At 52.2% G+C, this 57,671-nt stretch carries 38 protein-coding genes and 1 rRNA gene (1 of these 39 running past the window's edge); 13 read left to right on the top strand and 26 right to left on the bottom strand.

Translation table 11 applies throughout. The features are described 5' to 3' along the window. The first annotated feature begins 12 nt into the window (after nucleotides 1-12). Nucleotides 13-124: ribosomal RNA gene (gene rrf / locus ACYVJQ_RS02030) — 5S ribosomal RNA — on the top strand. A 422-nt stretch (nucleotides 125-546) separates the two neighbouring features. On the opposite strand, the gene ACYVJQ_RS02035 is transcribed toward rrf, so the two are convergent. The 6 genes from ACYVJQ_RS02035 to ACYVJQ_RS02060 all read right to left on the bottom strand — a co-directional run bounded on the left by ACYVJQ_RS02035 (nucleotide 547) and on the right by ACYVJQ_RS02060 (nucleotide 8,627). Further along, nucleotides 547-1,833: a M16 family metallopeptidase gene (locus tag ACYVJQ_RS02035; RefSeq protein ID WP_460891406.1), complete on the bottom strand. Its 1,287-nt coding sequence runs from the start codon at nucleotides 1,831-1,833 to the stop codon at nucleotides 547-549. A 5-nt stretch (nucleotides 1,834-1,838) separates the two neighbouring features. Beyond that, on the bottom strand, nucleotides 1,839-3,008 hold the full coding sequence (gene porV, locus ACYVJQ_RS02040; protein ID WP_460891407.1) for a type IX secretion system outer membrane channel protein PorV: 1,170 nt from the start codon (nucleotides 3,006-3,008) through the stop codon (nucleotides 1,839-1,841). A gap of 30 nt (nucleotides 3,009-3,038) precedes the next feature. Continuing rightward, nucleotides 3,039-6,893 carry a type IX secretion system sortase PorU gene (gene porU, locus ACYVJQ_RS02045; protein ID WP_460891408.1) on the bottom strand — a complete coding sequence of 1,285 codons (3,855 nt, stop codon included), beginning with the start codon at nucleotides 6,891-6,893 and terminating at the stop codon, nucleotides 3,039-3,041. Between the two features lie 92 nt (nucleotides 6,894-6,985). Continuing rightward, a complete protein-coding gene (gene purS, locus ACYVJQ_RS02050; protein WP_460891409.1) occupies nucleotides 6,986-7,237 on the bottom strand; it encodes a phosphoribosylformylglycinamidine synthase subunit PurS in 252 nt (83 codons plus the stop codon). After that, nucleotides 7,234-7,938 (bottom strand): CDP-diacylglycerol--serine O-phosphatidyltransferase, encoded by a 705-nt coding sequence (gene pssA / locus ACYVJQ_RS02055; protein WP_460891410.1) that lies wholly within the window; start codon nucleotides 7,936-7,938, stop codon nucleotides 7,234-7,236. Before pssA ends, purS begins: the two co-directional genes overlap by 4 nt. A 38-nt stretch (nucleotides 7,939-7,976) precedes the next feature. Further along, nucleotides 7,977-8,627: an MBL fold metallo-hydrolase gene (locus tag ACYVJQ_RS02060; RefSeq protein WP_460891411.1), complete on the bottom strand. Its 651-nt coding sequence runs from the start codon at nucleotides 8,625-8,627 to the stop codon at nucleotides 7,977-7,979. Here ACYVJQ_RS02060 and ACYVJQ_RS02065 point away from each other — a divergent pair. Beyond that, on the top strand, nucleotides 8,593-9,771 hold the full coding sequence (locus tag ACYVJQ_RS02065; protein ID WP_460891412.1) for an NAD(P)/FAD-dependent oxidoreductase: 1,179 nt from the start codon (nucleotides 8,593-8,595) through the stop codon (nucleotides 9,769-9,771). The genes ACYVJQ_RS02060 and ACYVJQ_RS02065 overlap by 35 nt on opposite strands. Next, nucleotides 9,768-12,980, top strand: coding sequence for a TolB family protein (locus ACYVJQ_RS02070; RefSeq protein ID WP_460891413.1), 3,213 nt, complete (start codon nucleotides 9,768-9,770; stop codon nucleotides 12,978-12,980). The genes ACYVJQ_RS02065 and ACYVJQ_RS02070 overlap by 4 nt, the downstream gene beginning before the upstream one ends. A gap of 449 nt (nucleotides 12,981-13,429) precedes the next feature. Here ACYVJQ_RS02070 and purQ read toward each other — a convergent pair whose 3' ends face one another. Continuing rightward, nucleotides 13,430-14,125: a phosphoribosylformylglycinamidine synthase subunit PurQ gene (gene purQ, locus ACYVJQ_RS02075; protein ID WP_460891414.1), complete on the bottom strand. Its 696-nt coding sequence runs from the start codon at nucleotides 14,123-14,125 to the stop codon at nucleotides 13,430-13,432. A gap of 123 nt (nucleotides 14,126-14,248) precedes the next feature. On the opposite strand from purQ, the gene ACYVJQ_RS02080 reads away from it, so the two are divergent. Next, nucleotides 14,249-15,133, top strand: coding sequence for a YicC/YloC family endoribonuclease (locus ACYVJQ_RS02080; protein WP_460891415.1), 885 nt, complete (start codon nucleotides 14,249-14,251; stop codon nucleotides 15,131-15,133). Between the two features lie 56 nt (nucleotides 15,134-15,189). Further along, nucleotides 15,190-17,298, top strand: a complete 2,109-nt coding sequence (locus tag ACYVJQ_RS02085; protein WP_460891416.1) for a M43 family zinc metalloprotease — start codon at nucleotides 15,190-15,192, stop codon at nucleotides 17,296-17,298. A gap of 96 nt (nucleotides 17,299-17,394) precedes the next feature. Here ACYVJQ_RS02085 and ACYVJQ_RS02090 read toward each other — a convergent pair whose 3' ends face one another. The 9 genes from ACYVJQ_RS02090 to ACYVJQ_RS02130 all read right to left on the bottom strand — a co-directional run bounded on the left by ACYVJQ_RS02090 (nucleotide 17,395) and on the right by ACYVJQ_RS02130 (nucleotide 33,310). After that, nucleotides 17,395-18,666 (bottom strand): M28 family metallopeptidase, encoded by a 1,272-nt coding sequence (locus tag ACYVJQ_RS02090; RefSeq protein WP_460891417.1) that lies wholly within the window; start codon nucleotides 18,664-18,666, stop codon nucleotides 17,395-17,397. A gap of 36 nt (nucleotides 18,667-18,702) precedes the next feature. After that, nucleotides 18,703-19,077, bottom strand: a complete 375-nt coding sequence (locus tag ACYVJQ_RS02095) for a VanZ family protein (RefSeq protein ID WP_460891418.1) — start codon at nucleotides 19,075-19,077, stop codon at nucleotides 18,703-18,705. 10 nt (nucleotides 19,078-19,087) lie between these two features. Continuing rightward, a complete protein-coding gene (gene gcvH, locus ACYVJQ_RS02100) occupies nucleotides 19,088-19,468 on the bottom strand; it encodes a glycine cleavage system protein GcvH (protein WP_460891419.1) in 381 nt (126 codons plus the stop codon). Nucleotides 19,469-19,525: 57 nt separating this feature from the next. After that, on the bottom strand, nucleotides 19,526-26,665 hold the full coding sequence (sov, locus tag ACYVJQ_RS02105) for a T9SS outer membrane translocon Sov/SprA (protein ID WP_460891420.1): 7,140 nt from the start codon (nucleotides 26,663-26,665) through the stop codon (nucleotides 19,526-19,528). Between the two features lie 18 nt (nucleotides 26,666-26,683). Beyond that, nucleotides 26,684-27,277 carry a Holliday junction branch migration protein RuvA gene (ruvA, locus tag ACYVJQ_RS02110; protein WP_460891421.1) on the bottom strand — a complete coding sequence of 198 codons (594 nt, stop codon included), beginning with the start codon at nucleotides 27,275-27,277 and terminating at the stop codon, nucleotides 26,684-26,686. Between the two features lie 156 nt (nucleotides 27,278-27,433). Further along, nucleotides 27,434-29,710 (bottom strand): NADP-dependent malic enzyme, encoded by a 2,277-nt coding sequence (locus ACYVJQ_RS02115; RefSeq protein ID WP_460891422.1) that lies wholly within the window; start codon nucleotides 29,708-29,710, stop codon nucleotides 27,434-27,436. Between the two features lie 220 nt (nucleotides 29,711-29,930). Continuing rightward, complete coding sequence (locus ACYVJQ_RS02120) at nucleotides 29,931-31,511, bottom strand: lytic transglycosylase domain-containing protein (RefSeq protein WP_460891423.1); 1,581 nt, start codon at nucleotides 31,509-31,511, stop codon at nucleotides 29,931-29,933. Continuing rightward, on the bottom strand, nucleotides 31,511-32,947 hold the full coding sequence (gene gatA, locus ACYVJQ_RS02125) for an Asp-tRNA(Asn)/Glu-tRNA(Gln) amidotransferase subunit GatA (protein ID WP_460891424.1): 1,437 nt from the start codon (nucleotides 32,945-32,947) through the stop codon (nucleotides 31,511-31,513). The genes ACYVJQ_RS02120 and gatA overlap by 1 nt, the downstream gene beginning before the upstream one ends. A gap of 3 nt (nucleotides 32,948-32,950) precedes the next feature. Further along, nucleotides 32,951-33,310, bottom strand: a complete 360-nt coding sequence (locus ACYVJQ_RS02130) for a Sec-independent protein translocase subunit TatA/TatB (RefSeq protein ID WP_460891425.1) — start codon at nucleotides 33,308-33,310, stop codon at nucleotides 32,951-32,953. Between the two features lie 235 nt (nucleotides 33,311-33,545). Between ACYVJQ_RS02130 and ACYVJQ_RS02135 the strand changes: the two genes are divergently transcribed. The 4 genes from ACYVJQ_RS02135 to arsM all read left to right on the top strand — a co-directional run bounded on the left by ACYVJQ_RS02135 (nucleotide 33,546) and on the right by arsM (nucleotide 39,126). Continuing rightward, a complete protein-coding gene (locus ACYVJQ_RS02135) occupies nucleotides 33,546-34,640 on the top strand; it encodes an endonuclease/exonuclease/phosphatase family protein (protein ID WP_460891426.1) in 1,095 nt (364 codons plus the stop codon). Between the two features lie 774 nt (nucleotides 34,641-35,414). Next, on the top strand, nucleotides 35,415-36,908 hold the full coding sequence (gene cysS, locus ACYVJQ_RS02140; RefSeq protein WP_460891427.1) for a cysteine--tRNA ligase: 1,494 nt from the start codon (nucleotides 35,415-35,417) through the stop codon (nucleotides 36,906-36,908). Further along, complete coding sequence (locus tag ACYVJQ_RS02145) at nucleotides 36,898-37,911, top strand: M28 family peptidase (RefSeq protein ID WP_460891428.1); 1,014 nt, start codon at nucleotides 36,898-36,900, stop codon at nucleotides 37,909-37,911. The genes cysS and ACYVJQ_RS02145 overlap by 11 nt, the downstream gene beginning before the upstream one ends. A 246-nt stretch (nucleotides 37,912-38,157) precedes the next feature. After that, nucleotides 38,158-39,126 carry an arsenosugar biosynthesis arsenite methyltransferase ArsM gene (gene arsM, locus ACYVJQ_RS02150; RefSeq protein ID WP_460891429.1) on the top strand — a complete coding sequence of 323 codons (969 nt, stop codon included), beginning with the start codon at nucleotides 38,158-38,160 and terminating at the stop codon, nucleotides 39,124-39,126. 270 nt (nucleotides 39,127-39,396) lie between these two features. On the opposite strand, the gene ACYVJQ_RS02155 is transcribed toward arsM, so the two are convergent. Then, nucleotides 39,397-40,356, bottom strand: coding sequence for a S66 peptidase family protein (locus tag ACYVJQ_RS02155; RefSeq protein ID WP_460891430.1), 960 nt, complete (start codon nucleotides 40,354-40,356; stop codon nucleotides 39,397-39,399). A 400-nt stretch (nucleotides 40,357-40,756) separates the two neighbouring features. Between ACYVJQ_RS02155 and ACYVJQ_RS02160 the strand changes: the two genes are divergently transcribed. Continuing rightward, nucleotides 40,757-41,185 carry an acyl-CoA thioesterase gene (locus ACYVJQ_RS02160; RefSeq protein ID WP_460891431.1) on the top strand — a complete coding sequence of 143 codons (429 nt, stop codon included), beginning with the start codon at nucleotides 40,757-40,759 and terminating at the stop codon, nucleotides 41,183-41,185. Between the two features lie 27 nt (nucleotides 41,186-41,212). Further along, nucleotides 41,213-42,295 (top strand): dual-specificity RNA methyltransferase RlmN, encoded by a 1,083-nt coding sequence (gene rlmN, locus ACYVJQ_RS02165; RefSeq protein ID WP_460891432.1) that lies wholly within the window; start codon nucleotides 41,213-41,215, stop codon nucleotides 42,293-42,295. A 102-nt stretch (nucleotides 42,296-42,397) separates the two neighbouring features. Here the strand turns inward: rlmN and mscL are convergent, their stop codons facing one another. From mscL to ACYVJQ_RS02185, 4 genes are all read right to left on the bottom strand, one after another. Beyond that, a complete protein-coding gene (gene mscL / locus ACYVJQ_RS02170; RefSeq protein ID WP_460891433.1) occupies nucleotides 42,398-42,820 on the bottom strand; it encodes a large-conductance mechanosensitive channel protein MscL in 423 nt (140 codons plus the stop codon). A gap of 83 nt (nucleotides 42,821-42,903) precedes the next feature. Beyond that, nucleotides 42,904-43,398 carry an RDD family protein gene (locus tag ACYVJQ_RS02175; RefSeq protein WP_460891434.1) on the bottom strand — a complete coding sequence of 165 codons (495 nt, stop codon included), beginning with the start codon at nucleotides 43,396-43,398 and terminating at the stop codon, nucleotides 42,904-42,906. 97 nt (nucleotides 43,399-43,495) lie between these two features. Then, nucleotides 43,496-45,037 carry an N-acetylmuramoyl-L-alanine amidase gene (locus ACYVJQ_RS02180; protein WP_460891435.1) on the bottom strand — a complete coding sequence of 514 codons (1,542 nt, stop codon included), beginning with the start codon at nucleotides 45,035-45,037 and terminating at the stop codon, nucleotides 43,496-43,498. A gap of 176 nt (nucleotides 45,038-45,213) precedes the next feature. Further along, complete coding sequence (locus ACYVJQ_RS02185) at nucleotides 45,214-48,405, bottom strand: WD40/YVTN/BNR-like repeat-containing protein (RefSeq protein WP_460891436.1); 3,192 nt, start codon at nucleotides 48,403-48,405, stop codon at nucleotides 45,214-45,216. 363 nt (nucleotides 48,406-48,768) lie between these two features. On the opposite strand from ACYVJQ_RS02185, the gene ACYVJQ_RS02190 reads away from it, so the two are divergent. Continuing rightward, a complete protein-coding gene (locus tag ACYVJQ_RS02190; protein ID WP_460891437.1) occupies nucleotides 48,769-50,904 on the top strand; it encodes a M48 family metalloprotease in 2,136 nt (711 codons plus the stop codon). 188 nt (nucleotides 50,905-51,092) lie between these two features. Here the strand turns inward: ACYVJQ_RS02190 and ACYVJQ_RS02195 are convergent, their stop codons facing one another. The 4 genes from ACYVJQ_RS02195 to ACYVJQ_RS02210 all read right to left on the bottom strand — a co-directional run bounded on the left by ACYVJQ_RS02195 (nucleotide 51,093) and on the right by ACYVJQ_RS02210 (nucleotide 56,454). Next, nucleotides 51,093-51,749, bottom strand: a complete 657-nt coding sequence (locus ACYVJQ_RS02195; RefSeq protein WP_460891438.1) for a hypothetical protein — start codon at nucleotides 51,747-51,749, stop codon at nucleotides 51,093-51,095. 14 nt (nucleotides 51,750-51,763) lie between these two features. Next, nucleotides 51,764-53,017: a hypothetical protein gene (locus ACYVJQ_RS02200; protein ID WP_460891439.1), complete on the bottom strand. Its 1,254-nt coding sequence runs from the start codon at nucleotides 53,015-53,017 to the stop codon at nucleotides 51,764-51,766. Then, nucleotides 53,007-55,436 carry a DUF2339 domain-containing protein gene (locus tag ACYVJQ_RS02205; RefSeq protein WP_460891440.1) on the bottom strand — a complete coding sequence of 810 codons (2,430 nt, stop codon included), beginning with the start codon at nucleotides 55,434-55,436 and terminating at the stop codon, nucleotides 53,007-53,009. The genes ACYVJQ_RS02200 and ACYVJQ_RS02205 overlap by 11 nt, the downstream gene beginning before the upstream one ends. A gap of 109 nt (nucleotides 55,437-55,545) precedes the next feature. Further along, nucleotides 55,546-56,454, bottom strand: a complete 909-nt coding sequence (locus ACYVJQ_RS02210; protein WP_460891441.1) for an NAD(P)/FAD-dependent oxidoreductase — start codon at nucleotides 56,452-56,454, stop codon at nucleotides 55,546-55,548. A 160-nt stretch (nucleotides 56,455-56,614) separates the two neighbouring features. On the opposite strand from ACYVJQ_RS02210, the gene ACYVJQ_RS02215 reads away from it, so the two are divergent. Continuing rightward, entirely contained in the window at nucleotides 56,615-56,995 is a 381-nt protein-coding gene (locus ACYVJQ_RS02215) for a Fur family transcriptional regulator (RefSeq protein ID WP_460891442.1), read from the top strand. A 108-nt stretch (nucleotides 56,996-57,103) separates the two neighbouring features. Here the strand turns inward: ACYVJQ_RS02215 and ACYVJQ_RS02220 are convergent, their stop codons facing one another. Then, nucleotides 57,104-57,671: the 3' portion of a superoxide dismutase gene (locus tag ACYVJQ_RS02220; RefSeq protein WP_460891443.1), read on the bottom strand. The gene runs 44 nt beyond the window's last position; 568 of the gene's 612 nt are visible here — the last part of the coding sequence; its start codon lies beyond the right edge, outside the window; its stop codon occupies nucleotides 57,104-57,106.

Consider the following 57,671-nt stretch of genomic DNA (forward strand, 5'->3'; position numbering starts at 1 on the left):
GAAACGGAAAATAATGGTGGCTATGTCGCGGGTGTCCACCTCTTCCCATTCCGAACAGAGAAGTTAAGCCCCGCCGAGCCGATGGTACTGCGGTCACACGCGGGAGAGTAGGTAGCCGCCAACCCCCTACAACGAAGGCCCCGCCCAGCAATGGAACGGGGCCTTCCTGCGTTCGGGAAGAAGGGAGAGGGGGGAGAACCTTAGCCTAATTGGAGACGAAGCGGAGGCTGCTTTGGCGGTGGTAGGTGTTGCTTCATCCTTATACTTATAAAGTGAATAGGATGCTTACCCAAGCCTCTGTTTAAACCAGTAATTTATAATGTGACCTATAAAGGATAAGGAGGTACGCTCAATTTCGATTCTTAGAATTGATTACCTCCTTAACTCTTCTATTACTATCCGAAAGTCAACAACCAGATTCTGCTTTAGAATTGTTATGGTATATCAGCCTTGGTATTTAATAACCATTCTTCCTACTAACAACAAAGCCCTGGCACCATAATAGAGCCAGGGCTTTGTTGTTAGTAAGAAAATTTTGACGGCTTTCTATGTTTGTTTGGGTAAGCCCCCAACAACTACTTTATAAAGATCAGAATCTAACAAATATGCTTTAGCCACTTCTTTAAGCTGGCTTGATGTTAAAGTAAAGATTTTATCCAGAAGCTTGGTATAAAAGTCTCCAGGAAGATCTAAAAGCACATTAGATTTATATTTATCCATCTTGTCAAATAGAGTGGCATGATCTGATAAAAATTTCCCTGCTAAATGTTTCTTCACTGTAGAAAGCTCTTCAACTGGAATTTCTTCATTTGTCAGAGACTCCAACTCCTTAATGACTTCAGAAAGCGTTTCTTCTATTTTATCTCCTTTAATGTCTGTGCCAATTGAGAATAAAGAATCATGCTCTTTCTGTGATAAAGAAGAATAGATGCCATAGGTAAACCCTTTTTCCTCTCTTATATTTTTCATTAACCTAGATCCGAAATACCCCCCTAGAGTATGGTTCAAGAGGTATAACGCAGGATAATCTGGGTGAGAAGGTCTAATGGTTGATTTCCCTATGCGAACAGCAGCTTGCATCTGGTTTTGGGTGCTGTTAATAATCAGTCCAGGAGATAGAGGTTGAGAGGAAGTAGGTAGTGTGATAGGACTTGGCTCAGCTATTCCATTCAATTTCCCCTTTATGGAAGAAAGTGCTTCTTTGGTTATATCACCTGTAATAAAGATCTCTGCGTTTGAGTATTGGTAAGCCTTTTCGTGAAAGCTTTTAAGCGAATGGTTTTCTACAGCTGCTACCTCTTCTTCAGAAGTGAAGGTGGCATATGGATGGCCTTGCCCATAAATAGCAGTTGTAAAGGTCTCTGTAGCTAGGTAACTATTTTTCTGTTTATCTACGGCCAGTGATTGAATGATCCTTTGTTTTAAAAGGTCGAATTCCTCTTGCGGGAAGGACGGTTGTTCAATGATTTCAAAGGTCAATGGTAATAGGTCAGGAAGGAATTTAGATAGACAGTAAAGAGTTACTGTTGTTCTATCAAACCCATGCGAGACCTCCAATGATGCCCCATAGAAATCTGTGATATCCGCTATCTGCTTAGCAGAATGTTTTTCTGTGCCTTCCTTCAGCATTTTAGCCGTTAAAGAAGCTACACCTGGTGATGGCTGGAACCACTTGCCGCCTTTAAAAACAAATTCAATTCTGATGACAGGCTGGACCGAATTCTGGAACACGTGTAATCGTGCACCAGATGGATTAAGCGAAACCTCAGGATAAATAGACAAGTCACTTGTGAGCTCGGCAATAACAGGAGCTTGGGTACGGTTTAAAAGCATAAGAGTTATTCGGCGCCGTCTAATTTAAAGTTAAGCGAGAAACGAATGGTTTGGGCTAGAGGACTATTCTGTTCGTTTGGAACCATATAAGCAGCATCTACCCCAAATTTCTGATACCGAATACCAAGGCCCATCGCCAGGAACTGACGTCCACCCTTTAATTCGTTTTCAAAAAAGTAGCCTGCACGGGCCGCAAACATGTTATCATACCAGTATTCCAAACCAGTTGAAAGTGTAACTTCCTTTAATTCCTCGCTACCGCCCCCGGGGGCATCTGTGAAAGATTTGAAGATACCTGAGAAGACGTTGGTTTGGTCATTTGAAGAAAAGCCGTCTGGGCTAGAGTAAGGAACAAGTAATTTGTTCCCATCAATAGCCAAGGTAAGCTTGTTGTAAGGATCCAACTCCATTGTAATAGCTGTACCCAAACGCAGGTTAGTGGGTAAGAAATCTTTACGTCCGGCGGTAGAATAAGAAATCTTGGCACCCACGTTAGAGATGTTTCCACCTAAGGCCAGGTTATAGTTCTTGCTGCCTAAGGCTAAGTCTTTGGTATAATAGATCCCCAAATCAACTGAGGCTGAATTACCAGGTGTAGATTCAAAGTTGCCGCTTGGGCTCACCACGTTGGTATTACCGGCTAAGTTAGACCGTATGTATCTGGCGCCTACGCCAAGGCTTAAGTTCTCGCTCAGTTTCTGGCCATAAGAAAGGTTAATGGCATACTCCTTGGGATTGAAGGGCTGAAAGTCATTGCCTGTTTGGGAAAACACAATTTCCCCCAAATCAAAATAAAGCATTGACAACGCGATAGAGGAATTTGGAGACAACTTCTTGTGGGCAGAAAGGTAAGCCAGGTACATGTCATCCACCACATTGCGTAACCAGGGAGTATAAGACAAAGAAGCTTCAAAGTCAGACTCCAGAAAGCCTAGCTTGGCTGGGTTCCAGTGAGTAGAATTAACGTCTGGCGATGTGGCTACACCTGCATCTCCCATGGCTGCCGCACGGGCATCTGGTGCTACTAATAATACTGGAACAGCCGTGGTAATAGGTCGGTAGTTTTGGTTCTGGCCAATAGAGTTGGTGGGGGTGGTTTGTGCCAAGGCAGAAAGACCAGAAACTGAGACTAACAGAATACCAAGAATAGTAGATCTGATAAAGGTGTAGTTCATGTGGTAGTTGTTGTTGTAATAGCAGATACGTTAATTAAGTAAAACTAGCTTTTCAAAACGGGAGGAAGTTGCCCCATCTAATCGAGAACGTATATTTACTTTATAAATATATACACCTTTCGCTAATTTATCATGGTAGTCATCGCGGCCGTCCCAGGTAATATCTGAAAAGTGGGTACTTCCGTTGCTGATCCCATGCAGCGTTTTTACCATTTTACCAGAAACGGTAAATATCTGGATAAGGATATCTAATTCTTGGCCCGGCCGGTTATGGTCAAAATGGAAAGTAGTTTTGTTAAGGAATGGATTAGGGATGTTGTAAACATGTTCTAACGTAAGTTTCTCAGAAGAAGCTACCATAAACTCCAGTTTACCGGTGCTGGAATTGTTATGGGTGTCCCAAGCCTTTAACGTTAGAGTATGGGGGCCTGGGGTTAGGTTCTTTAAAGCATATCGTACTTTGCCAGATTGATAGGAGTCAACATCAGCGGTATAAAACTCATTTAGGACAATAGGCTCTGCCGTTTTCTCATCCAGGATAACGGTAATCTCATGCCCTATTCCTGCCCCGGCTGTGTTAATGCCATTCTCATCAAATAAGTGCGCTAAGAAGGTGGCGTCTGTGCCGGCCAAGCCTCCAGACACAAAAGACTCATCATTAAGGAAAAGTTTTAGTTGCGGTGGAGAGATATCTGCCGTGGCGTTGGCGTTGGCACCTCCCACAGGAACCGAAGTAGCACCATGGGCATCAGTAGAGGAGGAGAAGGCATATAATTGAATACTGCCCGCCCCAATCTGATAATTAATGTCTTTAGGAACCACCATAGAAATCTCAAAGGCTCCATTCTTTACAGAGGCCAATCCATCATACAAGACATTGTTTCGGGTTAAGATCTGGCGTTTGGGATTTTGGTCACCCAGGGTGGTAAGGGAGGCTCGTTTATCATACACCGTTACATGAATCTTACCCTGGAAACCTTCTGCTATCTGTTGTTGGCTGTTGCTCACAAACCCTTCTAAACGAACCGTTGAAAGCGCCTTAAGCGTGTCTGAAGCGGCAGCAGAGAAAGGTTTTCCATTTAATTTGGACACAACCACTTCCTGGGCCGGATACGCCAACCGCATGGAAGGGTCTCCCAGCAAGGCGAAGTTGCGGTTGTTTACCCCAAATAGGCTGGCGTTCTTGGTTTGCGTAGTAAGGGCGCCCAAGGTAGGCATAGAGCCATTGGCAAGAGGCTTGAACAGGAATTGAAAAAAGTTCGTGTTCAAGGCCCGGTTACCGTCTGAATATACGGGCCGGGTGGTGGTTAAGAGGGCAACTGCCCCCCCTGCAGGGTGGAACAGCGCCGTCTCCGCCCCTGAGTTGCGGCGTGGGTCATCATACCGGCCAAATTCACAGGTAGCCGTCAGGAAGAAGGTAAGGCGGTCTGAGTTCTTCCAATCCAGTATTTCAGGAATGGTTACTATCTGCTCATCTGCCAGGCTTAAAGCGTTGCCATGCCCGGTGTAATTGGTGACCAAAGCGCCTTTTTCAATGGCTTCCCGCAAAGCTTTATTGGTTTCCGGTGACCGCTGCCCGTTAGGGACTGAAACCTGTGGGTATAAGTCAAGGTAAATCTTTTGGGGCAGGTAGGCCGGGTAATTTCGTTCTACATATTCCGCCAGATAATCGGCATCATTTAAGTGCTCATTGGTATCTCCGTCATCTGCCAGGAAAATGAGACGCTTACGCCAGTTGCCCAAAGACTGCTCGCTCTCATAGCGTATAATCTTATCTATGATCAGGTCAGCCTCAGCCGCAGACTTGACGGGGAGCCTCCCAATACCAACGTCCAGCAAATGGCTCAAAGAGAAATTCACCTCAGACCATTCCCCTTCCTCGTCATCTAGAAACCCAATGTAGTCATCTGAAGAATAGGAGGTAATAGGATCTAAGGACTGCCTGGACTCATAAATGGGAATGAAATTGGTGTTCTGCGGAAGCCGGCGCTTGGGGTCAAAAGAAGCATCTCCTAATAAAATCACCTGTAGAAGGTCATCGCCCTGTTTACTACTGCGGGAATGCACCATTTTTAAGAAGTCGCGCAGGGCGGTAATGTCTGGTTTACCGGAAGAGAACTCCTCATAGATTTTGGAAAGCACGACTACCTCTACCTGAATGCCGCCCCGGCTGCTGCGGTGGCTGGCTAACCGTTGCGCCTGCCCGGCAAAAGCGGCAGGTGTAATGATAATCAGGTCCAGTTTTCCGTCCAGATTAAGGCTGTGCAGGTTCTGGTTGGAAATTTTACCGTGCAGGCTTGGGGCAGGGAAGGAGTTCCCCTGGAACGCAACATACTCCTGAAGCTGCTGACTAGCTGCTGAAAAGCTGGCAATACCGTTATTGATGGAAAGAACTTGCCTGAAGGGCCGTAGCGGGTCTGTTACGTTCCACACCTGGGCATCTCCTGCCACGCCGCTAACCTGAAAAGTGCTGGATGCGTTTTGGCGGCTGGCCAAAGACCGGAAACTGGTTTGGTTCCCGTACACTTTCAGTTGCCGCTGCGCGGAAAGCGTGAAGTAATTAAGATAGCCCGTAGCCGAGGAAGAACCGCCCGGTTGGTAGTTATAGGAAACCGTCAGGTCATTGGTATAGGCCAGTGAGCCCAGGCTCGGAGAAAAATGCATGACATGGTTCACGCCCTCTGCATGGTAGTTGAAAGTGCCCCTGCCTGCTATGTCCTGGGTGCCCTGCACCGCTCCGTTTAGCCGCACCGTAAACTGGCTGTTCACAGGCGAGTTGGCCATGACCGCTGAGGTAAGCCAAACCGTGCTGTTGGAAACCAGATCTGAGGCCGGAACCGTGAAATTCTGAGTAGGAGCAAAGGAAGTAAACTCCTCCCCGTACCATTCCCGGCCGGAGTTGACCATGTTGCGCAGGTCCACCTCATGGAACCACCGTTCATCATAATTGCTAATAACCGGGAAAGAACCTGCCATTAACGCCTGTTGGCCCACCCGCAGCCCCGCAGAGGAGCCTACGTTTAAATAGTAATAGGTGGTGTCTGTGTACAGGTTGAACGAATGGACAAATGGCGTTTGACCCGGAGTCGCGTTAACCGACCAGGTGTGCGGTCCTTGGCCATAGAAGAGAAGGTAGTCGTTGGCGTCAAAGCTCCCATCTTGCTCTCCTTCCACCCAAATGGCGTTTTCTACTAAATCATCTGGGCGGGGAGCCGAATTGGGTTGGGGCAGCATACCGCCCCCATTGCCATACAGTTTCAGGTTTCGCGGGTTCAGACCTTGCAGGTTAACGCCCAGGCTTTGTAGCGCAGCCCGGTCTAGTTTGTACATGCCATGGGCAGGCACGCCTATCTTAAACCAGTCGCCGGCGCTTAAAACGGAGCGTGAGGCAAACGTGCGAAGGGCGGTAGAGCCCGGGATTTTTCTTGCGGTACTGCCTGTGGTGGTGTACCTATACCCAAAAGAAAGCAGCTTTTCAAGTACACCAGTCTGAGGGTTAACCCTAAAAGGCTGAAAGGACACCACCGAGTGGGGAACCCCGTTAGAGGTACCACTCGTGATAGAAAAGGAAATTTCTGTTTTAAGCCCGTTTTTAGGAAAAGAGCCCAAAACTGACTCAGGTATGGGGGCAAACTCTAACCTGGTAAATTCAAAAGAACGGACGCTTGCGTTGGAGATGGGCAGCAGCAGGTAAGGAACCTCTTCCCGGTTGAGAAAGGCAGCCTCATCAAAGCTAGGCATGACCGCCGGCGTAGGGGCACTGCCCGCAGGGGCAGCCGCAACCGCCTGCCAGCGCACGGTGTAGGTACCCTCAGTTTGGGCCCAGGCGGAAATGGCCATGGCCCAGATGCCTACGGCTAGCAGAAAGGTTCTTACAGAATGCATGTGCGCGGGTAGAATAACTCACTCCGCAACATAGTACCACACGTATAGGTTCAGGCGGCAATGCCCTGTATGAGAGAACCTAACAAGTAGACTTAATTGGAGGTGAGGCGATAAGAAAAGGATTCCATGATCATGTTGGCCAATAATTTCTTACAAGCTTCCTCTACCTTCTGGGCAGCGGCAGACTCATTCTCTGCCTCTAATTGTAAGCGTATGTGCTTGCCTATTCTCACGTCAGCAACCTGCTCCAATCCCAAATGTTCCAGACCTAACATAACCGCTTTTCCCTGGGGGTCTAACAGCTCAGTATGGGGCATGATATCAATCTCGGCGGTGAACTTCATATGGCAGAGGGTTTTAAAAAGGATAATAGAATGTATAAACCAATGATAAGCGGAATAGCCGTAAAGTTAAGCCCTACAAGTAAAAGAACCGCAAGCCCTAAAAAAATAAACCTGATCTCATTCCCTTTCCAGGCGAAGCTCTTGAACTTAAGCGCAAACAGCGGCAACTCTGCTACCAGCAGGTAAGAAAAAAGCAGCGTGATGCCCAGCAACACGTAAGGGTTGAGAATTACATTGCTAAGCCCAAAGGTATCATTGGCCAGAATGAGCGGCAATGAAATCACAAAGAGCGTACAGGCTGGCGTGGGTACGCCAATGAAAGAGGTGGTTTGCCGGGTGTCAATGTTGAATTTGGCCAGCCGCAAACCAGAGAAAATGGTGATAATGAAACCGGCAAAGGGCAGCCAGAAAGGTAAATCAACGGAAGATTCTTCTAAACTGCTGGTCATCAACTGCAACATCATGGCCCCGGGCACCACGCCAAAAGACACCATGTCTGCCAGAGAGTCCAGCTGCTTGCCTATTTCTGAGTAGGCGTGCAGCACGCGGGCTACCATGCCGTCTAGGAAATCAAGCACGGCGGCCAGCACTACCAGGTAAGCGGCAGTGGTGAGGTCATTGTGCTTGAGAATAAAGTAGATGGCCAGACAACCGCAAAGCAGGTTGAGGCAGGTGATAAAATTGGGGATATGTTTCTTCATAGAGGCAGATAGGGCGTTTTGAGCCTGTTTTTACAAAATCAGCGCAAAAACGGATTGCTAGCTTTTTCTTCCCCAATGGTGGTTGAAGGGCCATGGCCGGGGTGTACGGTCACCTCCTCCGGCAGGGTGAATAACTTGGTCCTGATGCTTTGGATAAGGGTATCATAATCGCCGCCCGGCAGGTCTGTGCGGCCAATGCTGCGCTGGAACAACACGTCGCCGCCAATCAGGTTCTGGCTTTCTGGGTGGTAGAATACCACGTGGCCCGGCGCATGCCCTGGGGTAAAAAGCACTTCTAACTTAGTATTGCCAAACGCCACGTCCTCGCCCTCTTTCAGGAATTTCTCAGGTAGCACTTCTTGGTACTGTGGAAAACCATAGGCCGCTGAATAGGTAGGCACCGAGCGCAACACTGGCAAATCATCTTCATGGATTTCCAGCGGCACGCCGTAAGTATCTGCCACAAATTTATTGCCCAGCACATGGTCAATGTGGCAATGCGTGTTGAGCAGCCGCACCACTTTCAGTTCATTGGTTTTGATAAAGTCCTGCAGTTCCTGCTGCTCGGTTTTGTTGGAGCAGCCGGGATCAATCACCACACATTCCTTGGTGTCATCATACAACACATAGGTGTTCTCTGAAAACGGATTAAACGTGAAGCTTTCAATCTTTAAGGTGGCGGCAGACATGGGCGTATTCTCTTATTTTGATGGGGCTAAGTTACAGATTTCAGCGGCACAAGCCGTACCTTGCCGCATGATTTATGATTATCTGGTAGTAGGGCACGGCCTGGCCGGTGCCATTTTAACCTGTTTCCTGGAGAAGAACGGAAAAACGGTGCTGGTGTTTGATGTGCCCAAAGAAAACGCTGCCTCCCGAGTGGCGGCCGGCCTCATCAATCCAGTGGCGGGCAAGCGGTTTGCCAAAAGCTGGCAGGTAGACGCCTTTCTGCCCGCCGCGGTTTCTTTCTACCATGAAATGGAAGAACGCTACCAGGCTCCGCTCTTCCACCGCAAGCCTATCTTAAAGCTGTTTTCCACCCCAGAAGAACAGAACAACTGGATGGGGAAGAGCGCAGACCCCGCCTGGGACGGCTACATTGAAACCACGCACCTGCAACTCCCGGCCTCTGAAAACGTTCATCAGGAACTGGGTGGACTTCTCATCCAGAAAGGGGGCTACGTAGCGTTGCGGCCATTCCTGCAGTACCGTGAAAATGACCTGGCCAACCGGGGACTTTTGCGCACAGATTCCTTTGATATTTCACAGTTGGAAGTGTTGCCGGAAGGGGTGAAGTACCAGGGGGTGCAGGCCCGTAAAATCATTTTCTGCGAAGGGGCGCAGGCGGCCCAGAACCCATATTTCAGCTGGCTTCCTTTTTCTTTAAACAAAGGAGAAGTTTTAGACATAAATGTGCCTGATTTTGAGGCTTCCTATATCTATAATAAAGCCGTTTACGTTGTTCCTTTAGGACAATATTCCTACCGCATAGGCGCAACGTACAATTGGCGTGAGGTGAACGAAGACATCACCCCTGAAGCCCGCGAGGAACTAACGGAGAAAACAAAAGACATCCTGAAAAAACCATTTACGGTCACAAAGCAGTATGTAGGAATAAGGCCCGCGGTAAGGGACCGTAAACCCCTGATTGGCCTGCACCCAGACCTGCCGCAAGTAGGGGTTTTCAATGGGATGGGGTCTAAAGGAGTATTGATGGCACCGTTGCTGGCCCAACAGTTTGTTTCTGCCTTAGAGCAGGAAGGGCAGCTGTGGCCAGAGGTGAACATTGCCCGGTATTTTTCTTTATATTTAGCATCTACGCCAAACAAATGAGTCAACTCTCTACTCGCTTCTCACACGTATGCCGGTTTCTGTTGTTGCTCCTGGGCTTAGGGGCACCTGTCTCTGCATGGGCTCAGGCCACTGCGCCAGATGACTTTGGGCAGAACCGTATCCAGTACAAGCGGTTCAACTGGGAATTCTACAGCACCCAGAACTTCAACATCTACTACTCGCAGAACGGAAAGGAACTGGCCCGCCACGCGGCCGAACACGCAGAGAAAGAACTGAAGAGAATCACTTCCCTCATAGGCTATTACCCGTACTCCAAAATCACCATCATTGTCTACAACTCTGTCTCAGACATGAAGCAGAGCAACATTGGCTTGATTGATGATCCTTACAAAGGTGGTAATGACGCGCTATTTGTAAAGAGCAAGATAGAGGTGGCCTTTGAGGGCTCGCAGACCGAGTTCAAGCGCCAAATGACCTACCGGATCTCTGAACTGTTGCTGTCAGACATGATGTACGGCGGCAGCCTGAAGGAAGTGATCCAGAGCAATTACCTGCTGCGCCTGCCAGAGTGGTTTGTGTCTGGGGCCGCGGCCTACCTTTCTGAAGGCTGGAGCGTGGAGATGGATGACTACATGCGTGACATGATCCAGAAGACCGGGGGCAAACGCTCAGAGCCGCTGTTCGCGCGTAACCAGCGCCTCACCGGCCAGGCCATCTGGAACTACATCACCGAACGCCACGGCACCGCCGCCATCCAGAACATTCTTAACCTTACCCGCATTACTCGTGACATTGAGATAGGCATTGCCAGCAGTTTGAACATGCCCTACAAGCGGTTCACCCGCGACTGGTTTGCCTACTATACCCAAATGAACACCTTCGCCGATGGTTCGTTGCCCTCCCCGGACAAAGACCGCAAAGTGAAGAAGACCAACGGCCGCAATTACCTGTACTCAGAGCCGACCTTTAGCCCCAGCGGCCAACAGCTGGCGTACGTGATCTATGACCGCGGCGCCTACAAGGTAATGGTGCGCAATCTGGCCAAAAAAGGGCACCGCATGGTGTACCGCGGAGGCTACAAAATGCCTAACCTGGAGATTGACCACACCGTGCCCTTGGTTTCATGGCGCACAGAAAACCAATTGGGTATCTCAGATGTGCGCAGAGGCAAACTCCAGATTAAATTACAGGCGGCCACCGCGCGGTATTTCCCGGGCGTAGCCACCGTAAAGGCCTTGCTAGGCGATAACTCCAACATCATTCCGCTGGGTGCCTATAGCCAGGTAGCAGGGCTGGATTTTTCTGAAGACGGGCAAATGATGGTGCTAAGCGCCGTCAAGAACGGACAAAGTGATCTGTACCTGTACCGCGGTAGCCGTTTGTCTCAGCAATTGACCAATGACATCTATGATGATCTGGCGCCGTCGTTCCTACCGGGAACGGCCAACCGGGTGGTGTTCAGCTCTAACCGAATGGCCGATTCCTTGCAGTCCAGCCGGGGGAAATTCGCCAATGTGGGCAGCAACTATGACGTGTACCTGTATGACCCCACTAACACCCAAAGCCGGTTCTGGCAATTAACGTACTCTCCCGCCAATGAAGGGCAGCCCATTGGCTTGTCTGAAGACGAAATCATGTACGTGGGCGAAGAAACGGGAATTAAGTCACTATACCGCCATAACATCAAAAACGGGCAGGTAAACCGGGTCACAGATTTCAGGCAGAACATCAAGTCTTATGACTACAACACGCGCACCGGAAACCTTGCCTTTGTAGCCGATGACCGGGCCAAGGAATACCTGTATTGGTATCCCAATAACCCCCTTCAGCCGGCGGCCAACACCAGTTTCAAGACCAAGCGCCAACAGGTGCTGGAGGCCAATCTGCAGCGCCGCCTGCAGCAGGAACGGGATAGGATAGCGGCGGCTCTGGCAGCCAAAGCGACGGCAGACTCGCTGGCGGCCATTCAGGTGCCTCAGGACTCCCTGGCCACCGACAGTACCGGCGCCCCGGCTCCACAACCTCCGGTAGTGGCACCTAAGGCCAAAAGGGTACTGGCCATGGCGGCGCCAGATTCCCTGGTCCTCAACTACCCTAAACCCTATGACCTGCGCTTTGGGGTGAACAACATTGTCTCGTCTATTCACGCTGATCCTTTGCTGGGCTTCGGGTTTGTGATGGAGGTGGGCATGGCCGATCTGTTTGAGGATTACCGCATACGGGGCGGTGTATTCGCCCTTACAGACCTGGAGACCAATAATTTCTACGCAGAGTATTCAAACCTCAAGAACCGGTATGACTACCGGATAGGCTACCAAAAGCAAAGCATCCGTCAAGGGAATAATAATGGGATAGAGCGCCGGTTACACAAGCATGAGATTCTGCCAGCTCTGAGCTATCCCTTGACCAATGCCTTAAGTGTGAAGTTCCTGCCTCGGTACGCCAACTTGCGCTACACCATCATCGAGCGTTTTGACGTCCCAGACGTGGTCATGGACTTTGCCGGTATTGGGGGTGAACTGGTATATGACAACTCGGTGGTAACCGGCATGAACATGCGCGAGGGTACTAGAATGAAGGTAGGCATTACGCGCATGTACGGGCTGGGCGCCAGCGAGACGGGCTTCGGGAAATTCTACGTAGACCTGCGGCACTACCAGAAACTGCACAAGGAGTTTATCTGGGCCAACCGCCTGAGCTACGGGCATTCCTTTGGGCCATCGCCTAAGAAATACCTGTTGGGCGGGGTAGACAACTGGATTAACGCCGAGCAGGACAATACCCAGATCTGGGGCGATGACCTGACCATTGACACCTATCCTGCTGAGTTCTTCTACCTGGATTACGCCATGCCGCTGCGGGGCTTCAACTACAACGCCCGTAACGGCTCCCGCTACGTGCTCTGGAACACAGAATTGAGATTGCCGGTCTTCCAGTATCTGTTTGAGGGCCCCATTAACTCAGGCTTCTTCCGGAACCTGCAGATGGTTGGCTTCTTTGACACCGGTACTGCCTATAACAGCGGCAACCCCTTCAGTGATGACAACTCCGTGAACACCCAGCCTGTGCCGCGTCCGCCGTTTGAGGTGATTGTGCGTAACTTCCGTAACCCGTTCATGTACGGCTACGGCTTTGGCGCCCGCACCACATTACTGGGAGTTTATGGCCGCTTTGACATGGCCTGGGGCGAGAAAGACCTCAAACGCGAAGGACCTAAATTCTACTTCTCCATGGGCTATGATTTCTAAAGGATAAGCCTGGTTTAAGGCCGTTTTCAAAAAAACGCCTCAGAAACGGAAACGCCGCCTCTTGTTTAAAAGGGCGGCGTTTCCGTTTCTGAGGTTTAGGTACCGGGCAAGTTTCCTTTATAGGTGAGAAGAAATGCAAAACAGATTTACCTTTTCTGCCGCAAGTTTAGCGAACGCGTAACTTGTGGCTTGCCCTTAGGTAAGTTTATAAACTTACGTATGCTGCACCTCCAAACTTAACTCCCCTTTTTCATTTGGCAGAGCCAGGGGAGTTGAAAACTCCCCGCCATGTTCCACCACAAGTTACGCGTTCGCTAAACTTGCGGTAGGGGTTTCTGTTTTAAGCCTGTTTTTCGGAAAACTGCCCTAAAACAGAAACTCCCTGCCCAAATCTTAGGCAAGGAGTTTCTGTTTATTTGATTTCCGCCGAAGGCGAAGGAAAGGCAATCTTAGGCGTGTTGCACTGCTTGTAGCAAGGCCTCAAACATAAGGCGGCCGTCTGTGTTGCCCAGATCTGGGTCTACGGCACGTTCTGGGTGCGGCATCATGCCAAACACGTTGCGGTTCTGGTTGGTGATACCGGCAATGTTGAGCAAGCTACCGTTGCAGTTGGTCTCTTCAGACACTTTGCCATTAGCATCACAGTACCGGAACATCACCTGGCCGTTGTCTTCCAGCTGTTTGATAGTAGCTTGGTCTGCGTAGAAACGTCCCTCACCGTGCGCGATTGGAATTTTATAGGGTTTGCCCGGCTCCAGGAGCGCGGTAGGCAGGGCCTGGGTATTTTCTGGGGTAATGTACACGTTCTGGCAGATGAACTGCTGGCTGTTGTTGCGCAACAGGGCGCCCGGTAACAGGCCAGCCTCCGTTAAGATCTGGAACCCGTTGCAAATGCCCCACACGTACCCGCCGCCGTTGGCGAACTTCACCACCTCTTGCATGATAGGCGAGAAACGGGCAATAGCGCCAGAGCGCAGATAATCACCGTAAGAGAAACCACCCGGCAAAACTATGAAATCACAGTTCTGCAAATCATGGTCTTTGTGCCAAAGCCGCACAACTTCCTGCTGTGTGGTATGCTGCAAGGCATCTATGACATCTTGGTCGCAGTTGGACCCCGGAAAAACGACTACTCCAAATTTCATAAGGCAAAGATAAGGAAAAATACCCTTGGGGTGAAGGCCTGCGCCCCATACCCCAGCCGCTAAGATAGGGAGAGACTGGCACTTTTTTGTTAAATTTACTTTTTACCACCTTATCCTTTCCCTATGTTACTATCCATGACCGGATTTGGGTCCGCCCAACTGGAGACCGACGCTTTTACCCTGAACATTGAGCTGAAATCGCTGAATTCTAAATCCATGGATCTGAGCCTGCGCATACCGCGTAGTCTTTCTGACAAAGAACTGGAAATCCGCAACCTCATCAGCAAAAGCCTGGTGCGCGGCAAAGTAAACCTCACCATTGAGGTAAGCCGCAACAAGGGCGCCGCCGGCCGCAGCAGAATCAATACTGAGTTACTCAAACAATATTACCAGGAAATGGAGCAGGCCGCCGCCCAACTTGGGGCCCAGTCGCCGGACCTGTTCCGGTTGGCGTTGCACATGCCAGACGTAATGCAGACCGAGGCCAGCGAAGACCCTAAAACCGAAGACGTAACCTGGGAGCAGGTACAGCCGCTGTTGCTGGAAGCCATTGAGAATTTCAACACCTTTAGGGCAGATGAAGGCAAGGCGCTCACCAGTGAGATTGTCTCGTACATAGACCGCATCAGAATCCTGCTGGCCGAGGTGGACAAACATGACCCTACCCGCGTGGAGCAGATCAGGCAGCGCATACAGGGCCACTTAGAAGACATCTCTTCCTCAGAGTCTTTCAACCAGAACCGGTTTGAGCAGGAAATGATCTATTACATTGAAAAACTGGACATTGCCGAAGAAAAAGTGCGCCTGGTTAACCACCTGCATTATTTTACAGAAACGGTGTATCTGCCTGAACCAACCGGTAAGAAACTGGCGTTCATCTCTCAGGAAATAGGCCGGGAAATCAACACCATCGGCTCTAAAGCCAATGATTCTACTATTCAACACCTGGTGGTGGAAATGAAAGAGGAACTGGAGAAAATCAAAGAGCAGCTCAACAATATTCTGTAGGCAGGCTTTCTGTTTTGGGCCTGTTTTCCTAAAAACACCGCGTAAACGCACGCCCTATGAGTAAACACGTACTTGTCTGCTTTTTTCTTCTGGTAACCACCCTGGGCGCCGCCCTGGCCCAGACCCGCCGCACCTGCGGCACCATGGACTATGTGCAACATCTGGAGCAGGACCGGCCCAACCTGCGCGCGCAGCTTCAGCTACAGGCCCGGGAGGCCACCGGTCTGAAAGGGCGTTATGAAAACAGGGCATTAGGCGGCGTGGTCACCATACCCGTAGTGGTGCATGTGGTCTACAATTCCAGCGCCCAGAATATCTCTAATGTGCAGATCCAGACCCAGATTGCGGCCCTAAACCGTGATTTCAGGAGGCTGAACAAAGACACCGCCAACACCCCGGCCGCCTTTAAAGGCATTGCCGCCGATGCCGAGATAGAGTTTGTCCTGGCCCAGCGCACCCCCGACGGGGAACCTACTACCGGTATTACCCGCACCGCTACTACCGTGACCAATTTCAAGGTAAATGACGCCATGAAGTTTACCGCCACTGGCGGAAAAGATATCTGGGACGCTCGCCAGTACCTGAACATCTGGATTGTGGGTTTTGCTCGCACGGAGAATATCCTGGGCTATGCGCAGTTCCCTAACTCAGGGTCACCGTCTACAGACGGAGTGGTGATTGATTACCGGTACTTCGGGACTACCGGCACCGCCGTAGCGCCTTTCAACATGGGCCGTACTGCCACCCATGAAATTGGCCATTGGCTGAACCTGTTCCATATCTGGGGCGATGAGTTCTGTGGCGATGACCTGGTGGAAGATACCCCCCAGCAAGAAACCGAGAACGCGGGTTGCCCTACCTTTCCGCACCCCTCCTGCATTAACGCCAGTGACATGTTCATGAACTACATGGACTACACCGATGACCAGTGCATGAGCCTGTTTACCAAAGGGCAGAAAAATATTATGCAGGCAGCGCTCACCAGGTACCGGCCCGGCATCCTTACCTCACCGGGCGCTACCGCCGTGTCTGTGCCAGAGGTAGAGGCAGCGCTGGTAGAAGTGACCTCTCCAGGTAAAATTGTATGCGCTACCTCGTTTACCCCAGAGGTAGTGCTCCGCAACCGCGGCTCGCAAACCCTTACCTCGGCTCAGATTCAGTACAGGATAGATAACGGCCCTGCCCAAAACTTCACCTGGACCGGTTCCCTGGCTTCCTTTGAAAGCGTGAAAGTGTCTATGCCGGTAGCAAACGTACCGGCCGGGGCCCATGCCATCACCTATTCTATTGTTTCCCGCAATAACGCCGCCACAGACACAGATGCCACCAATGATGCCATCACGGCCTCTTTCCAGGTACAGGGCTCGGCTTTGCCGTTGGCAGAGGGGTTTGAAGGGACAGTGTTTCCGCCGGCAAACTGGACTGTCCTGAACCCTAACCAAGACCTTACCTGGGCCAGAACCACCAAAGCCGCCAAGACAGGCAACGCTTCGGCGTTCATGCAAAACATACAATACACCAGCAATGGCCTAGTAGATGAACTGGTGCTTCCGCCTTTGGACTTAACCTCCCGGACAGTGCCTACCATGACGTTTCATGTGGCCTACTCGCTGCTGTCAGAGAGTGGCTTCTCTGATACCTTGGAGGTTTGGGTGTCTACCAACTGCGGGGTGTCTTTCCAGCGGGTGTACCGCAAATATGACCGTGACCTGGTAACGGCCACGCCCGCCTTTAGGGAAACGGAGTTTATTCCTACGGCCGGTGAATGGCGCCAGGAAACCATAGACCTGGCGCCCTTTGCCACGGCCAAAACGGCTATCTTGAAATTCAGGCACATTACAGACTTTGAGAACAACCTGTATATAGATGATGTGAAGGTAGACGGCGTGCCTATGGGCGCCGAAGAGGAACGGGCCCAGAAGGCTGTGCAGGTAACGCCAAACCCCACCACGGGCACGGTGTACGTTTCTTCCCCGGAGGCCCGCATTACTCGCCTACAGGTTTGTGATGCCGTGGGCAAAGTGCTGCAGGACATAAAGGAGCCGCGCCACACGAAAGGCCAGTCCCTGAAAATTACCCTTCAGCAACCCTCTAACGGACTCTACTTTATCAAAATGACCACTGATAAGGGCGTGGTAGTGCGCCGAGTCATGCTTACCAGATAATCCCTTTCCCTGAATCCCCCCTTTAGAGCGACACCCCGTTTTGAGCCTGTTTTTCAAAAAACAGGCTCAAAACGGGGTGTCGCTTTTACATTACTTCTACAGGGCTTTGACGAAGGCCGTAATCAGGGCCATCACTTCTTTGAATTTGGTAAGTGGCAACGTGTCTGCGGTATCTTTTGGGTTGTGGTACTCGGTGGTGGTGCCGCCTAGGGTATAGAAAAAGAACGCCGGCACGCCTTTCTCTGAGAAATAGTAGTGGTCTGAGTTGGCGGCCTTTCCCCGGCTTTTGATGACCGGCAGATAGCCGTACTGCTTATTCAACTGCTGCAGTAAACTGAATTGCTTAGGGAAGACCGTGGCATTCACCACCATCATGCCTTCTTCGCCGGTGCTCATAAGGTCCAGGTTCAGGAGAAACTTGATGTTGCCCAACGGGAAGAGGGGGTGTTCTGTGTAATATTTAGAGCCCAGCAGGCCGGCTTCCTCCGCCGCAAAGGCCATAAAGGCAATGGAGTAATCAGGGGTATTCTGCGGCTGTGCGTACCAGCGGGCCAGTTCCAGGAGCATGGCGGTGCCGCTGGCATTGTCATGGGCGCCGGGAAAGAAAAGGTCTTTGCCCTGGCGGCCCAGATGGTCATAGTGCGCCGTGACCACCACAAAAGAATCTGGCTTGATACGGCCAGGCACAAAGCCGATCACGTTCTGGCTTTTGTAGTTGGGCTCCAAACGGGCATCTACGGTAAACTCAATCTCTTTCGCGTTCCTAGACCAGGCTTTCTCCAGCACTTCCAGCACCGGGAACGGCAGTTGCTCGGTGCGCACGGTGGCCATGAGCTTAGGCCCGGGTTGCCGTATAATCACAGCCTTAGCCCGTAGCAGCTGGCTATGGAATGGCTCCGGTAATGCCAATAGCTCCTGGAAGTGGCGCTGGTAGACTACCAGTACTTTATTTTTGAGGTTATTGGTCAGGAACTGCTGCGCGGCGTCTACGTCTTTTAATAACAGAGTATCTATCTCATACGCCTTCCCTTCGCCTTTGCCGGGCCCGGTGGCACCGTGGGCAATGAAATCTATTCCGGGCACCAGTTCCCGGTCATTGATCTCCAGCTTCAGGTGGTTGTCCAGGATGTTGATAGGGAAAGAGAACTCCTGCCGGTAGTTAGGAGAAAGGGGCTTTAGGCCAAGGGCGGCATACTGCTGTTGCAGATAGCTGGCGGCAATGCTATCGCCTTTGAAGGCATACCCGCGGCCATGCATGGCAGGAGCAGCAAGGGCCGCAATAGTCTGCCTAACCCGATTCAGGTCTTGGGCAAACCCAGCAAAGTAAAATAGAGAGAGAAGAAAAAAAAGGGAGAGCCGCCGCACCATGACAAAACGTTTTGAGCCTGTTTTTGTGAAAATAGGCTAAAAACGCGCTCTAAGCAAAAGCCAGGTGAAAAGACCCAGCACGCAGCCAATGGCGTTACTCAAGGCATCTACGGGGTCAAGTTGCCGGCCCAGGGCCATGGCTCCCTGCAATACTTCTACCAAGCCACCAAACACCACTACGGTCACAAACGCGCCAGTCACTAGCCAAGGGGTCAAGGAAAGGGAGGGGTCTTTGCGAAGCGCCAGCAGAAGCAGGAACAGCTGGGTGCCGAATAGCACCGCGTGCACCAGGGAATCAAAGGTGAGGAAATCCCATTTAGGGGTGGGGGGTAACGCATTGGCGGGCAGCAGCGTCCCAATCAGGATCACCACAGCCCACCCTAGCGCCAAGGCATAGTACGCGTTACGCACTAAAGGTATTTTAAGCACCCACCAACTCTTTGTAGGCAGCGGCAGAAAGCAGCTCGCTTACTTCAGACTGGTTAGAGATAGACATCTTGATCATCCAGCCATCGCCGTAGGCATCAGAGTTCACCAATTCAGGGGCGCCATCTAATTTCTCATTGATCTCCAATACGGTGCCGGTCAAAGGGCTGAACAGGTCAGAAACGGTTTTCACGGCCTCAACGGTGCCAAACACTTCTTCTTTGGCTACTTCTTTGTCCAGGGTGTCAATGTCTACATACACAATGTCACCCAGTTCGCGCTGTGCGAAATCAGTGATGCCCACGTAGGCCACATCGCCTTCAATCCTGATCCACTCGTGGTCTTTGGTGTATTTTAGTTCTTCTGGGAAGTTCATAGTTTATAAATTTAAGTTCGTCTCAAAAATACATTCTTTTGGGTGGTGCCGCAATGCTTAGTCAGATAAACTGAACCTTAGCTGAATCCCGCCTTCGGTCACCGTGTTCTTGAACGCGTTGGCCACCTTAGGCTCGTTGATGTTCTTGGTGAAGTAGAACTGCAGGTTCAGGCGCTGGCTTACCACGTAGTCAATGGTGGGCCGTATTTGCACCTGTAAGGCCCCCGAGGTAGTGAGGTTGTTCTGGTACTCATTGCCGTCTGTGTCTACGGCAATGGTGCGCTGAATGGTCTCATTGTCCCGCAGGGTAAAGTCCAGGCGCATGGTCAATTCATTCTCCAGGGTCTTGCGCGAACCGCCAATCTTGAACGGTACCTTGAAGTTGGTGGTGGTGTAGCCCAGGCCTACCACCACGTCTTTCACGCCATTCTCGGTCACTTGCGCGTTGGTCATGTTCAAGAGCAGGTTGCGCTGGGTCTTGTACTCCAGACGGCCGGTGATTTGGCCTTTGGTCCTGAAATTAATACCAATCAGTGGCGACATGCTCTCGGTGATGGCTACCTGGCTCACTACGTAATACGGGATAATCTCGCCCTGCTCATTGGTGGCATCTGGGAAACCGCTTGGCTCAAAGTTGTAATTCAACGCCGTACTGAAGTTGGCCACTGTAAAGTTAGACTGGTAGGCGTGGTTCAGGGTAAAAGAGCTGAAGTACTGCTGGAAGAACGGCAACGTCGACAGACCATTATAGACCACGTTCCAGTTAGGCAGTGGAATGGCGTCAAACGGGCCGGTGGGCTTAGCCTCAAACCCATCTACGCTCTTGCCCTGGTAGGCCCGCAGGAACGAAGGAATCAAGACATCCTGGGCATTCACGCCATACACGCCCGGCCCGTTGTTGGCCTCGTTCAGGCGGCTGGCAATGGCGGCCCGGTTTCTAATGAAGTTCTCAAACGCATCTGAACGGTTTCCAGAGCCAGACTCAAACAAGGTCTGCACTGAGATAAAGGAAACGCGGTAAGAACCGGTGGTGAACGGGTTCTGACGTTGCACGGTCAAAGCAGAGTCACGGCGGTAGAAGACTTCCTCAATCTCAGACTTATTCACGGCCCCGTCCAGGGTGATGATGAAATTACGGAACGGTTCTATGGAAGCCCGGGCCGTGAAATTGACGGATTTAAGGGAGCTTAGCGGCGTGTTCAGGTATTGGCTGCTGTCTGTGTACCAACCCTCGCGGTTGGCCCGCTGGAAGAGCTCGTCCAGTTCATATTGCCGCCCCAGCACAAAGTCCAGACCGGGTGCCCCAAAGCCATCGGCTAAGCCGAAGTTCTGGGCCCTTGGCAGGAAGCCCGGCAGCAAGGTGCCCTCGGTGCGGGCGTAGGTAAAGTTCACAGACCTGGCCGACATCAAGGTACGCAGCACGCCATTCATCACTTGCCTGCCGCCGCTTCGGGTAGAGTCTGCCACGGGTGGTTGCCCCGGCTTGGCCGACTGATTGCTGACGCCTGGGTTAGGAGAGGCTTCATTGGCGGCCTTCAAAAACCGCACCTTGTTATAGAGGCGTACCAAGTCAAACTTACCACTCAGGCTGGTTTCCACACTGTTCTCAATGGTGTTCCCCAACTGCAACGTGTCATTGTTGCTGAGGGCCGTAGAAGCCGAGGTCCAGGTGAAGCCGGCCTGGTAGCGGGCGTCTGCCGAGACAAAATCCGTGAGCGGGAATTTATCCAGGGGCAGCCGATAGGTAAGGGCCACCGTCTGGTTGAAGTTGGTGTTACGGCCGAAGCGGCGCAGGTTGTGCCAGATCACCTCGTTCTTGTAGCGCAGGGAATCCACGTCTTCATTGATGCGGCCGTTTGGCTCGTCTACCACGGCCCGGTTAGAGGCAGTATAATCCAGCGTCAGGCTCTTAGTCAGGTCCCACTTCACGTCATAGATGCGGTTAAAGAAGAACGCTTTCTGGAACGTGGGCAGGAACCCGGTAGTGTCTGGAAGGCTGTACGGCGAGGTACGTCCTTGCAGGAACGTCTCATTGTAACGGCGGTCCAGGTCGGCGCGCACGGCAATACGGCTAGGCTGTAGCGCGAAGTTGAACTCCTTCAGCCATTTGAGGTACGGCGACTGGAACGCCTTCACCTCGGCAAAAGGGGAATAGCTCTTAGGGTTATTGTTATAGGTATAAGCTACGCCCCCGTTGTAAGTCTTGGAGTAGTTGCGGTCCGTGGAAATGTCGGTGTGCAGCACCTCGGTATAGGCATAAGAGAAGGAAAGGTTCTCCACGTCATACACACGGCTTTTAGCCTCAGGGTCTGTCTTCTCTTTCCGGACGTTGAGCAGGTTCACGCTCTTGGTCGTGGTCTGACTGACGACTTCCTTGCGGTAATTATCCCTTTCTGCTCCGTCAAACTTCTCCAGTGATAGGTCTAGTTCAGTATCTCGGTCCAGCGGGTCATAGCGCGGCTCACTGATGGTGGTCCCGTACTGCACCGATAACGGTACTACCAAGCCTAGTTTAGACGGTAAGAGTTTCTCGGCGGCAATGTTGGCGGCAATATCAAACTGGCCGGTGTTCTCGCGGGCGCGTTGGGCGGCGCGCTCCTGAATACCGCCAAAGCCTACGGCGGTATAAGAACCGGTGGCGGTCAGGTTGGCAAAGTCGGCTAGTTTCACGTTGGCGCGAGCGGTAGCGGCCCACCCGGCGGTGCGGTCAAAGTCAGACACGCGCAGTTCATTCACCCACAGGCAAACGGATTGCGAGGCGCGGTCTGGCGTGGCCGGGTTCTCCAGACCAATCATGAGGCTTTGCACATCACTAAAATCGGGGTTACCCACCACCCTGAAGACCTTGCCGTCTTCGCGGGTCTCCATGTACACCTGGTTCAAGGGGAAGCTGGCCTGGTTTCTTCTGGATTTCAGTTTTACAAACTCCTCAAAGGCCACGTCTATAAAGTTCTGCTCGTTCCAGATCTGGTAGGGATCGCGGCTACCCTGCGGCGTCATCTTCAGCGGAATAGAGTACTCGTAGTAGTTCTGCGTGAAGTCTGTACCAATGCGCACAAAAGCGTTCACCTCGTTGTCCCGGGTTCCGCTGGGGCTCTGGGCGTGCACGTACATTTTCAGGCGCTTGTAGATGAGCATATCCTGGCTTACGTTCTTGTACACGGCCTTACTGAAAGAGTCTCTCAGGTTCTCCACGCATAGCTGTAGGGACTGCTCATTCTGGCGGCGGTTGTTGGCAGAGGAGTAATCGCGCTGACGCTCTACCCCGGGTGGCACCACATAGGGGATGGTACCCGCGTCTACCTCACCGTTCTCCTCAATGCTCACCGAGGAAACATTGAAAGCAGAGGCATCAGAATCACAGTCGCCCACGCAAGGCGCGCCATTTGACAGCACCGAGTTGTAGGTACGCCACTGGTTTGAGACAAACTGCATCTGCACAAAGCGTAACACCACCGGCTGCTCAAACTGCGTCATGTACATCCGCATGAACCTGATGGACTTAAAGCCCTGCATGTTGTTCACGTTGCTGGTAGGCTTTCTGACCGGAATCCGGAACTGGTACCAGCTTACTTTGTTGCCGCCCGCGTCTACGGTGTCCACCTTGTCTACAATGTAGTTGTTGCCTACACTGAGCTGGTTAGGCCGGAGGTTGATTTTGTATTCATAATACTGCTCCAGGTCACTGATGACGTTGTCTTTGTTGAGGTCTTCCTTGTCTGGGAACGCGTTGGAGGAGAGGTTGCTGTTCACCGGCGAGTTGCCTTCCATGCCGTTGAAATTCTTGTACCGGCCCAACACACCAATTTTGCGGGAGTCATAGTCGCCGTCCAGGTGGTGCTTGAAGTTATCTGCGGAAGGGTCTTGCAACGACCCGTAGATGCCCAGACTCTGGAAGAACTCACGTTCCTCGTTGTCATTCAAGCCGTCTAGTCCTATATCTTGGAATGGCCGGGCGCTGGGCTCGCTGTCAAAGGCATCAGTCAGGAACTGGTTGCGGGTTACGCGACCCCAGGCAGTGGCTTCAGTAGCTTGGCGGCTGCCGTCAGAAGGCAGGCCGTTCTCAAACTCATAACGCTGGTCTTTGAGCAGGTCTTCTGAGACGTTCCCCAGGTTAATGACAAAATCTCCCCCGGTGGTATTGTTCTGGGCATTGCCTTCGCCATCATTGACTTTTCCGCGCTCCCCCTGAATAAAGGGGTCCAGCATCCAGAATTCCAGGTACTCGATGTTGGCGTTGTCAAAGTTGTTGTCAAAGGAAATCTCCCGGCTGATACCGCCCCAGTTGTTGCGCACATTACCCGTGAGCAAACGTCCGTCAGAGCTTATGCTGGGGTTGTAGTTGTACTGACCGCGTTCCTGGGGGTAATAGGCCAGGTCAAAGGTGTACTCAAAGGTATTGTTGGTCTCCGGGTCACGGTTAGGGAATATCTCGCGACGCTGTACTCCGCGCACGTAGTGGTTTTCCAGTTCCTCACGGCTGATATTACTAGGACGCAAGCTGTTGGCCGAGTAGTAGATCTGGTCAATGGTGTACCAGGCCAACTTAGCGCGGTTGTAGGCATACGCCAGGCCGGTTCGGCCGTTTACCAAAGGGGCCGGGGTAGCGGCCAAGCGCCAGGCATTAGTGTTGAAACCGCCTAACGAATAAGGGGTCTTGGCATTCTCAAAGTCATCTATGTAAGATACCCCGTTCTCGCCTACAAATTCAGTTTTCTTAGGTACCAGTTGCGCCACCTCGGCGCCTAGCGTGATGGAGGACGGGGCTTTGGTCTCCAGGAATGGCAGTTTATCGGTGAGGCGGGTGAGGAGCCTTGAGTCACGACGGTAGTTCACGTCAAACCCGTAGATGGTGTTGTTGCTGGGCTCGTCGCCAATGTTCACCCGCTGGATGAAAGGCCGCTCGCCCTGGTGCAGCACGGTGGCCCCCAGGATTAGGTCATTGTCTATGCGGTAATCAAAGCGGGCCCCCATGAGGGTGCGGGGCTGCACGCTTAGAATGTCTGCCTTCTCATAGGTAATGCGCAGGTTGCTGGCGCTGTTGAGGTAGCTGGGGTTCAAAATCTTTACCCGACCCAGGTCATAGAACACCTGGTAATCCTGGCCTTCTACCAGACGGGTACCGCCGGAGAATACTGCTACTGAACCTTCCGCGATGCGGATACCGGGCAAAGTAATCTCATCTGTGCTGCTGGCCTGGTAACGGCCTTGTATGAAGAACTTGTTTTTCTGGGAGAACTGCTGGGCATCAGTCTGGATTGAGTCATACAGTTCCTGGAATACATATTTGTTGATGTACTGGTCTTCCTGGCCTACGGTAAAGCGGGAGCGGAGGTACGACCCAAAAGGCTCTACCTGCGGGAAGAAGATACGGCCGGTTTCCGGGTCAATGGTGATGCCGGATAAAAAGTCAAAGTTACCGTCGCGGGGGCGGTCATTGTTAGTATTTACGTTGTCCAGGTTGAAGACCTGGATGAGGGGAATACCTTTCAGTTTAGATTCATCCTGCAGACTGGTGAGGTCGCCGCCGGTGGCGTCATCCTTGTAGACCACGTTTAACTGGAAGTTCTGGCGGTCAATCTGGTTGGCGTTGAGGGCGTAGACGTTTTTCATCATCAGGTCCCAGGTAGGGGTGTTGAGGCCCGGGTTGGTGGCGCGTAACATCTTGAGGAAAATGACCTGGTCCTCGGGTACGTTCTGGTAGTCTTCCTGCAGCTCGCCTACTTTATAGGTACGGCCATTTAAAGTATACTCAAACGCCACGCCCAATACCTGCTCTGGTAACAAGGCCGCGTTCAAAGAAATATACCCTAGCTGCGGGTTGAACTTGTACTCAGACTGGTCCAGGCGGCGGGCGCGCACGTGCTCAAAATCAACGGCCTTGCGCAGGCCAAAGCCTTCCAGAAAGTTATCTACCTGATTGTTATTTCTAACCGTTAGACTCCCATAAAGGCTATTCTGTCCGTTGCCGGCGCCAGAGCCTGCCGGAAGGTTGCGGCTGAACTGCGCCCGGAACGGGTTGGGCTCGCCCAGGTCCATGAGGGCCACCACGTTTCTCAGGTTAGTGGTGGCGCGGTTGTCATTGGTGATATAGACCTCCATGCGTCGCACTACAATACCCGAGTTGACCAGCGGAAGATTGCGTAGCGCCTGGTCATAGCGGTCCCTAAAGAACTGGGCCAGGAAGAAGTGACGGTCACGGTCATATTCATCCGCGCGTATCTCAAAACGGCGGTTCTGAGCCCCGTTCTGGATGTCAATGGCGTCAATACTTCCGCGCTGGTTGGCGGCAATGGCCGTCACGGAGAGTTTGCCCAACTGCAACTGCGCCTTCAACCCAAACAGGTTCTGCCCCCCCGAGATAAGGGAGTTGTTCAGGGGCAGGCTTACGTTACCCGCTTCAATTTTCTGGATGATCTCTTCAGGATAGCCGGTGTATTCCAGCTTGAGGTTATTCTCAAAGTCAAAGTTGGCCTTGGTGTCCCAGTTGGCCGTGATGCGCATTTTCTCGCCAATGCGGCCGTCAATGTTGAGGGCAATGCTCTGGTCAAACTCAAAGTCACCTATGCTCTGCTGCCGCAGCGGAATAGCTGGGTTCTCGTTTTTGTTGAAAAGCGCCCCAAACTTAAGCGTGGCCAACCCGTTGGGCCGTATGTCTACGGTATTGCCACCAAACAGACGGTCAAAGGTGCGGCCGCCCACGTCAATCTTGGGCACCAGGCGCCGGCTGGGGGCGGCAGGGTTCTGCTCATCCAGGCTCGCCGATTTGGTACGCCAATACTCTCTGATGGATTTCTGCTGCTGATACCGTGAGTATTCCTCAAAGGTCATGGTGCTGGGATCACGGTAGTCAAAGCCGCCAATCTGCTCAGTGATCTCGTAGCGCTTTAAGCTGTCATCTGGCACCACCTGCAGCTGCACGTTGCTGGGGAGCGGAAGCAGCAGGGGAGATAAAGTAGTCCGGTTGGAGAAAGGATCGCCGCGGCGGTCTTCAAAAAGCACCTTAGGACGCCGCGATGGGATATATTGCTGGTTCTTGGTTGTATCTTGTGCTTCCTCTGTTTCAGGCAATACGCTTGCCGCGGCGCTCAGGCCGGACATAGTAAACTCACTTGGCTCTGCTTGGGTAAGCCAGGCCATCAACGACACCAACCCTACCGCGGTTGCAAGAATGGGATGCTTTTTGGTATAAAACACAAATAGTAAAGAAGTTACTTAGGAAGACTTCAAAGCAAATTTGATCATATCTTCAACAGAGAGACCTGCGCCTTCCCGTTTGATAATAGCATCTAAGGTTTTTTCGGCCACATTCTTCGCGAAGCCTAGGGTGACTAATGCAGATAACGCCTCCTCTCTGGACGTATTGTGTGCCGCTCCGAAGGTCACACTCACCGCATCTGCCCCCAGTCCTTTCCTGAATTTATCGCGCAGTTCCAGGATAATCCGTTGGGCGGTTTTGGCCCCAATTCCCTTCACCTGCTGAATGGTGCGCACGTCTTCCCGCACAATGGCCTGCTGCACTTCCTGCACCGTAAGCGAGGAAAGGATCATGAGCCCCGTATTAGGACCAACCCCCGAGATGGAGATCAGATGAAGAAAGGCGCTCTTCTCCGCGATGGTGGCAAAACCATACAGCGTGTGGGCATCTTCCTTGATGTGCTGGTGCGTGAACAGTTTGCAGCGTTCGCCGGTAGGTAACTGGCCGTAGGTGTTCAGGGAGATGCGAAGCTCATAGCCTACCCCGCCCACGTCAATGATGACAAAGGTGGGGTCTTTCTGGGCAAGTTTGCCGTCTAGATAAGCGATCATAAGACCAGCGTTACAAAAGATAAATGATAGGTTTTATATACTCAGATTCCGTTTTGGGGCCGTTTTTTGAAAAACAGCCCCAAAACGGAACAGAAATTGAATGCCAGTCAGTGATTGCCTGCTAGAGAACACACAGGCAGTACGTACTGGTACTATTTAGAGTTTAGCTTTGCACTTCTGCGCATCCACCACCGCAATGGCCACCATGTTGATGATTTCCCGCACAGAAGAGCCTAACTGCAAGATATGCACTGGTTTACGCATACCCATCAAAATAGGCCCAATGGTTTCTGCGCCGCCCATTTCCTGTAAAAGTTTATAGGCAATATTACCAGCAGCCAAACCGGGGAAAATCAAAGTATTGGCCCCCTCATTGGCCAACTCGCTGAACGGATAATGCTCGCGCAGCAGATCTGTGTTGAGGGCGGTGTTAGCCTGCATCTCGCCGTCTATCAACAGGTCTGGGTAGCGCTGCTTGGCCAGGCGGGTAGCCTCACGCGTTTTGGTAGGCACCTGGCCCGCACTTGACCCGAAGTTAGAGTAAGACAGCATGGCAATGCGGGGCTCCCGGTCAAAGAAGCGCACGTAGCGGGCCGTCAGTCCTACAATGTCCACCAGGTCCTCAGCCGTGGGCTGCAGGTTTACGGTGGTGTCTGCAAAGAAATAAGGCTCTTTTTTATTCTGGATGATGTACATACCCGCCACCTTGTTCACGCCTTCTTCCACGCCAATCACGTGCAGGGCAGGTTTGATGGTGCTGGAGTAGTCACGGGTAAGGCCGGAGATGAGAGCATCGGCCTCGCCGGTTTCCACCATCATACAGCCAAAGTAGTTTCTTATGCGCACCAGCTTACGGCAGTCAAACAGGGTCATGCCTTTGCGCTTGCGCTTCTCATACAGTAAATGCGCGTATTTCTCGCATTTGGCATCCTCTTCCCGCGGATCTATGATCAGGCAGCCTTCCAGCTCTTGCTCCATCTTGAACTCCTTGATCATTTCCTTGATCACGACCCGTTCCCCCAGCAGGATTGGGTGCGCCAGCTTCTGCTCTACCACGGTAGAGGCCGCTTTCAGGATTTTGTAGTTGTCCGCCTCGGCGAAGACCACGGTTTTAGGGTTCTGCCGCGCCTGGGTAAGGATACGGTTCATCAGTTTCTGGTCAATGCCAATACGGGCCTGCAGTTCCTGGTGATAGCGTTCCCAGTTCTGGACAGGGTTGCGGGCCACGCCAGATTCCATGGCTGCCCTGGCCACCGCCGGACTGATGGTGGTGATCAGGCGTGGGTCCAGGGGTTTAGGAATGAGGTAGGTACGGCCGAAGGCAATGGTGTTATCGCCGTAGGCTTTATGCACCAGGTCCGGCACGCCTTCTTTGGCCAGTTCTGCCAATGCGTACACGGCCGCCAGTTTCATGGCCTCATTGATTTCGGTGGCACGTACATCCAATGCCCCCCTGAAAATGTAGGGGAAACCGAGCACGTTGTTCACTTGGTTAGGATGGTCTGAGCGGCCAGTGGCCATGATCAGGTCATTACGGGTAGCCATAGCCACCTCATAAGGAATCTCAGGGTCTGGGTTGGCTAGGGCGAAGATGATGGGGTCTGGAGCCATCAGCTGCACCAGCTCAGGGGCGAGCACGTTGCCCGCGCTCAAGCCCACAAATACATCAGCGCCTTCCATGGCCTGGGCCAGGGTGGTGATCTTGCGCATGGTCACAAATTGGGCCCGGTAAATGTCCAGGTCATTGCGCTCTGGGTTAATGATGCCGTCTTTGTCAAACATGACAATGTTGTCAATGTTCACGCCTAGGGCCAGGTACAGCTTGGCGCAGGCAATAGCGGCCGCCCCGGCACCGTTAATCACCATCTGTATTCTGGAGATGTCTTTGCCTACCAGTTCCAGGGCGTTCAGAAGCGCCGCGCTGGAGATGATGGCCGTGCCGTGCTGGTCATCATGCATGAGCGGGATGTTCATCTGCTCCCGCAATGCGTTCTCTATCTTGAAGCTTTCCGGCGCCTTGATGTCTTCCAGGTTAATGCCGCCAAAGGTGGGCTCCAAAGACTTTACAATCTGGACGAATTTGTCTGGGTCAGTTTCATTGATCTCAATGTCAAAAACATCAATACCAGCGAATTTCTTGAACAGTACCCCTTTCCCTTCCATCACGGGTTTAGAGGCATCGGGCCCAATGTTACCCAGGCCCAATACGGCGGTGCCGTTGGTGATTACGCCCACCAAGTTGCCTTTGGCGGTATATTTATAAACGTCTTCGGGGTTGGCGGCAATCTCTTTGCAGGGTTCGGCCACACCTGGGGAATAGGCCAGGGCTAAATCCATTTGGGTACTCACCATTTTGGTAGGCACTACCTCAATCTTGCCGGGTTGCCCCTGGCTATGGTAATTCAGCGCGTCCTGCTTGTTGATTCTAATCATTTCCTTCTGCTCTTGGGTTGTATTCTCAAATGTGCCGCCTGGATGGGTGATTTACCTGGGCGGCGGCGTAATGTACAAATTGTTAAGATTTTCCCTATTCCGCAAAAATACAGGTAAATAAGGAAAAAGCGTTTTTAGCCCGTTTTTTCAAAAACAGGCTAAAAACAGAGCGGCATCCCAGACCAAAGTCTGAGATGCCGCTCTGTTTCTATGGTCAATATCAGCCTACAATCAGCTTCATGCCAGGCTTTAACTCATCGCCTTTCAGTTTGTTGGCTTTTCTTAGTTGCTCCACGCTCACGTTGTTGTACCGTTTGGAGATATTCCAGAGGGTGTCACCTGGCTGCACGTGGTGCACCTTTGGTTTTTCAATGATGGCTTTTTTGGCTATGGCTTTCTTAGGGGCCACTACCGCCATAGCCGCGCTTTCTTTGGGCATGCCTTCTGCATTGGGGCCAGAGGTTTTCCCCACCATAACGGCTTCTTCGGCAGAGGCTAGCAACGTGTTTTGCGCCAGAGAGTCTGCTTTCATTTGGTTAGTGCCTTCGGCCTGGGTGTCAGGCCTGAACACCACCAGCTTTTGCTGGGCTAGCAAGGTGTTGCCAGAAATCTTGTTCCAGGACTTTAGCTGCTCTACGGTCACGTTCTGGGCCTTGGCAATCTTGGAAAGGTTGTCGCCGCGGCGCACGGTATAGTATGACTTGGAAGTAGGGGAGGCTTCTTTGCCGGTGCTGTCTTTTACCACCGATTCTGCTTTGGCCAGCATGGTAGCAGGTACCTGCGGTTCTACCGAAGGCAGCTTTTTCCGGACCGGAGATCTGTAGCGCGCGGAGTCCAGCACCGCCATGCGGTTCTCAGCCAGGAAAGGCCGTACGTCTGCCGGAATGCGAAGCGGAAAATTGCTCACGTTCTCCGGGATGTACTTATGCTTTAGCGCTGGGTTCAGGTTAGCGATCTGGTCCTCAGGCAGGTTCAGCTGCAGGGCCAGCAGTTTTAGGTCCAGGGGCTGACTGATCAGCAAGGTATCCAGAGCGATTGGCTGCTGCGGGTTGGCGGCACGCAAGTTGTGGTCCTCCGCGTGATTCAAGGTGTAGACCAAGGCCGTGAAAGAAGGCACATAGCTGCGGGTTTCTTTAGGCAGGTAAGGGTAAATGCCCCAGAAGGTTTTCTTGCCACCGGAGCGGGCAATGGCTTTCTTTACGTTACCCGGGCCGCAGTTATAGGCGGCCAGTGCCATCTCCCAACTCCCGAACATGCGATACAGCTGCTTCAGGAACTTACAGGCCGCCTCGGTTGATTTCTCAGGGTCCATGCGCTCGTCCAGGTAGTGGTTCTGCACCAACCGGAAATCATTGGCCGTTGGTGTCATGAACTGCCACAGACCTACCGCCTTGGCCGAAGAGACCGCTTTGGGCAGCAAGGCGGATTCTACCACCGCCAAATACTTGAGTTCATCTGGCATGCCGTGCTTGGCCAGGTACTTCTCAAACATAGGGAAGTACATGGGCTGTCGGTCCAGCACCCGCTTGGTGTATTTGCGGTTACGGATGGTGAAATAGTCAATTAACCCTCTTACTTGCTTGTTAAACTCCAGCGGTATTTCCTGCTCCAGACAGCTCAGGCGGTCCTGGATAAGCTCATCGGTTTCAACCGGAATGAACTCTATAGAATCAGAAAGTACCTTAGTAGAGTCTTTTACTTGCAGTACCGGAAGCTCCGATACGGTGGTCTGGCGGGCTTGGGTAGCAGAGGCCAGGCCCAATGTAAGTACAAGGCCAGTAAGAAAGGTAAATTTGTGCATTAGGCGGTTACTTGTGGTTGATGGTTCATCAGTTGTTTGGAGAACGCAAACAGTTGCTCTTCCCCAAAAGCTTTGGTCATCACTTGCACCCCAATTGGTAGCCCTGCGGCGTCATGCCCAATTGGTAACGAAATAGCCGGTATGCCTGCCAGGTTTGCCTGTACCGTGTAAATGTCTTCCAAGTACATGGCCAGCGGGTCTTTGGTATTTTCCCCTATCTTAAAAGCAGTAGTAGGGGTGGTAGGTACAATCAGAAAATCGTATTGGCTTAAGAGCTCATCAGTTTTCTCTTTGATCAGGCGGCGTACCTGCTGCGCCTTGGTGTAGTAAGCGTCATAATAGTCTGCGGAGAGCACAAACGTGCCCAGCATGATGCGGCGCTGCACTTCCTTCCCAAACCCTTCGGCGCGGGTCTTCTTGTACATTGACGCCAGATCAGTGGCATTCTCGCTCCGGAACCCGTACTTCACCCCATCATACCGGCCCAGGTTAGAGCTGGCTTCGGCGGTGGTAAGAATGTAGTAGGTGGGGACAATATAGTCTAAAAACGGGAAACCAACAGGCTCCACCGTATGGCCTTCGGCTTTCAACTGCTCCAGCACACCTTGCACGGCGGTTTTCACCTCGGCATTCAGGCCGGGGCTATCAAAAGAATCACTGATAAACCCAATGCGGGCAGGACGGTCAAAGGAAAGGTTCTGGCTGTAGGCCGGCACGGGGCGCTGACTTACGGTGGCGTCAAACTCATCGGCGCCTGCCATTACTTCTAATAGTAAAGCGGCATCTTCCACGCTGTGGGTCATGACACCAATCTGGTCAAAAGAAGAGGCGTAGGCAATGAGGCCATAGCGCGAGATGCGCGAGTAGGTAGGCTTCATGCCCACCACGCCGCAATAGGCCGCCGGCTGGCGCACAGAACCGCCGGTGTCTGAGCCAATGGAGGCCAGGCAAAGGTCTGCCTGCACAGCCACAGCCGATCCGCCGGAGGAACCGCCCGGCACGCGGGTGTTGTCCAGGTCATTGAGAGCCGGACCAAAGGAGGAGTTCTCATTGGAGCCGCCCATGGCAAACTCATCACAGTTCTGGCGGCCAATGATGATGGCGTCTTCCTGCAACAGGCGTTGCACGGCAGTGGCAGTATACAGGGATTGGAAACCGTTCAGAATCTGGCTGGCAGCCTGTAGCGTATGGCCTTCATAAGCCAACACGTCTTTGATGCCAATCACCATTCCAGCCAGTTTACCGGCGGTGCCGGCTTGTATTTTGGCATCCACTTCTTCGGCTTGCCGAAGGGCCTCTTCTTCAAACACCTCCAGAAACGCATTTAAATGGCGTTTGGCGGCTATGTTCTGCAGGTAACGTTCCACCAGAAGACGGCAGGAGAGCGAACCTCTGCCTATCTCCTCGCGGATAGCGTCAAGGGATGTATAGCGCATGAATTAAACGTTCGGGTTGTGGGGAGTAGGGTTAGGGTTGGCGTTGGGCGCATTATCATAAGGAGCATTGCCATTTTGGTAAGGCGCGTTGTTATAACCTGGACCTGGGTTGTTATAGCCGGGATTTGGGTTATAATTATTGTTTCTGTTCTGGTTGTTGGAATATCTGTCATCACCGGCAGCATTCTCAATGTCGTTCTTTATTTCTTTGGTGGCGTCCTTAAACTCCCGGATACCTTTCCCTAACCCGCGGGCCAGATCAGGAATACGCTTGGCACCAAACAACAACAAAACAATTAAAACAAGAACCACCATCTCGCCGGTGCCCAGGTTTCCGATAAATAAAAGGTTGGCTGACAACATAACTGTACTAATAAGGTGTTAAGAGTGTAAAATTAGGGTATAATTTTCAATTACTGCGCACATTTCCTGAAGATTAAACGCAGGGCTTGCCATGCTAGTACAGAATGCACCAGACTTTACGTTCCCTTTTAGAAGTCGATTTTCCCAAAGTGGCGGTAATTGAGGTTGAACCTACGTTTTTTTAGCCTCCTCCGGTTTTTTGCGTAGGTTTACTTCTGTCTTTTAATGTTTACCTGTGTTTAGGAAGTTCCTGTCTTTTCTTACGGTGCTGTCTACCGGCTGGCTGCTTTTGGGCGTGCTTTGCCAGTATGTGCCGCCGCACCTTTTCTGGCCCGCCGGGTTTATTGCCATGTCTTTGCCGGGCGCCCTGGTCCTGAACGCGGTTTTGTTGCTGCTTTGGCTTTGGCAGCGTCCGGCCTGGGCCTTGTTGCCCTTGCTGCTGCTGGTTCTCACCTGGAGCCAGCATACGCGGTATTTTACCCTTAATACCCCAGATGCCCAACCGGAGCCCGAAGACCAGCGCATAAAAGTGTTGAGTTATAACGTTCGGGTATTCAATGTATATGGCCATCTGCACGCCCATGACCCCAGTCTGCCCGAAAAGGAAATGACCTGGGTAGCCGAACACCCCGCTGATATTCTATGCCTGCAGGAATTCTACCATGATAAAAAAGACAAAACCTATAACAGCCGAAAGCGAATAGGAAAGGACCAGGGAAGGGAAGTCTATGTAGGCAAAGCACTGATGAACCAGATTGGCGCCGAGTTCGGGTTGGCCATTTTCTCCCGCTTCCCGGTGCTCAATAAAGGAACCGTAACCTTTGACCGGCCTACCAAGAACCAGGTGATTTATGTAGATGTGCGGTTGCCCTCAGATGATACCCTGCGGGTGTACAACATGCACCTGGAATCCATGGCTATTGAGGAGAAAGACGTGGCTGATGCAGTGCAAAGCGAGCAGGGGCTCAAAACCAAGGGCCGCAACATTGCGCGCCGTTTAAAAGGAGGCTTCATTGCCCGCAGCCACCAGGTGCAGCGATTGCTGGAACACATAGAGGCCAGCCCTTACCCCGTTCTCCTGTGCGGCGACCTGAACGACCTCCCCAGCTCCTACACCTATCAGCAATTGCGCAGGCAGTTGAACAACAGCTTTGAGGCCGGCGGCAGCGGGTTCGGGTTTACTTACAACGGAAGCCTGCCACTGCGCATAGATAACCAGTTCTTCAGCCCAGAGCTGGAACTGCTCCAGTTTGACGTGCGCCAGCAAATTCAATTCACCGATCATTTCCCCGTAGAAGCCACCTATGTATTAACTCGGAAGGATTTTTAGGGAGGTATTCTTTGCGTTTTAGGCCTGTTTTCCGGAAAACGGGCCTAAAACGGCTGAGCTGAGTTATGAGTCTTGAGTTGATCTGCAGAAGAGCGTCATCCCCCAACCTCCTTCAAAGGGGGACGAAATGCTTAAAGTGAGGCCAGGGCCTCAGGGAAGTTGCAAACTTCCCGAATGGTGGGTCCAAGTTGGAAACTTGAACCAAGGGAGGACCTGCTGGTGTAAACACCCCCCTTCGCCCCCCTCAAGGGGGGAGTCTGCGCTTAGTAAAAGTTAAGGCGTTTTGAGCCTGTCTTCTAAAAAACACCCTTAAAACGCTACCTCCATTTCTAGCAAGCATTTCCCGATTCCAGTCTTTACTTCGAGCGCCTCGCTTGTGGCCATAGACAGACTCTAACTAAGAGCGAAAGGCAACTCGGCCGCAAGGGCAGTGCGAGGGGGAAAGACGGGGCCCCGCGGCCGTGAGCGCTCGGAGGGAAAAGATGCAACAATACAGCATAAGGGCTTAAGGCATAGGTGCTCACCACGCCAGCATCAGGCGAAAATGCGTGCACCAGTTTATGCCTAAGGGATAGGCTGTCTTAGTAGTTGGCCCCTAGGAACACCAACAAACGCCGAATGACTATCCAAACTAAAAATCCCATTTTACACCTATTTTCCTAAAAACACCCTCAAAACAGCCTATCCCTATTAAAACCCAAAGAAAAAAGCAGCCAAAGCCCCGGAACCCCGTACCGTTACAACAAGTACCAGTAAGTTTTATAATTTTGCCGCATGAACCACCCGTTATCTATATATAATACGCTCACCCGCACCAAGGAACTGTTTGAACCCCTGCATCCCCCGTTGGTGGGACTGTATGTCTGCGGACCCACGGTGTACGGGAATGCGCATTTGGGCCATGCCCGGCCCTATATTACCTTTGACGTGCTTCGGCGCTACATGCAGTACCTGGGCTACAAGGTACGCTACGTACGCAACATCACAGATGTAGGTCACCTGCAGAACGACGCTGACGAAGGAGAGGACAAGATTGAGAAATTCGCGAAAGCGCACCAGTTGGAGCCCATGGAAGTGGTGCAGCAGTACACCAACAGCTTCCACCAGGACATGGCCCGCCTGAACGTGACGCCCCCAGACATTGAGCCGCGTGCCTCAGGTCACATCATTGAGCAGATTGAGATGATCCAGGAGATTCTGGATAATGGCCTGGCATATGAAGTAAACGGGTCTGTGTATTTTGACGTGCCCGCTTATAACAAAGAGCACCATTACGGAAAGCTGTCTGGTCGTGTGATAGAAGACCTGCTCAATAATACCCGTGACAACCTGGAAGGGCAGCAGGAAAAGCGGTCACCGCTGGACTTTGCGCTCTGGAAAAAAGCCTCGCCCAGCCATATCATGCGCTGGAGTTCGCCCTGGTCAGACGGGTTTCCGGGCTGGCACCTGGAGTGCTCGGCCATGAGCCGGAAATACCTGGGTCCTCAGTTTGACATCCACGGCGGTGGACTGGACCTCATGTTCCCGCACCATGAGTGCGAGATTGCGCAAAGCCAGGCCAGCGACAACCACACAGACGCTGCCCGCTTCTGGATGCACAACAACCTCATCACCATCAACGGCAAGAAGATGGGCAAGTCACTCAACAATTTCATTACCTTGGGTGAGTTGTTTAACGGTACCCATGAGTTGTTGCAGCAGGCGTATTCGCCCATGACGGTGCGGTTCTTTATTCTGCAGGCGCATTACCGCAGCACCCTAGACTTCAGTAACGAAGGCTTGCAGGCGGCCCGCAAAGGATACCTGAAGGTGATGAACGGCCTGCGTATTCTGGACCAACTCCAATACCCAGCGGGGGCTACCGCGGTAGACGCCAAAGCCGAGGAGGAAATTCAGAAACTTACCGCAGAACTGCTCGCGCCGCTGAATGACGACCTGAACACGGCCAAGACTATTGCGGCCCTGTTCAACCTGCTCAAGAAAATCAACAGCATGCATACCGGCGGCTTTAAGCTGGAAACCATTTCTGAGGAAACTTTTAACCAGATGCGTGATCAGTACCGCACCACGGTGCTTGACATCTTGGGCCTCCAGGAAGAGCAAACCACCGATGCGCAGGCGCTGCTCAACGTTGTGCTAGGGTTCTACAAAGAAGCCAAGGAAGCCAAAGACTACGGCCGGGTAGACGTGATCAGGGCGCAGCTCAAAGCGCAGGGCATTGTAATTAAAGACATGAAAACCGGGATTGACTGGGCCTATGAAGAATAATATGAAAACACTGGCCCTTGGGCTACTCTTAGCCGCAAGCCTTCCTGCCTGCGACAAATCAGCCAAGCAGGAAACGAGTCCGGCCGGCGAAACCGCCACTACGGAAACCGCCAACGTGAACGTACCATCCTTCAACGCCGACTCAGCGTACCAGATGGTGCAGAAGCAGGTGTCGTTTGGGCCGCGGGTACCTAATACCCCCGCCCATGAGGCCGCCGGCGATTACCTGATCTCTACCTTGAAAGGCTACGGAGCCAACGTGTTGGTGCAATCTTTCACGGCCAAGGCCTATAACGGTACGGTGCTGAACCTGCGCAATATTATGGGGCAGATCAACCCCAAAGCCAGCAAGCGTATTTTGCTGGCCGCCCACTGGGACACCCGCCACGTAGCCGACAAAGACCCTAAAAACCCCAATAAGCCCATAGACGGGGCCAATGACGGGGCCAGCGGGGTAGCGGTGCTGTTGGAAATTGCGCGCCAGCTGCAGACCAATCCCTTGCCAGAGAACGTGGGTGTCGACCTGATGCTCTTTGACGGCGAAGATTACGGACAACCAGATAACACCGGCCCTTACCAAGAAGACACTTGGTGCCTAGGGTCGCAGTACTGGTCTCAGAACCTGTTACCCAAGGGCTATTCTGCGGCCTACGGTATTTTACTGGACATGGTGGGGGCCAAGAACGCCCGCTTTGCCCGGGAGGAAACCAGCCGTACCTATGCCGGAGATGTGGTGGAGAAAGTGTGGCGCACCGCTCAGAAAATTGGCTACTCAGATTACTTCCCCTTCGTGGATAGCCCAGGCATCACTGATGACCACACTTACGTGATCAAGTATGCCAACATCAGAATGATAGACATTATCGCGTATGATCCTACCAGCCCAGACGGGTTCTTCGGGCCCTATCACCATAGGCACACAGACAACATGGACATTATTGACCGCAATACCTTAAAGGCAGTAGGCCAAACCCTCTTGCACGTGGTCATGAACGAGAAATAGCACTTGAAATAAAAGCTACTTTAAAGCCGTTTTCTGGAAATATCCGGGGAACGGTTTTTTTAGCGCCAGACAGAACAAAAACAATCCCTATTGGTTATACACTCCGTAAGTGTCTTGGCCTGTTTTAAACGGATATACCTTATCCCTTTCCCTGGTCAGAATTTCACCAAGGGCGAACATAAGGCCAGGCTTTGTTTGTATTGCTGCTTTTCAGGAGAAGCTTATTCCTCTTAATTTACTTTTCACATGTCATACCACTCTACCACCCAGGACCTGTACCGCGATGCCGCTTTAACGCCAGATGTAGGGCTTTGCTGTACCACCACGCCCATCTGGCAACTGCCCGGGCTGTCTATCCCTAAAAGAATGCAGCAAATGAACTATGGCTGTGGCAGCACAGTGCATCCCCGTGACCTGGTGAACAACCCTAAAATTCTTTACGTGGGCGTAGGTGGCGGCATGGAGCTTTTACAGTTCGCGTATTTCAACCGGCAGCCTGCTGGGGTGATTGGCGTAGATGTGGTAGATGAGATGCTGCAGGCCTGCGAGGATAATTTCAAGCTGGCCGAACTGGAGAACGACTGGTTCTCCTCAGATTTTGTAGACCTGCGCCATGGCGATGCCCTGGAACTGCCGGTAGAAGACGAAAGCATAGACGTAGCCGCCCAGAACTGCCTGTTCAATATTTTCAAAACCGATGATCTGAAGAAGGCGCTGCAGGAAATGTATCGGGTGCTAAAACCGCACGGGCGCCTTATTCTCTCAGACCCTATCTGTGACGGAGGTATGCCCGCTAACCTCAAGGAAGACAGCCGCCTGCGGGCTCTGTGTCTAAGCGGTGCGCTGCCTTTGCAGGAATACGTGAAAGCCTTGACAGATGTGGGCTTCGGCACGATCGAGATCCGGGCCAAACGACCCTACCGCGTGCTGGCTCCCGGGCAATACGAGACCGAGGAACTGGTGTTTATTGAAAGCGTGGAAGTCTGCGCCATCAAAGACCCCATGCCCGCTGACGGCCCCTGCGTGTTCACCGGTAAAACCGCCATTTACTTTGGTGACCAGGAGTACCTGGATGACCAGAAGGGCCACGTGCTGCTTAATAACCAGCCCCTGGCTGTCTGTGACAAGACCGCAGGTGCCCTGGCTTCCTTAAACCGCCAGGACCTGTTCATCACTGATTCTACCTATTTCTATGATGGCGGCGGTTGCTGCTAGGCAATGAGGGAAGTATCCGGCTTTCATTTCTCCTGCTCCCCACCCTCTCTGTCATCCTAGAAGGTATCTTGTGGGCGAACTAGAATAGCGTTTGCTCAGACCTCATTACCGTCTGCTATCAAGATCCTTCCAGGATGACAAAGAGAGAAGAGAAAGGAAAGAGGGAAGGGCAGAGGAAAGGAAGACTAAGGGAAATCTTCTCCAGATAAATTCTACAGTCATTTCACGGCGCAGGCGTTTGCTTGCGCCATTTTAATGTTGAAGCTGTTTCTAAGCCAGAGAAGAAGAATAGGTAAGAGTAACGCCTTCTTCAGTGACCTGCAACATGGCTTCCCGGCCCACTACCAGCGCCAAATTCCGGTCTACGTGGCCTACCGGGAAATCAAAGGAAATGGGGTAGCCAAAGCCGCCGCAATGCTCCAGGATAATCTGCGGCACGTCCTTCCCGAAGGGCACGGCCGTATCTTTCATATCTGAGAACTGGCCTACCACCAACCCAGCTAATTTCTCCAGTCGGCCCATTCGTCGTTGGTGTACCAGCACGCGGTCCAGGTTGTAGTAATGCTCACCCACGTCTTCCAGGAACAAAATCTTGCCCGTGTAATCTATGTCTGAGGCGGTGCCGGTGATAGTGTCCAGCAGAATAAGGTTGCCGCCTACCAGTTGGCCGGTGGCAGTGCCCAGCACGTTATGAGGGGTTGGCGGAATAGAGTAGGAGAGGGGCTCGTCGAATAGAATGCGTCGTAAAGACTCATCGGCTTCCTGGGTGTCTGGCTTGCCCATGAGCAGCGGCATGGTGCCATGGATACTTTCCAGCCCCAGCGCGTGCAGGTGGCACAGCATTGCCGTCACATCACTAAAACCAATGACCCATTTGGGCTGGGCTTTCAAGCTGCTGAAATCCAGTTGGTCTATGATGCGGGTAGTGCCGTAACCGCCTCTGGCGGAAAAGATGGCTTTTATCGCGGGGTTGTCCAGCATCTGCTGGAAGTCAGCCGCACGCAGGGCATCTGGCCCGCCCAGGTAGCCATCCTCGGCCCCTATGCTTTGGCCCAGGATTACCTTCAGTCCCCAGGCTTCCAACAGCCTGATGCCGTCCTGGATATCTTCTAAAATTACTTTTCGGGCTAAACAGACAATGCCAACGGCATCTCCTTTCTGTAGGGCGGGTAGGGTCACGGGTAAACGCAGGTTAAAATACAGGCGTCCAAAGTAGGCATTTTTCCTCATTACTGGCGCGCTTCCTGGCTTCTGCCTAAAGGAGGTACCCCGTTTTCGGCATGATTTGGAGAAAATAGCCCCAAAACCTGCATCGTCTTTCTCTGTGGCGTACCTTTAGAGACCCTTGTTTTCAAAGAACTCAGATGAGAATCTTATTCAATACTTTATTGATTATCCTTGCTCTCTTGGCCACACTTTCTGTGCTATTTTTAATGATGGCTTTAGCATCTGGACATCAAATCCCGGCGTCAACCATCAATAAATTTTTTCTGACTTTCATCTTCCTGATTGCTTTGATAGCCGTTGTGGTGTTCTTGAAAAGAAGATATGCTAAGCGCAACTTGTCAAAGGATAGCCCTACCCCTGAATAGAAATTCCTAATTCCCAATTCTTAATTCCTGATTAAAAAATGGCCCGCATTAAAATAGACCTTCCCGCCAGTTACTCCTTTCTGACCGAGCTACCCATTAGAATCACGGACCTCAACTACGGCGGGCACCTGGGCAACGACGCCCTGCTGAGTTTGCTGCATGAGGCCCGCGTAAGGTTCCTCAAGCAACATGGCTATTCTGAGTTGGATGTAGCCGGCGCCGGATTGATTATGAGTGATGTGGGCATTGTCTACAAAGGCGAAGGCTTCTATGGAGATACGCTCACGGTGCAGGTGCAGGCCACAGAGTTCAACAAGTACGGGTTTGATCTGGTATACCGGCTCACGAACCAGAATGGCAAGGAAATAGCACAGGCCAAGACCGGTATGCTCTGCTTTGACTATACCGCACGCAAGTTGCGGGGCGTGCCGCAAGAAGCCCGCGAGCGTCTGGAAACTAAAGCGTAAGATATTTTGTACCTTTGTGGTATGAGTATGCCTTTGATCCAAGATATAGAGATCCTGAACAAGCAGGACATAAGAAAGCTAACCCTGGACCAGCTCAAGGCCTGGATGGTGGAGCAGGGCGAGAAGCCTTTCCGCGCCAAGCAGGTCTATGAGTGGATCTGGAAGCTGACGGCCACGTCGTTCTCTGAGATGAACAATATTGCCTTGCCGCTGCGCGAGAAAATGGAGCGTTTCTTCACCATTAACACGGTAGAAGTGAACACCAGCCAGATGAGCGAGGACTATACCATTAAGTCTACCTTCCGGCTATATGACGGCAATATTGTGGAAGGCGTGCTTATTCCGCATCCCAAGCGCATGACCGCCTGCGTGTCTAGCCAGGTGGGTTGCTCGCTTACCTGCTCTTTCTGCGCCACCGGCAAGATGGACCGCATCAGAAACCTTAACGCCGATGAAATCTATGACCAGGTAGTGCGCATAAAGGAGCAGACCGAAAGTAACTATAACCGGCCGCTCACCAATATTGTGTACATGGGTATGGGCGAGCCTTTGCTCAACTACGCCAACGTGATGAAGAGTATTGAGCGCATCACGGCGCCAGACGGTCTGAACATGGCGGCCCGCCGAATTACGGTCTCAACCGCCGGTATTGCCAAGATGATCAAGAAAATGGCCGACGACGGTATCAAAGCCAACTTGGCCCTCTCTCTGCACGCCGCCAATGACGTGAAGCGCAACGAGATCATGCCTATCAATGAGACTAACTCCCTGGAGGCTCTTAAAGATGCGTTGGTGTATTACCACAACAAAACCGGCCGCAAGGTCACTTATGAATACATTTTGCTGAGCCACTTCAATGACAATATTGAAGATGCCCAGGAACTGCTGCAGTTCTCTAAGCTGATTCCGTGCAAGGTGAATATCATTGAATACAACCCAATTGGCGATGGTATGTTCCAGAAGTCTGAGGATGACCGCCTGGAGCCATTCATGCGCTACTTAGCTGACCGGGGTGTGCAGGTGAACGTGCGCCGCAGCCGGGGCAAAGACATTGACGCTGCCTGCGGCCAGTTGGCGCTCAAAGACAAAAAAGAAGGCGAAGAAGCCTAAGCTTAAAGAACTTATCCTATATTAAAACAGAAAGCGCACCCCAGGGGTGCGCTTTCTGTTTTAAGCCTGTTTTTAGGAAAACTGCCCTAAAACGGGTTTTGCCTACACCAGAGGTTTGGTGCGAATGGCATCCCTGATTTCAGTCAGGAGTACTTCTTCTTTGGTAGGCGCTGGTGGTACACCCGGAGAGGCCGCTTTCTTGCGGTTTAGGGTATTCATCAACTTGATCATCAGGAAGATGGCAAACGCGATAATCATGAAGTCTACCAGGCTCTGAATGAAATTGCCGTAGTTAAGGGTCACGTCGGTGATCTTGCCTTCGGCATCAACGGCGCCTTGTTTCAAGACCATTTTCAGGTCTTTGAAGTCAACCCCGCCTAAGAGAATCCCCAGCGGCGGCATTAGAATATCATCCACGAAAGAGGAAACTACTTTACCAAAAGCGGCTCCAATAACCACACCCACTGCCAGGTCGATTACGTTGCCACGCATGGCAAATTCTTTGAATTCTTTAAGCATTGACATAGATGAATGGGTATGTGAGACGCGTTTGGTTTTTACTTGCCTCGGGTGAAGGAATTAGTTCAATTCAGATAAATATAGAATTACTAGCGGGTTTTTACTACCAAGGTGCTGGCAATTTTATCATGCAAGGCTTGCTTGCGCGAAGAGAAAGCCGCCATGATATAGCCAATAAACAGAATAATGGTAGAAAGGTAAGTAGACAAGGTTCTGCCTAAAGACCTTAAGAAGGAAATGCGCTGCCCATGCTCATCGGTTACTTTCAGGTTTAAGGCTTTTTTGCCAATGGTGGCCTGCCATGAAGAGCTTTCCAGAATAGACTTATACAATAGGTTGATTAACGTTGAAATGCCTAAAGTGCCAGACATGGCCGCCATCATGGCATAGGGATTGTTTTCCAGGTCGGTAGCCAGGGCGGTGCCGCCCATGAAAACGGCGCTGATGATCCAGTTAGGAATGGCCAGGACAAAGCCGTCAATTATCAAAGCCACTAGCCTGATCCAGAAGCCTGCATATTCTACCGTAGCAGAAGTTTCATAGATGTCTGAGAAAAAAGAGTCTTGGGTAGCTGTGTTTTCCATGTGGTAAAAGTTTGTTTGTGAGTAGTTTGGTTTTAGTATAGTGAGAAGTGAATATACTGCTATTTTTCAGGATAACAAGCTAATGCCCGCTTGGAGCTTACTTTTTGCGCCTGGCCGTCTGTTTCAGAAACAGTTCTATTCCCTTTCGTATCTGCTCTGCCATGTCTGCCTGAAACTCTGAGTTAATCAATTTCTGCTCATCCTCGGGGTTGGAGGCAAAGGCCGTTTCCACCAGCGCGTTGGGGAACTCCGTAGGGGCGTTCAGGGCGAAATTGAAGCCGCCAATATTCCCGAATTCCTTCAGATCCAGTTTCAAGACCTCTTTATATAAAGCCTGCGACAGCGGCCGGAACGCCACATGCCGGTAGTACGTGCTGGCGCCCTGCACCTCTGGCCGGCCAGCTGAGTTCACGTGAATGCTCACCAGCAGATCGGGTTGCGCCTGACGCAGGGTCTGTACACGCACGGAGTTGTCTACACTTATATCGGCCTCCCGGGTCATCACCACCTTAGCGCCTTTCTTCTCCAGTTCCTTTTTGAGTTGTTGGGCAATCTTGAGGGTAATCTCCTTTTCGGGGACACCCGTTTTGCCGGTGGCGCCGTTGTTAGTGCCGCCATGGCCCGCATCTACGGCAACGGTGAGGTGTTGGAGCTTCAGTTTTGGAGGCTGCCGCTTTACCCGTACCACCAGTGAATTGCCCTGGTAGCCCACGCTATAGCCCCAGGCCTGGGGGTGGCACAAATCAATGGTAGCCCGGAACACATCTGACGAAATTTGTTGGTACTGCACGTTGGTGACTTCCCGCAGGGTGCGGTGCTGGGTGATCCAGTTGGAGTTAGAGACGGCACCATAAATATCCACCACAATGCGGGACGGGTTCATCTCCAAGTAAGAGGTGTAAGGCAGCCGTTGGCCCACGGCCACGCGGACATAGTCATACTTGCCGTTGGCGTCATCGCCGGTCACGCTCCAGGAACTGGTCAGACTCTCGCCGGTATAGGTAGAGACGCCTTCCAGTTGCACCTGCTGCACGGGTATGTAGGCGTTGAGCGTGTTGGAAAGTTTAATGCGGTAATCACGCCCGGTCTTGCCAGTTACCTGCACGCGCACCAATGAATCCAGAAAGCCCATTTTAGCCCCACCCAACCGGTCTTCGCCTAAGCCATAGTTCAAGTAAGCGCTATTGGTTTTGGTAAATCCGTAGAGAGGCTGTGCTGGGTTAAGGATGGTAACCTTGGTGGTAGAGTAATGGGTGGCCGCCGCCAAGGCCGTAGTGGTGTCATCTACCAGCACTTGTAGAAACTGGTCCTTGAGTTTGTCTGAAGGCTGAATAATGTAAGAGCCCACGTACAGCCCTGCCACGCCTTTGTTTTGCGCCGCCGGCAATTCCTGCAGCGGGTGCTGGTTCCAGAGCCGTACTTGCAAGCCAGACTTGGTTTTAACCCGCACGTTCAGGCGGTCGCCGGGCAGGAGCCACAGGTCAGCGTTAGGTTCTGTGCGCACGTATTCTACCTGCAGGGAATCATGAGCACCAGGTGTAATGGGCTTGGTGGCTGGGTCTGTTTTCGCCGGATTTGTCTGGGCCAGGACCAACTGCCCTGAACAACAAAGAAAAAGGAGAGGGAGAAAGAATTTCATAGTAAGAAAGTGAATCCTCTAATATAGGGCTTCTCTGATGTTCCATCTACTATTGGGTTCTGTCATTTTCTGTTTTAAGCCTGTTTTCTAGAAAACAGGCTTAAAACAGAACTCCCGCCACTGTCAAAGCGGCGGGAGTTCTAAAAGTGAGTTGCTTCAGAAAAGAGGCTTGTTTCCTACTTGGTCTCTTTCTTCTCCTTCAACATGATAGCGTCTACGTTTTTGCTTTTGATCAACTGGTTAAGGGCAGGTAAATCAGTGGTGAAGACTTGGTTGAGTTTCTGCAGTTGGGCATCTATCTGGGCGGTTACTTCCTTCTGGAACGCATACATCTGATCCGTAGGTTTAAAGTCACCTACTGAGGCTTGTGAGGCCAGGTTAGCCAGTTTATTGTTTAACCGGATGGGGAAGTTGAGAGGGTCCTGGCCGCTGCGGTTCTTGGTCTGGTACAGCGTTTCTTCCACCTCGGTCATTTTCTTGTTCATCGCCTTGGCCGCCTCCAGCACGTCTTTCATGTTCTCCTGGCCCTGGAACCTTGAGGTGACGGTATTGATCTGGGTGCGGGCCTCGCGTATTTTACTGATGGCGTCATTGGTCTCGGTGAGCTTGTCGCGCACCTGCAGCAGGAACGTTTTCTGGGCCTGCAGATCTGCCAAAGGCGTTTTGCTGCGTGGGTCCTGAAGAATCTCAAACTCGGTTTCCTGTGGTTGGCCGTTCACGGTAAGGCGCGCCTTGTAGGTCCCTGGAATAGCCCTTGGGCCCTGGGTGCCGCCGCCCCACAGAATCATGCCTTCAAATTTAGAGGCCTCTGGGTAGCTCATGTTCCAGACAAAACGGTTCAGGCCTTCTTTGGCTTCCAGTTTGCTGGCCGCGTCTTTGGCGCCGTAGGTGTATTTTTTAATCAGTTTGCCGTCTTTCTCCAGAATCTCCAGCGTCATTTTGGAGGTGGTGTCCGGGGCAGCGGGCAGGTAAAAGTGCACCATCACGCCGCCGGGGTGGTTCTGGCCCTCAAACTTGGTGTTGGCCATGTTGCCGCCGTTCATTTTGTAAGAAGGCATGGGCTTGTAGAGATGGAACTTGCTGCTGGCAATCTGCGGGGTAAGCTGGTGCAGCAGGGTCAGGTCATCAATGATCCAGAAGCTTCGGCCCTGGGTGGCGGCAATGAGATTGTCATCTTTAATGGTAAGGTCCGTGATAGGCACCAGCGGAAGGTTCTGCTGGAACTTCTGCCAGTTGGCGCCGTCATTGAACGACACGTACATGCCATACTCCGTGCCCGCGTACAGCAAGCCAGGGCGTTTAGGGTCTACGCGTACCACCCGAGTGAAGTGGGTAGCCGGTATGCCGTTGGTGATCTTGGTCCAGGTCTTGCCGTAGTCTGTGGTTTTGAACAGCAGCGGCTGAAAATCTCCTGATTTGTAGAGAGTGGCAGCAAAGTACATGGTGCCTTTCTGAGTAGGGTGGGGCTCCACGCTGTTGATCATGCTCCACTCCGGCAGCGCCTTGGGGGTCACGTTGGTCCAGGTCTTGCCGGCGTCACGGGTTACGTGCACCAGGCCGTCATCAGAGCCGGTCCAGATCACGCCTTCCTCGGCGGGTGATTCCATGGCCGCGAAGATGGTGCCGTAGTACTCCACGCTGGTGTTGTCCTTAGTGATGGGGCCGCCGGACGGGCCTAACTTGCTCTTGTCATTGCGGGTCAAATCCGGGCTGATCACTTCCCAACTCTGGCCCTCGTTGGTGGTCACGTGCACGTGGTTAGAGGTGGTGTACAGGCGGTTGGCGTTGTGCGGCGAGAAGAAGATAGGGAAGTTCCACTGGAAGCGGTACTTCATGCCTTCGGCGCCGTGGCCCATGGGATTGTCTGGCCACACATTGATGGTGCGCTCAAAGCCAGTCTTGTGGTCTACCCGGGCCAAAAAGCCACCGTAGTTTCCTCCGTACACAATCTCCGGGTCTTTGGGGTTCACGGCCAGGTGGGCACTTTCTGCGCCCGCCGTTTCTTCCCAGTCATGAATACCAATGCTGCGGCCGGTAGTGCGGTGGGCAATGCGTAAAGTAGAGTTGTCTTGCTGCGCGCCGTAGATGCGGTACGGGAAGGCGTTATCCGTCACTACGCGGTAAAACTGGGCCGTAGGCTGGTTGTCCATGGTGCTCCAGTTCTGGCCACCGTCAAAGCTTACTTGGGCGCCGCCGTCATCGGCTATGATCATGCGCTTGGGGTCTTCGGGGGCAATCCAGAGGTCATGGTGGTCGCCGTGGGGGGCGTTGTAGTTTTTGAAGGTGCGGCCGCCGTCGGTGGAGTGGTGGTAGCTTACGTTCATCACGTACACGCCGTCTTCGTTTTTAGGGTCTGCGGTCACGCGGGTATAGTACCAGGCGCGCTGGCGCAGGTTGCGGTCATCATTGAGTTTGGCCCAATTCTGGCCGCCGTCATCAGACCGGAACAAACCGCCGTCCTCGGCTTCCACCATGGCCCATACGCGCTGGTTGTTGGCCGGGGAAACGGCTACGCCGATGATGCCGAGCGTGCCTTTGGGTAGGCCGGTGTTGCGGGAAATCTCTTTCCAGGTGTCGCCGCCGTCGGTGCTTTTCCAGATGCCGGAGCCGGCCCCGCCGGAGGAGAAACTGTAGGGTGTGCGCTCCATGCGCCAAGTGGTGGCGTAGAGGTTGCGCGGGTTCACAGGGTCAATGACCAGGTCAAAAGCACCTACTTCTTTGTTCACGAACAGCACGCGCTCCCAGTTCTTGCCGCCGTCTTTGGAGCGGTACACGCCGCGTTGTTCATTGGGCGCATAGATGTTGCCCAGCACCGCAGCATACACCAGGTCTGGGTTCTTGGGATGGATGCGCACGCGCGGAATATGCTTAGAGTCTCTCAACCCAATATGCTGCCAGGTCTGCCCCGCGTCCACGGACTTCCACATACCAAAGCCCGAGGACACGTTGCCGCGCACCGTTTTCTCGCCTTCGCCCACGTAAATTACATTGGGGTCTGCCTCACTCACGGCCACCGCCCCAATAGAGCCCCCGAAGAATTTGTCAGAGATATTTTCCCAGCTTGAGCCGCCGTCTTTGGTGCGCCACACGCCACCGCCGGTGGCCCCAAAATAGAAAAGGTTGGGCTGGCCGGGTACGCCGGTCACGGTGCCGGACCGTCCGCCGCGGTAAGGGCCTATGGAGCGCCAGGTAAGGCCGTTGTATAGTTTTTCGGGGTAAAGCTCCTGGGTGCCTTTCTTGGATTTAGAGGACTTACTGGTTTTCTCTTTTTTCTGGGCCTCGGCAGAAGTGGGGGCCAGTAGCGTGAGGCCGCCCAACAACAGGGGCAGCCACTGCCTGAAAAGCCGCGCGGGTAAAAGGTGTTGCATATTGGTTTGTTAGGTTGGAGTAGGGTATTTGCCGGGGTAAGCTACTGAAAAAGAAGCAGCAATGGGAGAGGGAAAGGCGTGTTTTTGGCCTGTTTTTAGAAAAACAGGCTCAAAACAGAAGCGGCAGTCGCAACAGGGCCCCATTTGGGGGATCCTTATCAGGCAGAGCCCTTATAGGTAAGGGCTTATAAGCATGCCTGGGCAAAGAAAAAGCTTCCCTCTTTTGAGAACTTTATTGCTGGCTATGGGCGACCCCATCTTTAAATATTTCTATTGAAAAAATGGCTGGCACTTGCTTTTGAATGGCCGCTTCTTCTTATCTTAACTTCTCAAAAAGAAGCCCCAACTGCAAACAAGCACCACATGAACCAATCTTTTCCATACCCTGCCATGCCTGAGAAGGTAGATGAACGCATTATGGCTCCTTCGGCGGCGTTTAAGCGTGAAATTGTAAAGGTAGCCGGGGCTATTGCTTTTTTTGCGGTGGTTTACGTGGCTTTGATGGCGGCAGCGCTTGCGTTGGCGGTGTTATCCGGTTTTGGCGGGTATTTTCTGGTGCTCCTCAAGCCGTCCTTCCTTACTTTGATGCTGGGCTTAGGGCTGGCTGGATTGGGGGGAATGGTGATTTTTTTCCTCCTGAAATTCATTTTCACGCGCAATAAAACGGACCGTTCCGGCATGACGGAGATTCAGGAAGACGAGCAGCCTGAGTTGTTTGCTTTCATCCGGAGAATTACCCAGGAAACCCAAACACCCTTCCCTAAAAAGATTTACCTGTCCGCGGAGGTGAACGCTGCCGTTTTCTATGACTCCAGCTTCTGGAGTATGTTCTTCCCGGTGAAAAAGAATCTGGTTATAGGGCTAGGCTTGGTTAATTCTGTGAACATCACTGAGTTTAAAGCCATTTTGGCGCATGAGTTCGGGCATTTCTCGCAGCGCAGTATGAAGCTGGGGTCTTACGTGTACAACGTGAACAGAGCTATTCATAACATGCTGTATGAGAATGAAGGCTACGCAAAAACGCTGGATAAATGGTCTAACTTAAGCGGGTACTTTGCTCTTTTTGCCGGCATTACGGTTAAAATAGTGCAAGCTATTCAATGGGTATTGAAGAAAGCGTATGTGGTGGTGAATAAGCCCTACATGAGCTTGTCGCGGCAGATGGAATTCCATGCAGACTCGGTGGCTGCTTTTGTGGCGGGGTCCGAACCCCTCATCACCAGCCTGCGGCGTATAGAGGCCGCCGATATTTGTTATGCCCGCCTATTTGAGCATTACAATTCATGGTTCAGTGAAAACCTGAAGGCGGATAACCTTTACCAGCATCACCGCGCGCTTATGCACAGGTTCTCTGCTGATTTAAATATCCCCCTGGTACATGGCTTGCCGCAAATAAGTGGGGAGACACTGGCTCGTTTTCATCAAAGCAGGCTGGTGGTCAAGGACCAATGGGCCTCGCACCCCAGCACAGATGACCGTGAAACCCATCTGGTAGCCCTTAATGTACCCGCAACCATTCTGCCTGAGCCGGCCTGGGTGCTTTTTAGAGAAGCAGAGAAGGTGCAGCAGCAGATGACTGAAAAGATTTACCACGGAGCTGAATTCTCGCAGGTCCCGGAAATATTAACCCTTGCTGCCTTTTCCCAAAAGGTAAGCGCAGAGATAACCGGCCGGACTTTTGATAAAGCCTACAAGGGATATTATGACAACCGCATCTTAAAAGCCTTTGAAGTGGACAGCGAGGCTGGCACGCCCCCTGTATTGGCAGATACTGCGTTTGAGGACTTATTCACAGATGCGCACTGCCAGCTACCAGAGAAAATCAGCCATCTGGAGAATGATATCCAAACGGTTCAGCAGATCATCAGCGGGGACTATGCCGTGAAAACCTTTGATTTTGATGGTAGGAAATATAAAGCCAAAGAAGCTGTGACCGTGCAGCAGGACCTGGAGCTGGAACTGGAAGCGGCCCAGGGGCAATTAGATCAATTAGATAAAAAGGTCTTTGGGTTCTTCTACCGCAAGGCCGAGGAAAATGGGAAAGGGGCCGAGCTTTTGGAGGCCTACCGGCAATTGTTCCAAGCCACCAAAGAAGCCCTGGAAGATACCAGGCTGTACCAACACATTTTTGATACCCTCAACTTCATCTTCACCAATGACATGACAATGGAGGGGGCAAAAACCGTTGTTGGGGAATTGGAAGAGCGCAAGGAACCTATTAAACTTCGGCTTCAACATCTGCTGCAGGACGCTGCCTATACCCGCTGCTTACTTGCGGGGCAAGGCCCTAAACTGGAGCGCTTGGCCACCCAGGGCCAAGTGTACTTCTCAGAAGCGGGCTTTGACAGTGATGCCCTCACGGAGCTTAATGATGCCCTTGCTCTTTTTATCCAGACCAGCTGGGAGAAATGTTTTCAGCTTAAAAAGGAAATGCTTTCCCTGCAAATGATGGTGCTGCATAGGCAACCTGAGGAAAAAGTATTGGTAGAGGAACGGTAGCGTTTTGGGCCTGTTTTTCTGAAAACAGGCCCAAAACAGGAACAGTCCTTTTCAGGGAAAGTGTAAGCCTAAGGAGCATTAGCTTTTCGCTTGGAAGGGATGGCCTTCACTTTTAGAAGTGGAAAATGACGGTGCCGCATTCTTCCGTTTTAAGCTTGTTTTTCCGAAAAAAGGCTCAAAACACGCCTTTAAAAGGTATGCACCAATTCATCTGAAGAAAATAGAATACCTGTTTTAAAATCTCGGATAGGGAAGGAGAATCTGATAAAGTGGCCTTTTACTATTGGAATAGGCTCCGGAAAGGGAGTAAGAAAAATGGTGGTACCCGATTGCATGGGAGCCCTTGCCACAAGCTCTCCCTTCTCATCATATACCTTAACATCGAAAAACCGGCCGACATGGTAGCGCCTAGGAAGTGGTTTACCTGTGCTTTTATCAAATAAGCCAAAACGGAGCCTTTGGTGTTTTGTATACTCATTTTTTAGAAGCCGTACTTCCACCAGTGGCAAAGTAATGGCCTCAAATGTGCTGATTTCAGTGTTGGAATCCTTTTGTCCCTGAGTGAAAACTTCAGCCTGAACTACCACCGGGCCGGCTGCATCTGGGGTAAGATAGTAGGTAAAGGAATCTTCAGGGTTTAAAAGCACAGAATCAATTTTGCCGTTTTGGATCACGAGGCTTCCTGCAGCAACTCTCTTGCCTAACTGGAAGCTAACTTCGTTTTGCTGCCCAACCGCCAAATACTTTCTAGGTCCTGTTAACGGATAGCCATCGTCTTTATGAATGAAGACGAACGGCTCTTGGGCGAAAGCATAGCATGAAATGATAAGGGTTAAAGCGATCAAAACGCCTTTGCCGGTTATGCCTGCTTCTTCTTGTCCATATCGCGCAGCAGCTTCACCGTCATGTATCCCAGTCCCAGGGCCAGCAACGCAATAGCCGCCCAGATCAGCATTTTTGACCCGCGCGGGCCCTTCGCATTTTCAGTTTTCAAGGCCTTGGCCGGCTGCGGCACCAGCAGCGGAATGTCCTTCGGGATGCTGTCCTGGAAAAACGCCAGGTCATAGTTGGGGGCCGAAAGCTTTTCGTCGCCGTAGCGCAGGGTGTAGGTCTGGCCTGAGTCAAGATCGGCCACCAGATAGCGGTTGAGCTGGAGCACCTGCACAGAATCAATCACCAGCGGCGGACTGTCGCCGTTTTCAATCTGCACTTCCAGCTTCTCTACCCGCCGGCGCGGGAGGTCTACCACGGCCGGGGCGTTGGAGTTTAGCAGCAGCGGCACGGAGATTTCCTGCAGGCGGGAGCGTCGTCGTCTTGGCTTGCCCCGTCGTTCATAAATTCTCTTTTTGCCCAACACAACCCTGCCAGGTCTATGGTAAAAATCCGGGCCTGAAATGTGTACGGCAACCTGGTCTGGGTATACCGGTTGCCCGAACGTCAGGCGCAGGTAGGTGAAATGGGTGTCGGCGCTGTCTTTACGGGAGAAGGACTGGATAGGAATGCGGGTATATTTGCCGGCCTCAGAATAGGTGTCATAGTAGCCGGCTTTCAGGATGTTGAGCGGGGCGCTGGTAGAGTCATTCAACTGCAACTTAAAATACCGGTACTTGCTCAGCGGAAAGTCCAGCAGCTTCAACTCGGCGGTGCTTTGGGTGCTCTGGATGGCGTAGAGCCAGTCACGTTCTTTGAGCACGTACCAGTTCTGGCGGTCATCGCTGCCGCTTAGAGAAACCTGTTTTCTCACTTCGGCATTGCCGATGAGCAGACTGATATTGTTGATGGCGCGCTGCTGCGGATTGTGCACCAGCACCTCAGACATCCCGCCGGGCCGACGGGCGTAGCTCAGGATCTGGTAAGGTTTGAAGAGGCGCTTGTATTGCACGGGCACCTCGGTGCGCAGCAGGTAGGGCACGGTTTGGCCGGCTTGGTTAAAAAGCCGCACGTCTTCCAGGCCAAGCTGCAGGTGGCCAATAATTTCTGGGGTAAGCAGCAGGCGGTGATAGCCTTTCTGCGTAGCGGGCGGCAACTGGGCCTGCCAGGAAAAGTCCTGGGCCCCGCTTTGCTGCCAAAGCAGGCAACACCCCATCAATAGAAACAGCAGCTTACGCTTCATGGGACAAAGAGCTTGAAGGTTTGTCATCTGGCGGGGTGTCTTCCAGAATCATGTTTTTCAGTTTCTGGTACATGAAGGAAATTATCAGCAGCAGCACGCCCAGGCAGATGAACGCGGCAATTTTCCCGCCTTCAGACATGTCGCCCACATCAAAAATAAACAGCTTGAGCAGGGCCACCGAGAACAGGGTGAGCGAGATAATTCTTAGGGTTTTTAGTTTTCGGGCCATGCCCAACGCCATCAAAAGAAACGAGCACAAGCCCCAGAGAATAGGGAAGCCAATTTTGTAGACCTGCCGCTGGGTGTGATACAACAGCTCAGAAGAAGGATGGGCCACCAGCAGCCAAAGGTGCTCCAGCTCAAAGCTAAGCAGGATAACGCCCGCTGCACTGGCCAGCCACAGACTTATCTTGCCAAGAAGGCTGTTAAACGTGTCTGTTTTATGAATGCGCCGTAGCACCACGGCCATCACCACCACCAGCGTGAGGAGCGGTAAATAATGACTCAGGAACGCAGCCAAGGTCTCTGTCTGGTTAAACAAATAGCCGTTCCGGAGGTGGGTGGTGGCCGGCTGCAGGTTGGTCATGTAGGCCAGCACCGCTACTAAGGAGAGAGCCATGGTCGCCTGTGCGTAGATAGGCTGCGTTAACCGGTGGGTTCGCCACAGCAGCCCCAGCAGGTACAGGAAATGGAAGAAGCCCAGGAAGAGAAGTTGGGTGTCGGGGCTCAGAGAGGAGTGCTCCAGTTGGTGCTGCAATTCCAGCAGCAGTACCAGGTACAGCAAAAACACGAACAGCAGGCCTATGAAGGTGCGGTAGTTTTTCAGGAATTGGGCCGAAAGAGCGCCTGTTTCCTCCTTCCGTAGCAGCCACCAGGTACCTGCCACCGCCGCCACCGATACGATGCCCGTGATGAAGAGCTTGTTCAAAAGCAGGGGCAGGCTTTCGCGGGAAATGGTGTATTCCATCCAGTCCATCATGAGGCTCACTAGCATAAGGCCAAGCACGAGCATAGAGGCGTACTTGATGAGCGTAATGCCCGAGCGCTGCGAAAGCCAAAGCAACAGCACCGCCTCCAGCGCCCAGAACAGGGTAATGTAGTTACCCTCCAGTTGAATAGGCGCTGATAAACTCAGGAACGTGAGCACCAGACCAATGAGCAGGTACACCAGGTTGCGGTCTACGCGGTTGCTGCGGTACAGCGCAAAGGCAAACGCAAAATTGAAAACGCCCAGCAGAATAGTGAACAACCCCTTGTAGTCGCCCCCGGCGAGGTGGGACATCACGTACATGCCCGCCGCGTAGTACAAAAAGGTATTGCTCAGCAGGAGCATAATCTCCGGAGCGGTGAACCGACGGCGTTCTTTTACATTATAGATGATGTTCATCAAGAAGAACACCAGGTAGAATAGGGTGGCAAACACCAAGGCGCCAAGGAACGGAGCCGTGGGCGTGTCTACCACCCGGGTACCAAACCAGCTGCCGTATAGGATAATGGTGAAAACGTAGGCAATGAAGTTAAGAAGGTTCCATTTCTTAAAGTAGGCCAGCACTAGAATGCCCACGTTCAGCAGCAGGATGAACATAAACAGCACCACGTAATCGCCTTCGCCGGTACTCACCATGAACGGACTACCAAACCCGCCAATGAGGGCCAGCACCGCCAGTTCCATGCGGTCATAGGCAATGGCCAGGAAAATGGTAAAGGCCGTAATGCCCACCATCAACAGGAACGCTACCGTTTGACTGAATATCTGATACTCATGAAACGCGATGGCAATGGTGAAATAAAGCACCGCCATGCCGCCCCCAATCAATACCGAACTGAAGGCCTTGTACTCTTTGCGTAACCTATGCGCCACGCCCAGCAGCGCTCCGCCCGCTAATAGTCCAATGGCCACCCGGCCCACCTCATTGATCCAATCCTGGTCAATGGCATACTTCACGAAAAACCCAATGCCCAGCACCAGAATGGCAATGCCCAGCTTGTTGATGAGGTTCTCGCCAATGAATTTTTCCCAGTCCAGCTTTTGCGTGAAGAAGGAGGGTTTGGCGGGCTCTTGCTCCAGTTCCTGGAAGAAAGGATCTTCTTCAATGCCTTGGAAAGCGGCCACGCGCGGCGTTTCCGGCACTGGTGCTGATTCTGGCGGCGCCACGGTAACAGGCGGTGAAAGGACAGTTAAAGGCTGCGCAGGAGCCGGGGTGGCTGGGGTTTCAGGCTTAGCAAGCGGAGCAGGGGAAATGCTTCGGGCGGGGCCCGGTTCTCCTTCTTTAGAGGTGCGTTGCATCTGCTCCCGCAGCCGGGCCAATTCCTCCTGCAGGTGGTGCAGGTCCTGGCGGTGCAGTTTTACGTCGGTGCTTATCCGGTTGCCAAACCAGATGACCAGTACCACCAGCGCCAAAAGCAGAAACACCTCCATAGAAATCCTTTAATTGTCTAGGCTCTATATTACAATTTTATCTGTAAACGCGGGAAGATAGTCTTCTATAAGTTGTTAGGGGTTTCTACCCTGATTCTCAGAAAAGCCATTAAAACCGTTCGTCAATCAGTTCTTTGTTTACCGCTGCCCCGGCCATAGATCCGGCTGCCACGGCCAGGGCCACGGAACGCATCATGGTGGTGGCATCACCGGCGGCATATACGCCGGGTACGGTGGTTTTTTGCAGAGGGTCTACTTTCAGGTGACCGGTTTCGGTTAACTCACAACCAAGTTCCTGCGGTATAGGGCAGTGCTGCTCAAAGGGTGGGCGGGCAAAAATAGCATTCACTTTCTGGGTAGAGCCATCTGTAAAAGCAATTTCCTGCAAATAGCCTTGGTCATGCACTAATTCTGCTATTTCTTGCTCGTTTATCGGTACTTGCTTTCGTTGCAGTATTTCGCGCTGCTCCCGGGTGAGGGTAGAGGGACCATTGGTGAACACAGTTAGGGTGGGCGTCCAATTAAGCAGGAGCTTCACCAGTTCAAAGGCCATGTCGCCATTGGCCAGAATGCCCCAGGCTTGGTGGTGTATTTCATACCCGTGGCAATAAGGGCAATGCAGAACAGAGATTCCCCAGCAGTCCGAAAAGCCTTTTAGGGCAGGCATGAGGTCCTTGACGCCGGTGGCGAAGACTAGTTTGTTGGCACTGATCACAGCCCCGGTGGCGGTGGTTACCTGGAAGTTCCGGTTTTGCCCTGTGGCCTGCACGGCTTTGTCCTGAACGAGCGTAACGGTGGGGTAAGCTGCTACCTGCTCACGGGCTTTTTGGGCAAGGGCTGCGGGTGTTTCACCGTCTTGGGTCAAGAAATTGTGCGAGTGCGGAGTCTGCTGGTTACAGGGCGAGCCGGTGTCCAGGACCAGTACCCGCCGGAGCGCCCGCCCTAAAGACATGGCAGCGGAAAGGCCAGCGTAACTTCCTCCTACAATGACTACGTCTACTTCAGTTGTTTCTGTCATGGGTTCTTAAAAAATGCATGGCTACCGGAAGTGAGAATAGGAAAAGCTGTTTCCGGTTATTTTTTCCTGCATATTCTCTGCTTGGCAGGGCCATTGGTGAATGATTTTTGGCAAATGTAGCAGAATTTCGTATTATTGCAACAGTGTTGCATTAGTGAATATGAAAAGAAGAAACACCCCTACCCAGCAAGCCATCATGCAGCTGCTGCAAACCGCCAACTCGGCCTTGAGCCAGGAAATGATTGAGCAGAAGTTAAAAGGCGAGGCAGACCGGGTGACCATTTACCGGGTCCTGAATAGGTTCTGTGAGGACGGCTATACCCACCGCATTGTCTCAGATGACGGCAAGGCCTATTTTGCCCTGTGCCGCGGTTGCCAGGAAAACCACCATACCCATGACCATTTCCATTTCAGGTGTCTGAGTTGCCAAAAAGTGGAATGTCTGTCTGAGAAGGTACAGGTAACATTGCCTGCCGGGTATCAGGCAGCCAATGTGAATGCTTGGGTGTCTGGGCACTGTGCCGGTTGTAGCACTTTGTAAAACCGTTTTTATAGCCGTTTTTTGAAAAACAGACCTAAAGTAAGAAGCAACAAAAAGGGTCTTGCCACCATGGCAAGACCCTTTTTGTTGAAGATGAATAAGTAGTGCTTAGCCGTTAGCCTGAGCATAGCGACGGTTTACTTCGTCCCAGTTAATAAGGTTGAAGAAGGCCGTGATGTACTCTGGTCTACGGTTCTGGTATTTCAGGTAGTACGCGTGCTCCCACACGTCAAGGCCTAAAATAGGAACGCCGCCGCAAGAGTCAACGCCTTCCATTAGCGGGTTGTCCTGATTGGCGGTAGAGCAGATCTGTACAGACCCACCTTCTGTGGCGCATAACCAGGCCCAACCAGACCCAAAACGGGTAGTGGCGGCTTTGGTGAATTCTTCCTTGAAGGCATCATAAGACCCGAAGGCTTTGTCAATGGCCTCCGCGACCGGGCCGGTTGGGTTACCGCCGCCGTTTGGGGCCAGAATTGTCCAGAACAGGTTGTGGTTGTAGTACCCGCCGCCGTTGTTTCTAATGGCCGGGGTCTTGGCCGCGTCACGCAGGATCTCCTCAATAGACTGGTTTTCTTTTTCCGTGCCCTGGATAGCATTGTTCAGGTTAGTGGTGTACGCCTGGTGGTGCTTGGTATGGTGGATCTCCATGGTCTGACGGTCAATGTGCGGCTCA

The sequence above is a fragment of the Rufibacter soli genome (genome assembly GCF_054781795.1).

Excerpts from the sequence above, each read along its gene's own strand:
- ACYVJQ_RS02035 (WP_460891406.1), bottom strand. The coding sequence starts at position 1,833 with ATGCTTTTAAACCGTACCCAAGCTCCTGTTATTGCCGAGCTCACAAGT.
- porV (WP_460891407.1), bottom strand. The coding sequence starts at position 3,008 with ATGAACTACACCTTTATCAGATCTACTATTCTTGGTATTCTGTTAGTC.
- porU (WP_460891408.1), bottom strand. The coding sequence starts at position 6,893 with ATGCATTCTGTAAGAACCTTTCTGCTAGCCGTAGGCATCTGGGCCATG.
- purS (WP_460891409.1), bottom strand. The coding sequence starts at position 7,237 with ATGAAGTTCACCGCCGAGATTGATATCATGCCCCATACTGAGCTGTTA.
- pssA (WP_460891410.1), bottom strand. The coding sequence starts at position 7,938 with ATGAAGAAACATATCCCCAATTTTATCACCTGCCTCAACCTGCTTTGC.
- ACYVJQ_RS02060 (WP_460891411.1), bottom strand. The coding sequence starts at position 8,627 with ATGTCTGCCGCCACCTTAAAGATTGAAAGCTTCACGTTTAATCCGTTT.
- ACYVJQ_RS02070 (WP_460891413.1), top strand. The coding sequence starts at position 9,768 with ATGAGTCAACTCTCTACTCGCTTCTCACACGTATGCCGGTTTCTGTTG.
- purQ (WP_460891414.1), bottom strand. The coding sequence starts at position 14,125 with ATGAAATTTGGAGTAGTCGTTTTTCCGGGGTCCAACTGCGACCAAGAT.
- ACYVJQ_RS02080 (WP_460891415.1), top strand. The coding sequence starts at position 14,249 with ATGTTACTATCCATGACCGGATTTGGGTCCGCCCAACTGGAGACCGAC.
- ACYVJQ_RS02085 (WP_460891416.1), top strand. The coding sequence starts at position 15,190 with ATGAGTAAACACGTACTTGTCTGCTTTTTTCTTCTGGTAACCACCCTG.
- ACYVJQ_RS02090 (WP_460891417.1), bottom strand. The coding sequence starts at position 18,666 with ATGGTGCGGCGGCTCTCCCTTTTTTTTCTTCTCTCTCTATTTTACTTT.
- gcvH (WP_460891419.1), bottom strand. The coding sequence starts at position 19,468 with ATGAACTTCCCAGAAGAACTAAAATACACCAAAGACCACGAGTGGATC.
- ruvA (WP_460891421.1), bottom strand. The coding sequence starts at position 27,277 with ATGATCGCTTATCTAGACGGCAAACTTGCCCAGAAAGACCCCACCTTT.
- ACYVJQ_RS02115 (WP_460891422.1), bottom strand. The coding sequence starts at position 29,710 with ATGATTAGAATCAACAAGCAGGACGCGCTGAATTACCATAGCCAGGGG.
- ACYVJQ_RS02120 (WP_460891423.1), bottom strand. The coding sequence starts at position 31,511 with ATGCACAAATTTACCTTTCTTACTGGCCTTGTACTTACATTGGGCCTG.
- gatA (WP_460891424.1), bottom strand. The coding sequence starts at position 32,947 with ATGCGCTATACATCCCTTGACGCTATCCGCGAGGAGATAGGCAGAGGT.
- ACYVJQ_RS02130 (WP_460891425.1), bottom strand. The coding sequence starts at position 33,310 with ATGTTGTCAGCCAACCTTTTATTTATCGGAAACCTGGGCACCGGCGAG.
- cysS (WP_460891427.1), top strand. The coding sequence starts at position 35,415 with ATGAACCACCCGTTATCTATATATAATACGCTCACCCGCACCAAGGAA.
- ACYVJQ_RS02145 (WP_460891428.1), top strand. The coding sequence starts at position 36,898 with ATGAAGAATAATATGAAAACACTGGCCCTTGGGCTACTCTTAGCCGCA.
- arsM (WP_460891429.1), top strand. The coding sequence starts at position 38,158 with ATGTCATACCACTCTACCACCCAGGACCTGTACCGCGATGCCGCTTTA.
- ACYVJQ_RS02155 (WP_460891430.1), bottom strand. The coding sequence starts at position 40,356 with ATGAGGAAAAATGCCTACTTTGGACGCCTGTATTTTAACCTGCGTTTA.
- ACYVJQ_RS02160 (WP_460891431.1), top strand. The coding sequence starts at position 40,757 with ATGGCCCGCATTAAAATAGACCTTCCCGCCAGTTACTCCTTTCTGACC.
- rlmN (WP_460891432.1), top strand. The coding sequence starts at position 41,213 with ATGCCTTTGATCCAAGATATAGAGATCCTGAACAAGCAGGACATAAGA.
- mscL (WP_460891433.1), bottom strand. The coding sequence starts at position 42,820 with ATGTCAATGCTTAAAGAATTCAAAGAATTTGCCATGCGTGGCAACGTA.
- ACYVJQ_RS02175 (WP_460891434.1), bottom strand. The coding sequence starts at position 43,398 with ATGGAAAACACAGCTACCCAAGACTCTTTTTTCTCAGACATCTATGAA.
- ACYVJQ_RS02180 (WP_460891435.1), bottom strand. The coding sequence starts at position 45,037 with ATGAAATTCTTTCTCCCTCTCCTTTTTCTTTGTTGTTCAGGGCAGTTG.
- ACYVJQ_RS02185 (WP_460891436.1), bottom strand. The coding sequence starts at position 48,405 with ATGCAACACCTTTTACCCGCGCGGCTTTTCAGGCAGTGGCTGCCCCTG.
- ACYVJQ_RS02190 (WP_460891437.1), top strand. The coding sequence starts at position 48,769 with ATGAACCAATCTTTTCCATACCCTGCCATGCCTGAGAAGGTAGATGAA.
- ACYVJQ_RS02200 (WP_460891439.1), bottom strand. The coding sequence starts at position 53,017 with ATGAAGCGTAAGCTGCTGTTTCTATTGATGGGGTGTTGCCTGCTTTGG.
- ACYVJQ_RS02205 (WP_460891440.1), bottom strand. The coding sequence starts at position 55,436 with ATGGAGGTGTTTCTGCTTTTGGCGCTGGTGGTACTGGTCATCTGGTTT.
- ACYVJQ_RS02210 (WP_460891441.1), bottom strand. The coding sequence starts at position 56,454 with ATGACAGAAACAACTGAAGTAGACGTAGTCATTGTAGGAGGAAGTTAC.
- ACYVJQ_RS02215 (WP_460891442.1), top strand. The coding sequence starts at position 56,615 with ATGAAAAGAAGAAACACCCCTACCCAGCAAGCCATCATGCAGCTGCTG.